We start from the raw sequence: 56,223 nt of genomic DNA, 5'->3' as shown, positions 1-56,223 counted from the left end.
AGCGGCCGGCCGGGGCGGTGGCCGAGGCCGACGCGACGGCCGACCGGGCCGGGATCAGCGACCGACCCAGCCGAACCAGTCGAGGTGATTGAGCGGCCACACGACGGCCGACACCGGGCCGACCACGTTGTCCACCGGCACGGCCCCGCCACCGGGGCCGCGCTGGTGGTAGCGCGAGTCCGCCGAGTCACTGCGGTGGTCGCCCTCGACCCAGACGTAGCCCTGGGGCACCGTCACCGGGCCGAAGTCCAGCCCCGCGCAGGAGTCGTCCCCGGGGTGCAGGTAGGGCTCGTCCACCTTCGTGCCGTTGACGGTCAGCGTGGTACCCGCGCACTGGACGGTCTGCCCGCCCGTCGCGATGACCCGCTTGACCAGGTAGTTGTCGTCCTTGGGCGGAATCAGCCCGACGAAGCCGAGCGCGGAGCCCAGCGCGTTGGCGACCGGGTTCCCGCCGGTCGGCTGCGGAGGCAGCCAGTCCCCCGGGTCCTTGAACACCACCGGCTGGCCGGCCTCGGGCTCCCAGCCGGTCAGCGGGGCCAGCTTGTTCACCCCGACCCGGTCACCGATCCGCAGCGTGTTCTCCATCGACCCGGAGGGGATGGTGAACACCTGGAACAGGCAGGTCTTGATCAGCAGGGCGACCACCAGGCCGACCGCCGCCATCGCGGGGATCTCGATCCACCACGGACGCTGCCGGCGGGGCTTCGGAGTCCGGCGTCCCTCGGCAGCGCGCCGGGCCCGCCGGGCCTCGGCCCGACCGCCGGACGGCACGGCGGGGATCCCGGAGGTTCCGGAGGCTTCCGGGCTGCCGGGGTACCCCGGCACACCGGGACCACCGCCGGCCCCGGGAGTACCGGGGGCGCCGTACGCACCGCCGCCGGAACCGACGGCCCCGGAGGGAGCGGCCCCGGCGTCGCCGTGCGTACCGGGCAGGTTCACCGCCATCGTCGCTGCTCCACTCTCCGGCTGCGGGGGAACCTGCACGCTACGCCACCCGGGGAGCCTGGCGAAATCGGGCGTTTACCCCCGCCCGACACCGCCGGAGGGGGCCGGGGCCCGCGGGTCGGGCCGGGCCCGGGGTCAGACGGAATCGTTCCCGCCGGTCACGGCATCACTGGCGATGGCCTCGTGGTGGCGGATGACCTCGGCGATGATGAAGGTGAGGAACTTCTCGGCGAACACCGGGTCCAGGTGCGCACCGGCGGCCAGCTCGCGCAGGCGCTTGATCTGGGTGCGCTCGCGCGCCGGGTCGGCCGGCGGGAGCTTGTGCTCGGCCTTGAGCCGCCCGACCCGCTGGGTCGCCTTGAAGCGCTCGGCCAGCATGTGGACCACCGCGGCGTCGATGTTGTCGATGCTCTCGCGCAGGCTGGTCAGCTCGGCCCGCACGGTGTCGTCGATCCCCTCGTGCAGTCCGGCGTCGGGGGTCGTGGGGTGGTCCGTCATCGGGGCGGCTCCGCGGCTCTCTCGGAATGGGCACCCGGTCGTGCACCGGTCGTGCACCGGCCGGGCTCGGGCCCGGGTCAATCTAACAGGGCACCCCGCACGGGCCCGCACCATTTGGCCTATCCGTCCACGATATGGACGGCACACGGAGTGATCCCCCGGCGGGGCTCCGAGCTGGCGGGGCACGCCCCCTCACCGGCACCGTCACCCGGACGGCCGAGGCGTTTTCGGACGCACGTGCCCGATGCGCTACTTGTGGCAGGCCCCCGACCTGCACGTAGGCTAAGCGCGGCATGACCGGACGTGACGACTCAGCAGTTCCTCATTACTGGAGGTACCGATCGTGGCAACCACCCGCACCGCCCGCACCGCGTGGGAAGGCAACCTGCTCGACGGCAAGGGCCAGGTGACCTTCGCGTCGTCCGGCATCGGCGAGTACCCGGTGTCCTGGCCGGCCCGGGCCGAGGCGGCGAACGGCAAGACCAGCCCGGAGGAGCTCATCGCGGCCGCGCACTCCGCGTGCTTCTCGATGGCCCTCTCGCACGGCCTGGCCGGCGCGGGCAACCCGCCGACCAAGCTCGACACCCAGGCCGACGTCACCTTCCAGCCGGGTACCGGCATCACCGGGATCCACCTCACCGTCGTCGGCGAGGTTCCCGGCCTGGACGCGGACGGCTTCGCGAAGGCCGCCGAGGACGCCAAGGCGAACTGCCCGGTGAGCCAGGCTCTGACCGGCACCACCATCACCCTCACCGCCACGCTGGCGGGCTGACGCTCCGACCTGCGGTCCTCGGGCCCGGCGGGCGCACGCACCGCGCTCGACCGGCGCCCGAGAGCGCACTACCGGAGCACACGCCCCCGGTACACGTCATGTGATGTGTACCGGGGGCGTCCGCATGTATCGCCGCACTTGCCCCCAAAGCCGACGAATCACCCTGGCGGCGGTCACCGCGCGTTGCCGACGCGTCCTATGATCGGCCGCAGCGCCCTGTTCCTCACGGTTCCTCACGCGGGCTTCCGCACGGCCGCTCCACCCCGAGCGTTCCGCACCGGACCCCGGCCCCGAGGGCCCCGGAAGAGTGCGGAGTCGGCCGCCGCCAGTCGGGTGACCGGCCGGACCAGCGTCAAGCGTCAAGCTGCAGCAGCGGACGGGAGCATGCCGTGCCGGGCCAGAACGAGGGGGCCGACGCACACTACCCGGGCGTGCGGCACGAGGAGCCACGGCACCGACGCCCTCTCCCCCCGCCACCCGGCGTCCGCCCGGCCAACGGCGTCGCACTCAACGGCACCGCACTCGACGGCGAGGCCCCCAACGGGGCCGCCCACGCCGTTCTGACCGACCCCCGCGCCCCCGCCGCCGACGGCGGCCCCCACCGCTGCCCGACCTGTTCGGCACCGCTCGGCGACGGGGCCCACCGGCCGGCCGAGGACGGGGCCGCCGAAGCGTCACCCCTGGAGGCGGAATGGCTCTCGGCCGCGCTCCGGGCGAGCGAGTCCCGCTTCCGGGCCGCCTTCTGCGACGCCGGCATCGGCATGGCACTGATCGACCCCGAGGACCGGATCATCGAGGTCAACCCCGCCTTCGCCGCCCTGACCGGCCGCACGGTCGGCGAGCTGGCCCGGACCCACATCCACGAGATCCTCGACCCCGAGGGCATGCCGCACCGCCTGTTCCCCGCCCTCGTCCACGGCGAGCGCGACCGGCTCCGGGTGGAGAAGCAGCTCAAGCACCGTGAGGGACGCACGGTCTGGAGCAAGGTGACCATCTCCCTCATCCGGGACGGCGCGGGCAGCCCCCTCTACACGCTCGCCCTGGTCGAGGACATCACCGAACAGCGGAGGCTCGGCGACCGCCTGGAGTACCAGGCCCTGCACGACCCGCTGACCCGGCTGCCCAACCGGACCTTCTTCTTCGAGCGCCTCGACGCCGCCTGCCTCACCCCCGACCGGACGACCGCCCGCCCGGCCGGGTCGGCCACGGGGCCGACCGCCGGGTCACCGGCCCGGACCGTCACCGGGACGGGGACGGCCTGGGTGGGCCCGGCGGCCGGCTCGGCGACGACGGACGAACGCCGGGTCGGCGTCTGCTACCTGGACCTCGACGGATTCGCCGCGATCAACGAGACCCTCGGCCACCACATCGGCGACCAGCTGCTGATCGCCGTCGCGACCCGCCTGCGGCGCGGCTTCTCCGCACGCGAGACCCAGCTGGTGGCCCGGATGGGCGGCGACGAGTTCGCCGTCCTGGTGACCGACAGCAAGGGCAGCCACCAGCTGACCGACCTGGCCGCCCGGATCCTCGAAGCCCTGGAACGCCCCTTCGACGTGGCCGGCCACCGGCTGGCGGTGACCGCCAGCGTCGGCGTCGTCGAACGGTCCGTCCACGAGACCACCCCCACCGACCTGGTCAAGGACGCCGACTCCACGCTCTACTGGTCCAAGGCCGACGGCCGGGCCCGCTGGACCCTCTACGACCCCGACCGGGGCGCCCACCAGCTGACCCGCCAACTGCTCTCCACCGCACTGCGCCCGGCGCTGGAGCGCGGCGAGTTCACCATCGAGTACCAGCCACTGGTCGGTCTGGCCGACGGCACGGTGCACGGGGCCGAGGCGCTGGTCCGCTGGCGCCACCCCCGCTACGGGACGCTCTCGCCGGACCGTTTCATCCCGCTCGCCGAGGAGTCCGGCGCCATCGTGCCGCTCGGCAAGTGGGTCCTGGAGGAGTCCTGCCGCCAGGCCCGGCGCTGGCTCACCGAGTTCCCCGAGACCGAGACCTTCGTGAGCGTGAACCTGGCCGCCCGCCAGATCTGGGACTCCGACGTGGTCGCCGACGTCGCCCAGGCGCTCGACAGCACCGGCCTGCCGGCCCGGCTGCTGCAGCTGGAGATCACCGAGAGCGCGCTGCTCGGCCCCGGCGGACGCCCGCTGCAGGCGCTCCAGGCACTCGCCGACATGGGCGTCCGGATCGCGATCGACGACTTCGGGACCGGCTACTCGAACCTGGCCTACCTCTCCCGCCTGCCGGTGCACGTACTGAAGCTGGACGGCACCTTCATCGAGGGGTTCCGCGACCCGGCCCCGACGGGCGCCCGCACCGGGCTCGCCGGCCGGGACGCGCGCCGGAGCGACGCCGACGAGCAGATCGTCGGCGCGATGGTGCAGCTGGCCCACACCCTCGGCCTGACCGTCACCGCCGAGGGCATCGAGAGCGCGGCCCAGGCCGAACGGCTCCGGCTGACCGGCTGCGACACCGCCCAGGGCTGGTACTTCGCCCGCCCCGGCGACGCGGAACTCGTCGCGGCGATACTCCGTGACGGCCGTGACGGCCGCGACGCCCAGGGAGGACCGGTCGGCCCGGGCGGCGCGGTCGGCGCCGTCGAGTAGGAGGCCCGAGGACGGCCGTCCTGCCGGCGGCCGCCCCCGAGGGGGTTCTCAGGCGTCGGCGGACTTCGGCCCGGTCAGGCCGTACGCCTCGGCGATCAGCCCGTAGGAGCGGTACCGCGCCTCGTGGCCGTGGATGTGCGAGGTGACCATCAGCTCGTCCACCCCGGTCCGCTTGCGGAGCGCCTCCAGGCCGTCGGCCACCTCGCCCGGCGAGCCCAGGACGACGTTGCCCAGCCATTCGTCGATGAAGTCCGCCTCCACCGGGCTGTACGGGTAGGACTCCGCCTCCTCGGGCGTGGGGATCGGGCCCGGGTTGCCCCGGCGCAGCCGGAGCATGCCGAGCGCCGCGGACCGAGCGAGCCGGCGGGCGGTGGCCTCGTCGTCCGCCGCGACCGCGCTCACCCCGATCAGCGCGTACGGCTCGTCGAGGACCGCCGAGGGGCGGAACGCGGCGCGGTAGAGGTCGAGGGCCGGGACGGTGTTCACGCTGCTGAAGTGGTGCGCGAACGCGAACGGCAGGCCGAGGCTGCCGGCCAGCTGGGCGCTGAAGCCCGAGGAACCGAGCAGCCAGACCGGCGGCCGTCCCTCCCCCTTGGGCACGGCGGTCAGCCGCGCGTACGCGTGGTCGGGTGGGAAGGTGCCGTCCAGGAAGTGGGTCAGCTCGGCGAGCTGCCGGGGGAAGTCGTCGGCGCCCTCCGCCAGCCCGCGGCGCAGCGCGCGGGCGGTGGCGGGGTCGGTGCCGGGGGCGCGCCCGAGGCCGAGGTCGATCCGCCCGGGGTGCAGGGCCTCCAGCAGGCCGAACTGCTCGGCGATCGCCAGCGGGGCGTGGTTGGGCAGCATGACCCCGCCCGAGCCGAGCCGCAGGGTGCTGGTGTGGGCGCCGAGGTGGGCCAGCAGGACCGCGGGCGTGGAGCTGGCGACACCGGGCATGCCGTGGTGCTCGGCCACCCAGAAGCGGTGGTAGCCCCACTCCTCGGCGCTGCGGGCCAGGGTGGTGGTCGCGGACAGGGCCTGCGCGGGCGTGTAGCCGACGCCGACGGTGGCCAGGTCGAGGATCGACAGCGGCGCCGGCGCCGTGCCCCGGGCCGTACCGCGGACCACCTCGTCGACGCGTGGGTCCGTCCGGTGGTCCCGCTGGTTCTCGTGCCGGTCCTCGGTGGTCATGCCGTCCGTCCTCCTGGCCGTGGTCGCTGCCGTGCGCCGGTGGTGTCCACCGGTGTCGCTCACCGGTCTCGGCGGTCAGTGCCGTCGCCGGTGCCGAGGATGGTCAACCACGCGGCGGGGTCCGCTGTTCCCCGCCCGGTCGCGGCCCCGCCGGCGCCGCATCCGGGGACCCGCGCCGGACCGGCGGGCGTGCGGCTGACGCTCCGCCAGCAGCCGAACACCCGTGGCGACTTCACGCCAGCGCGGGAAGTCGCCAGCCCCAGGGCTCGCGGTCGGCGGTCGGCGTCCGGCAGGCTATGGGCCAGGAGCGGATCACCCAACCGGATCCGCACTCACCAGCAAGATCGTCGGGCTGGACCAGCGCCGATCGATCCCCGCGAGCCCCCGGAGCGGCACCCCGCTCCGGGGGCTCGCGCCATGGTGGGCCCTGTGACCCGCAGCACGCCGGGGTGCTTCATGGCATGAAAAGTCGAGGCGCTAGCGTTGTCCTCTGCAGCCACCTGCTCCCCCGGGCGGTCTGGAGGGAGATTTCGGATATGGACATCGCGACGCTGGTCGGATCCTCGTGGATCTGCGCCCTGGCGCTCTGCGCCGTCCTCGGCGACGCGTTCCTCCCCTTCATCCCCAGCGGGACGCTCGTCATCCTGGCCGTGCTCAAGACGGCACAGATAGACGGTGCGCCGCTGATGCTCGGGCTCGGGGTGGCGATGGCCTCCTTCCTCGGCGACCTCCTGCTGCTCCGGGTCGCCCGGAGCGGGGCACCCATGGTCCGGCGGCGCCTCGAACACCGGCCGCAGCTGGCCGCCAGCGTGGAACGGGTCCAGCAGGCACTGGACGGGCGGACCACCCGGGCCGCCGCCGCGATGGTGGTGATCGCCCGGTTCGTACCGGCCGGGCGGACCGTGCTCGACCTGGCCATCGGCCACTCTCCCGCGCACCCTCACCGGTTCCTCCGGTGGTCGGCGCTGGCCGCCATGATCTGGGCGACCTACATCGTGACCCTGGGCTGGCTCAACAGCCACTGGTTCGACACCGCCTGGCTGAGCCTGGCGGTCTCCTGCACGGCGGCCACCGCGATCAGCACGGCCATCGCACGGGTCGTGCGGCGCAACCGCCGCCTCTCCCTCGGCTGACGCCCCGGCACCGCGACGCCGCGACCACCGCCGGGCACCGGCACCGAGCCCCGAGTACCGGGCATCGGGCATCGAGTACCCCGCATCGGGCATCGGGCATCGACGCGACCAATCCGTCGAAACGGGCGAATCGTCACAGGACGGCAACAGACGACACCTGCGCGCATCCCGCACACCTGTGCCATGCGTGTTCAGTGTCGACGGACCCCGGCACCTTGGGTGCTCTCGCGTCCGTATGCCATGCTGAAGACGGAAATCGATCAATTGTCCGATTTGGCCGGAGCGGCCACGGCCACGGCCGCGACCCCCGGCCTGGGGCACCAGGGGAGACCATGAGCATCATCTCTCGCAGGACCGTGCTCGCAGCCGGCGCCGCCACCGCGGCCCTCGGTGCGGTGACCGCCTGTTCCGGCAGCGGGTCGGGCTCGGGCTCGACGTCCGGCCCGACATCGGGCTCCGCCCCGGCCCCCACCGGGAGCAGCGGAAGCAACGGACCGACGAGCGGCGCCCCCACCACGAACGGCCCCAAGGGCACCCCGATCGGGGACGGCTCCACCTCCGACACCGGCCCGCAGCCGAACCAGCCGAAGGCGGAGAAGCTCAAGCCCGGCGAGCGCCCGCCACAGTTCGTGGTCCTCTCCTGGGACGGCGCCGGCGCGACCGAGGACGGCCAGTTCCCCCGCTTCCTCAAGCTCGCCGAGGAGCACAAGGCCTCGATGACCTTCTTCCTCTCCGGCATCTACACCCTGCCGAAGGGCAAGGCGAACCAGTACCAGCCGCCGAAGCACTCGGTCGGCGCCTCCGACATCCCGTACCTCTCGGACGCCGGGGTGAAGAACACGATCAAGATCATCAGCCGGGCCTGGCTGGCCGGTCACGAGATAGGCACCCACTTCAACGGCCACTTCTGCGCGAGCCGCTCGGACGGCAACGGCGTCAACAAGTGGACCCCCGAGGACTGGGAGAGCGAGATATCCCAGGCCGTCGGCTTCGTGACGCAGTGGCGGACCAACACCGGCTTCACCGACGTCGACCCGCTCCCCTTCGACTACCGGAAGGAGCTCATCGGCGGCCGCACCCCGTGCCTGGAGGGGCAGAAGGCCCTGCTGCCGACCGCCGCCAAGCTGGGGTGGAAGTACGACGCCAGCTCCCCCGGCGGCCAGCAGATCTGGCCGCAGAAGGTGCAGGACGGCAAGGTCTGGGACTTCCCGCTGCAGAGCATCCCGTTCCCCGGGCACTCGTTCCAGGTGCTCTCCATGGACTACAACATCCTGGCCAACCAGTCGGCCGGCAGCACCAAGGGCGACCCGGCGAAGTACGACGAGTGGCGCGCGCAGGCCCGCGACTCCTACGTCGCGGGGTTCGACCGCGCCTACAACGGCAACCGCGCGCCGTTCTTCATCGGCAACCACTTCGAGCAGTGGAACGGCGGGATCTACATGGACGCCGTGGAGCAGACGATCAAGGCCGTGGCGGGCAGGCCCGAGGTCCGGCTGGTCTCCTTCAAGCAGCTGGTCGAGTGGCTGGAGGCGCAGGACCAGTCCACCCTCCGCAAGCTCCGCACCCTCGGTGTCGGCCAGGCGCCGGCCGGCGGCTGGGAGTCCTTCCTCGGCACGGCCGGCTGACGTCCCGCTGCGGCGCCCCCTTCTTTCCGACGGACGGGCGGACGGGCGAGTGAGCGGGACCGGGGACAGACACCCGGCCCGGGCAGCGCCGGGCGGAGCCGGCCCGGACAGGGCCGGGCCGGTGTGGGGCAGAGCCGGGCCGGGCCCGGGCTAGCCGGCGGCCTGGGCCAGCCCGAGTGCGTACGGCAGCCAGAACTCGCCCGCCCGGGGCTCGCCGCGCCCGCACTCGCCGTCGGACTCGCCGGGGTTCTTGATCCAGAGGTAGGCGTCGACGCCCGGCCGCCCGGTGTCGGCGGTGGGCGGCGCCCCGAGCGCGCGGCCGGGCGGGTTGCACCACGCCTCGCCGCTCAGCGGGCCGTTGCCGTTGCGACTGGTGTCGATGACGAAGTGCTTGCCGTCCAGCAGGGCGGAGAGCTGGGCACCGTACGTGGCGTTCCGGTCCGTGGTCGAGAAGTTGGAGACGTTCACCGCGAAACCGTCCGCCGAGGCGACACCGGACTTGCGCAGCGCCTCGGCCAGCGCGGAGGGGTCCTGCACCCAACCGGGATTTCCCGCGTCCAGGTAGACCCGCACCTGCGGGCGCTTCTTCAACTCCTGGACGGCGAAGGCGAGCAGGCCGTACCGCTCGGCCGCCGCGTCGCCCTTGACCCCGCAGGTGTCCAGGGTGTGCGCCACCGCGTCCGGCTCCAGGACCACCCAGGCCCGGCGGTCGCCCAGAGCCTCGGCCAGGCCGGTGATCCAGGACCGGTACGCGGCGGCGTCGGGCGCACCGCCCGCCGAGTACAGGCCGCAGTCCCGGTGCGGGATGTTGTAGGCGACGAAGACCGGCGTGCGGTCCGCTGCCGCGGCCCGCCGGCTCACCTGTTCGGCGATGCCCCGGGCCGCCTGGTCGCCGAGCCACTGCGAGGAGGGCTGGGCGGCGATCCGGAGCAGGGTGTCGGCCTCGGCCGTACGGCCCTGGCCGCGCAGGGCGGACAGTTGACGGGCGGCGGAGGTCTGGTCGGAGACGTAGAAGGCCTGACCGGGAAGCTGCGGCAGCACGCCCGCTCCCCCGGCGGGTGCACCGCCGGGCGGTGCGGGGACCGCCGAGGTGCCCGTCGACGCGGCGCTGTTCGAACTCCCGCCGCCGGAAGGTCCCTTGACCGCCCCGGCGCTGCCTCCGGCGCACCCCGCGACGCCCGTCACCAGCCCCAGCATCGCCGCCCCCGCGGCCAGCCGGAAACCCACTCTTCGCCCTGCTCGGCGCACGTACCGCCCCTCCCAGACCCGGTCGGGCGACCGGTCGGTCCCCAGCTTCGCATACCGGGTACCGCCCGCTGTCCACCAGCCGGTGAACAGCGGTCGGCCGACGCCGAGTGGACTGCACGTCAGATGCCCCGGAGGGCGTTCCGGGCGGACGGCCGGGCGCCCCGGCGGATCAGCCCTGCTTGAGGTCCGGCACCCGCCAGTCGATCGGGTCGACGCCGAAGCCCTCCAGCGCCGTGTTGATCTGGGAGAACGGCCGGCTGCCGAAGAACAGCTTGGCGGAGAGCGGCGACGGGTGGGCGCCCTGGACCACCACGTGCTTCTCGGTGTCGATCAGCGGCAGCTTCTTCTTGGCGTAGTTGCCCCAGAGCACGAAGACCACCGGCTCCTCGCGCGCGCTCACCGCCTTGATCACCGCGTCGGTGAACTTCTCCCAGCCCTTGGCCTTGTGCGAGTTGGCCTCGTGCGCACGGACCGTGAGCACCGCGTTGAGCAGCAGCACGCCCTGCTCGGCCCAGTGCATCAGGTAGCCGTTGTCGGGCGCCGGGATGCCGAGGTCGGCGTCCAGCTCCTTGAAGATGTTGCGCAGCGACGGCGGCGTCTTCGTACCGGGCAGCACGGAGAAGCTCATGCCGTGGGCCTGGCCGTCGTCGTGGTACGGGTCCTGGCCGAGGACGAGCACCCGGACCTTGTCGTACGGCGTGGCCTCCAGCGCGGAGAACTCCTGCCCGCTCGGCGGGAAGACCTGCTGCTCCGCGCGCTCGGACGCCACGAAGGCCGCCAGCTCGGCGAAGTACGGCTTCTCCGTCTCGGCGCCCAGCACCGTGTGCCAGGACTCGGGCAGTTCCAGCCCGGCGCCCGCCTCCGGCGTACCCGGCTCCGTCACGCCCGCCTCGACCGTGTCCGTCACGACATCAACCTCCCACCGGACGGCCGCTCACCGCCGCACCGCCCCGACCCTCGGACGCCCTGCGGCCCTTGCGCCGCACGCCCTCTTTCCACACCGAACGCTACACAGGCCCACTGACAGTTCACTCCGCCGGAGCCGCAGGTGCCGCAGGTGCCGCAGGTGCCACGGGTGCCACCGGGGCAACCGGAGCCGCAGGGCCCCCGACGGCACGCGCGGCCACCGGTTCGCCGGGCGCCGCCCCGGCGGGCGCCGCGGTCCCCGCCCGCGCCACGCGGAGGTGCTCGACCACGTTCAGCACCACCAGCACCACCGCCAGCGCCACCAGCGCCGTGATCGCCGGCCACCGCACCATCGCCGGGGCCAGGGCCAGCACCACCGCCGCCGCCACGATCCGGGTGGTCGCCACCCTCCGGAACATCATCCACCGGGTGTAGCCGAAGGCGAGCAGGTACAGCCCGCAGCCCCCGTAGAGCAGGGCCACCGTGCCCACGCCGAGCGCCCGGCGCGGGTCGGCCACCGTCTCGCCGAAGCCGACCGCCACCGCGATCACCCCGGCCACCAGCGCCAGGTGCCCGTACTGGAAGACGCGCCGGATGACGTCCCGGCGCGACTCGGCGACCGTGACCGCGTGCCGCATGGCGTCGGCCGCGTGGACGAAGTACTGCCACCAGAGCCCCGCCGAGATGGTGAACGCGGCGGTGACGGCGACGAGTTCGGCCGCGTCGAGGGGCACCCCCGCCGCGGTGGCGCCGATCCCGACGATGGACTCGCCCAGCGCGACCAGCAGGAAGAGCGCGAACCGTTCCGGCATGTGCGCGGGGTGGTAGGCCACTGCGGCGAGCCGGCGGCGCAGGAGCACCGGCGCGGACAGGTCGCAGAGCGCCGCCAGCGCCCAGAGCACCGTCCGCGGCCCTTCCGGCAGCAGCCCGCCGGCGAACAGCAGCGGTCCGCTGACCAGCACACCGACCCCGTACGGTCCGCGCCACACGCCCGGGACGCGGACGACCAGCAGCAGCAGGACCACCCGGGCCGCCCAGTACCCGGCGCCGAGCAGGACGCCCCGGCCCCCGTACGCGCCGGGCACGGCCAGCGCCATGACCAGGCCGGTCAGCCCGACGGCGAGGATGCCGAGCCGGTCGCGCGGGTTGTCCACGTCCCGGATGTTGGCCTGGACCGTGGTGCCGACCCAGCACCAGTAGACCGGCACGAAGACCACCAGGGCCCGGCCGACGCCGGCCCAGTCGTGGTGGTGGTGCAACAGACCGGAGACCTGGGTGATGGCGAAGACGAAGACCAGGTCGAAGTAGAGCTCCGCCCAGGTGACCCGTTTCTCCTCGGCCGCCACCGGTGATTCCCCCGTAGTACTCATCCGCCCCTCCTCAGCGCACAGCGAACGGGCCCCGCCGCCCGACCGTCGGCCGGGGCGGCGGAGCCCGCAACAGCAGTGCCGAGGCTAGACCAGCTCGACGAGGTCCGCGATGGAGTTGAACACGCGGGTCGGCCGGTACGGGAAACGCTCCACGTCGGCGGCGGCGGTGAGGCCGGTGAGCACCAGGATGGTCTCCATTCCCGCCTCCATGCCGGCCACGATGTCGGTGTCCATCCGGTCGCCGATCATGACGGCGGTCTCCGAGTGGGCGCCGGCCGTGTTGAGCGCCTCGCGCATCATCAGCGGGTTGGGCTTGCCGACGAAGTACGGCTCGACGCCGGTCGCCTTGGTGATCAGCGCGGCGACCGAGCCGGTGGCCGGCAGCACGCCCTCGGTGGAGGGGCCGGTCTCGTCCGGGTTGGTGCAGATGAACCGGGCGCCCTGGTTGATCAGGCGGATCGCCTTGGTGAGCGCCTCGAAGCTGTAGGTGCGGGTCTCACCGAGGACGACGTAGTCCGGGTGGTTGTCGGTCAGCACGTAGCCGGCCTGGTAGAGCGCGGTGGTCAGGCCGGCCTCGCCGATCACGTAGGCGGTGCCGTTCGGACGCTGGCCCTTCAGGAAGCTGGCGGTGGCCAGGGCCGAGGTCCAGATGCACTCCTCCGGCACCTCCAGGCCCATGCCGGCCAGGCGGGCGCTGAGGTCGCGCGGGGTGTAGATGGAGTTGTTGGTGAGGACCAGGAACGGCTTGCCGGACTCCCGCAGCCGACGAAGGAACTCCTCCGCGCCGGGGATCGGCGTGCCCTCGTGGATGAGGACGCCGTCCATGTCGGTCAGCCAGGACTCGATGGGCTTGCGGTCTGCCACGTGCGTGTCTCCCGAAGTCTTGCCATGTAGTGCGATGGTCATACGAAACTGCGGCGCACCGTCGTCACCGTTGCGCCTCCCACCGGCCGGACCCTCCTCGGGACACCGGACCGCCGGGGGTACTGCTGGCTGCCCCAACGGGGCACAGCCTAATCCGCACACCAGGCCGACGGCAGCATGTCCCGCCCAGCGGGACGGGCACGGGACGCGCGGGGAACGGGCGCAGGTCGAGTACGGGACGAGTACGGGACGGGCCGGAGAAGGATCACCGCAGGACCGTCCCTCCGCACCGCTCCCCCGCCCCGCCCCGTCTCAACGCGTCCTTAACCCACCCCTAACCGCAGTGATGACCCCTCAGCAGAACCGCCCGGCACGGTTAGCGTGAACGGCACGCCGACCAGGGGCCCGGACGGACCCCCTCGGCGCTGCGGTAGCTGCTGCCGCCGCGACCCCCACCGCGGCGGCGACAGCTACCGCCGCAGACAGCCCTCCGGGGCGCGCCCCCCTCCCCGGGCGCCCCGGAGGGTCCCCCGTGACGCAGGAACCGGGGCAGACCGGACACCCCGTGGTTGAGTAGGGCCCATGACCCCCTCCACGCGCCCCGTCTCCCGGAACGCCGACCCGGCCCGCCCGTTCCGCGTGGGCCTGATCGGCTACGGCCTGGCCGGCTCCGCGTTCCACGCCCCGCTGATCGCCACCACCCCCGGGCTCCGGCTGGACGCGGTGGTCACCGCCAACCCCGACCGCCGCGCCCAGCTGCACCGGGAGCACCCCGACGCCCGCGCCGTCGACACCCCCGAGCAGCTGCTCGCCGACCCGGACGCGCTCGACCTGGTCGTCATCGCCTCCCCCAACCGCTCCCACGTCCCGCTCGCCCGGGCCGCCCTGGAAGCCGGTCTGGCCACCGTGGTCGACAAGCCGCTCGCCGCCACCGCCGCCGAGGCGCTGGAGCTCTGCAAGCTGGCCGAGTCGCACGGCACCCTGCTCACCGTCTTCCAGAACCGTCGCTGGGACGGCGACTTCCTCACCGCCGCCCGTCTGGTCCGCGAGGGCGCACTCGGGCGGGTCCACCGGTTCGAGTCCCGCTTCGAACGGTTCCGGCCCAAGCCGAAGCCGGGCTGGCGCGAGCTGGCCGACCCCGCCGAGGTCGGCGGCACCCTGTACGACCTGGGCAGTCACCTGGTCGACCAGGCGCTCGCCCTGTTCGGGCCGGTCGAGACGGTGTACGCGGAGATCGACGTCCGCCGGGACGGCGCGGTCGTCGACGACGACGCCTTCCTCGCCCTCACCCACGCCGACGGCACCCGCTCGCACCTGTGGACCAGCGCCGTCACCCCGCTCGTCGGCCCCCGCCTGCGGGTGCTCGGCGACACCGCCGGCTACGTCAAGTCGGGCATGGACCCGCAGGAGGCCGACCTCCGGGCCGGCCGCCGCCCCGACGGCACCGCCCCGTGGGGCGCCGACGACCCCGCGTACTACGGCACCCTCGGCACCGACGAAACCGCCGCCCCGCTGCCGACCGACCCGGGCGACTACCCGGCCTTCTACGCGGGCGTCGCCGCCGCCCTCGCCGACCCCGGCACCCCGCCCCCGGTCGACCCCCGCGACGCCGTCGCCACCCTCGCCGTCCTGGAGGCCGCCCACGCCTCCGCCGCCACCGGCACCGCCGTCCGGCTCGGCTGAACCCCAGAGCCCCGCGGCACCGCGCCTCCCCCGCCCCCTCCGGCTTCCTCCGGTCCGGCTTCCTCCGACGAACGGAGGACCGGAGCGGGGAGGGGGAGGAGAGGGGCGACCCTCAGATCCCGATGACCTCGACCGCCGGACCCAGCCCCTTGAAGTCCGCCAGGTTGCGCGTGTACAGCGGCAAGCCGTGGGCGGAGGCGATGGCGGCGATCATCAGGTCGATCCGGCGCGGGCGCGGCTGGCGGCCGGCGGCGATCGTCAGGGTGACCAGCGTCCCGTACCGGGCCGCCGCCGCCGCCGCCGCGTCGAACGGCAGCGGCTCGAAGTCGGCCATCGCCGCGCCCAGCACCTCCAGCCGCGCCGCCCGGCTGACCGGGTCGCGGGCCATCGAGACGCCCTGCTGGAGTTCGGCGAAGGTGATCGCGGTCAGCTCCGGCACCGCGGGCAGGTCGGCCGCGCCGAGCAGCGCGAGGTCGATGTAGACGCAGGTGTCCAGCACCCCGGCCGGCCGTCGGCGACGGGGTGCTCTCCGCCGCTCAGCCACGCCGCCGCTCGAACGGGTCGCCGTCCTCGTCGCCCACCAGTTCCTCGGGACCGAAGTACTCCTCGGCCTCCTTGCGCATCTGCTGGTAGTCGACCCGCGGCAGCTTCACGTGCCGCGCCACCAGTTCCTCCGCCGTGAGCCGCCGCCGGCCCGACACCGGCCGCAGCTCCGCGACCTCGACCCCGTTCCTCGTGATGTGGAAGGTCTCCCCCGCCTCCACCGCGTCCATCACCGCTGCGGAGTTGTTCCGGAACTCCCGCTGGGTAATCGTCTTCATGCTTTCCAAGGTAGCCCCGTGTAGCACCGGCGGCTACACCCCTGCACCGCCCTCCGGAAACGCCCCACACCCGGACCGTCGGTGCGCTAACGTCCGACCGTCGACGCAGCGCACGGCGGACAGAGGGGGGCTCTGGCCATGACCGACACCACCGAGGCACAACACAACCCCTGGCTCTACGGCCAGGACGGCCCACCGGCCGGCATCCCCGCCCAGGCCACCGGCCCGGGCCCGTGGGCCACCGGCACCTCCGGGAGCGCCCCGGTCCACGTCGAACCGGCCGCCCTCCGGCAGGCGGCCGGGGTGTCCCGACGCCTCCAGGGCGAGCTGAGGAACTCGGTCCTCCACATCGAGCCGGACACCGGCGCGGCGGCCCGGGCGCTGTCCGCCGACTGCTGGAGCACGGGGGCCGCGCTCTCCCAGGTCCTCACCTGGTGGAAGGCCCGCTGGACCAGCATGGACAACCGCCTCGGCCTGACCGCCGACCGGCTGGAGGCCACCGCCGGCGCCTACCGGTCGACCGACGGGGCCTCCGCCTCCACGTTCAAGGCGCCGTGAGCCGTGGTGACCTTCGCGCAGCTCCGCCACGGCTCCTTCGAACCACTGGGCAAGGCCGGAGACACCTGGAACGGCGTCTCCGGACACGTCGAACAGATCGCCGGCCGGCTGCGGTCGGGCGTCCTGCAACCGCTGACCGGAGCCGGACCGCACGCGTTCTCGGCCCCGGGGAGCCGCGCGTGGACCGGCCTCGCGGCCGACGAGGCCGCCCGGGAGATCGGCCTGCTGGCCGACGAGCTGACCGCGTTCCGCTACGAGGCACTCGCCGTCACGGCCGCCCTGCGCCGGGCCGAGTCCGCGTTCGCCCGGGCCAGGCAGGACCTGCTGCGCGCCGTCGGCGACGCCGAGGGGCTCGGCGCGACCGTCTCGGACGACGGCACCGTCACCCTGCCGCCCCTCCCCGCCGAGGAGCGCAACGACCCGGACTCGATCGCCTACCAGAAGCGGAAGTGGGACGAGGTACAGCAGCACATCGAGGCCATGCGCAAGGCCGTGACCACGGCCACCGAGGCCGACACCACGGCCGCCGCGGCCCTGCGCGCCCTCGACCCCACCCAGGTCGACCCGGCAACCCGCCCGGGCGCCGTTCGGGACGCGAAGGCGGATGTCATGGGCGCGGTCGGCATGCCCAAGGACCGCAAGGACGTCCCGGCCTGGTGGGCGACGGTGGACCCCGCCGTCCGGGCGCAACTGCTGGAGCTCTCACCGGGCCCCCTGATCGAGGCCGGGATCCTCGACCCGACCTACAAGTGGTCACCGCCCGACAGCGGCGCGGGCCCGTTCCACGTCCGCGAGCCCGACGCCGGCGATCGGACGTTCTACGCTGTCGCCACCGGGCTCGTCGCCGGCGGCACGCTCGTGGGTCACGAGGACGCGGCCCGCCACCTGCAGCACTTCCTGGACGCGAGCGGCGAACCCTTGACCGTGAGCGTGGACCGGATGCTGCGCGATGACGCCAACTTCCGCCACCACGTGGATTCGTCGATGGCCGCCAACGATGCCCAGTGGCGTGAGACCGCGTTGGCTGCCTACGCGAAGGCAGGAGAGTCCCCCGTCGCGGTCCCGGTGGAGACGAAGAGCGACTACACGTTCCGCCAATCCGAGCAGCCCAACTGGTTCACCGCAGTGGGAAGCCAGCCGTACGTCGTATCCGGGGTGGTGACCGTGAAGCCTGGGCCCGACGGCAAGCCCGCCGTTTCCATGCAGTACCAGGTCAATGTCTGGGACAGGTACAACTGGGACAAGGACAAGAGCACGACGATCGCCGGCATCAACATCTCGGACGCGGACATGCAGAGGCTCCACCAGACGGGCCTGGCTCAGGAGTACGACATCAGTGGTCGGAGTTCTGCGTCGACCCGGGTAGTCGGCGACGGCTCGCCTTTGGTACCCGGTGGCACCGGCGAGAGATACGCCGATCGGGAGGGCGGTCCCGCCGATCCGGGGAGGCAGACCCGATGAGCGGCGTGCGTACCGGACGGCGACGGCGTGTGTGGATCTGGGTGCTGGTGGTGCTCCCGTTGGCGCTGCTGGGAGCCGTCGGATATGTGGCGTTCCGGGCGGATGCCGAGCTCCGTCATCCGGAGCCGAACAGCGGGCGGCCCGGGTCGTGGATGACCACGCTGACGGCCACCGAGATCTCCGAGTTCACCCAGGTGCCCATCCCTGCCGGCGCGGTCGACGCCCGATGGGGATACACGAAGGGCTTCCAGGACGACACGGCCGTGCTGGCGTTCCGGCTGCCGGCCGACGACGTGGACCGTTTCACGGCCGGCCTCAGAGAGGCGACGTGGAAGGAGGCCGCCCGGCCACCGGACACCGGCGCCTTGCGGGACCTGCAGCGCATCGGGGCCCCTGATCCGCTCTCCGCACTCACCCTGCGCTACGGCACCTTCGTCTCACACCTGCCGGGGCACACCAAGCGTGTGGCGAGCCAGGTATGGCTGGGACCGTCAGCCGGCGACAGCCCCGTCCAGGTGTGGGTGTACGCAATGAACGTCCCCTGAACCGAGTCGGGAACCTCTGTGGCAGCCCGGCCGTATCCTGGGCCGGAGCACTGGTCCGGAGCACAGGAAGGAGCACGCCGTGGGTCTGGTCGCGATGCTGCTCGGGGTGTTCCGGGTGCTGAGTGGGGAGTGGCTCGTCGAGGGTGGCGGGTCGCTGGCCTCGGTGGCGGCCGCAGCGGCCGTGGTGCTGGTGACCGGAGCGGTCGCGGGGGCGCTGGTCGTCTCGCGGCTGTTGGGGGCGCGGGCTCCCGCCGCTGTCAGGGCCGGGGTGTTGCGCAGACGCGCGTTCAGGACGGCGTTCCTTCCGCAGCGTGATCCGGATGCCCGGGGCCGGCGACGCCCCAGGGCGCCGGGGGCGGCCCCGGCGGCCGCGTAACCCCCCGCACGACTGCTGGGCCGTTGACGCGGCCGTCCTCCGCCGACCACTCATTTCCGCGCGCCGCCGGCCTTCCGCCGCATGCCCCGTACGCCGTGTCGTACGCGCCGCATGCCGCTTGCCGCAGCGCGCCGAGACCCCCCGGAGGGCTCGCTCCACCATGTCCGTTTTCGCACTTCTCGACCCGGCCGTCGGCCTGGCCCACGACGTCGTCGCCGCGCTGGCCCAGGTCGTGCCGACGGCGCTCGCGATCGTCCTGTTCACCGTCTGCGTCCGGTTGGCGCTGCACCCGCTGGCGCGGGCCGCGGCGCGGGGCGAGCAGACCCGGACCCGGTTGGCGCCGCAGGTCGCCGAGCTGAACCGGAAGCACAAGGACCGGCCGGAGAAGCTCCGGGAGGCCCTTGCCGCGCTGTACGCGCAGGAGAAGTCCTCGCCGCTCGCCGGATGTCTGCCGATGCTGGTGCAGATTCCGTTCTTCTCGGTGATGTACCGGCTGTTCACGACGCCGAACGACCTGCTCGGCCACACCCTGTTCGGCGTCCCGCTGGGCCTGCACGTGGGGAGCGCGCAGGGCGTGGCGCAGTGGGTGGTGTTCGGCGCGCTGTACGCCGGGTTGGCGGCGGTGGCGTACGTCGGCTTCCGGCGGGCCCGTCGGGCGCAGGCCGCGCAGAAGGAGCAGCAGGCGTTGCAGGCGAGGAAGGCTCGGGGCGGCCGGGCGAAGGGCGGGGCGAAGGGCGGTCCGGCGGCCGAGGCCGCGTTGCCGCAGCCGGCGCTCGCGCTGTTGCCGTACCTGTCGTTCGGCACGGTGCTGTTCGCCGCACTGGTGCCGCTGGCCGCCGGGGTCTACCTGCTGACGACCACCGCGTGGTCGGCCGCCGAGCGGGCGTGGTTGCACCGTAACGCGCCGGTGCCGGTGGGCGCGGGCGTGGCGCTGGTCTGACGGCGGCCGACCGGGGCGCGCGCCGACCGGCCGCCGCCCCGGTGAGCCGCCCCGGCCGCGTGCCGACCACCCGTCCCCCGGCCCTGACCGGGCGCCGACCGGCGGGTGGCGCTGCTCTAGCCTGAGCTGATCGTTTTCGTCGTCCGCCGACCACACGGGTCCCCGGCCGGCGGACAGGTGGAGGGATGTCGTCATGGTGGTCGCTGCTCCGGCGTTGGCCGAGTTGCGGGAGGTCTGCCAGCCGCAGGCGAAGCTGGCGAGCCGCAACGGGGAGCACTGGGCGGGGCGGCTCTACATGCGGCGGCTCTCCCTGCGGGCGACCCGGCACCTGGTGCGGACGTCGGTCTCGCCGAACACCCTCACCTGGCTGATGGTGGTGTGCGGGGTCGGGGCCGGGGCGGCGCTGTTGATCCCGGGGTTGGCGGGGGCCGCGCTGGCGGCGGTGCTGTTCCAGGGGTTCCTGTTCTTCGACTGCGTGGACGGCGAGGTGGCGCGCTGGACGCGCCGGTTCAGCACGGCCGGGGTGTACGTGGACCGGCTCGGCGCCTACCTGGCGGACGCCGCACTGATGATCGGTGCGGGCGTCCGGGCGGCCCGGGGCGGGTCGGAGCTGTGGGTGTCGGTAGGGCTGGCGGCCGCGCTGGGCGTGGTGCTGCTGAAGGCGTCCACGGACCTGGTCGACGTGGCGCGGGCGCGCAGCGGGCTGGCCCCGGCGGACGAGGAGTCGACGCAGCCGCGGTCGCAGGGCATCGCGACGGCGCGGCGGCTGGGCTCGATCCTCAAGATCCACCGGGTGACCAACGGCATCGAGGCGTCGCTGGTGCTGCTGGCCGCGGCGGTCGCGGACGCGGTGGTGGGTTCCACCGATCCGACGCAGGGGACGGTCGCGGCGATCGCGGTGATCACCTGGGGGATGGTCGTCGCCCACCTGGCGTCGATCCTCTCGTCCTCCCGCCTGCGCTGAGCGGCTCCACCAACCTCACCGACAGCACGGTCCGCCCCATCGGCAGCAGCGGTGACACGGCGGGCCCCGATGCGCCCATCCCGGACCTCAAGTCAAGCCACCCGCAGAGTATTTGACGACGAACGTCCCCCGCCGTTCGGCTCCGGAGGGGTACCCGCAGGACGCACCGCGGCACCCTCCGCAGGACGACGCGGGCGGCGCGGTGCGGATGCGAACGTGGTGGCCGGGGCCCGGAGGTCGGGCCCGGGAGGGATCACCATGCACGCCAACCACTTCGTTCGGCCGCGCCGCCGCAGCAGGCTCGCCCTGCGGTTCGCCGCCGCCGCGCTGGCCGGGGCGACCGTCGTCTCGCTGGCCCCGACGGCGGTGGCGGCGGGGGCCGGCACCGCCACCGACTCCGCCGGCTCCTCGGCCTCGTCCGACCGGCACCGCCCGTCCGTCGATCTGGGCCCGGAGCTGCGGGACATCGTCTCGCGGGGCTCCTCGACCGCCGCGCTCGGCGAGACGCGCGAGAACGGCCGCCGGACCTGGCGCGACGCGGCCGGCGTCACCGACCTGGACTCCGCGCGTCCGGCGCGCGCCGACGGCCGGTTCCGGATCGGCAGCATCACCAAGACCTTCGTCTCCACCGTGGTGCTGCAGCTGGCCGACGAGGGCCGGCTCCGGCTGGACGACCCGGTCGAGCGCTACCTGCCGGGGGTCGTGCCGAACGGCGGCGCGATCACCCTGCGGCAGGTGCTGAACCACACCAGCGGCCTGTACGACTACCTGGAGGACCCGCAGTTCCTCTTCCACGACGAGGCGAGCCTGCGCGCGTTCCTCGCCCAGGGGCGCTGGACGAACTACCGCCCGGAGCAGCTGGTCACGGCCGGCGTGCAGCACGCGCCGTACTTCGCGCCCGGCCAGGGCTGGCACTACTCCAACACCAACTACATCCTCACCGGGATGATCATCAGGAAGGTCACCGGCCACACCTGGCAGCGCGAGGTCGAGAAGCGGATCGTCGAGCCGCTGAACCTCGACAACACCTCCTTCCCGGGCTCGTGGCCCGGGATCCCCGGCCCGCACGCCCACGGGTACGTCAAGCTGCCGGAGGGTCCGGCGGACGTCACCCTGATCAACCCGACCGTCGGGGACGCGGCCGGCAACGGCATCTCCACCACCAGCGACCTCGACCGCTTCCACGCCGCCCTGTTCGGCGGCAGGTTGCTGTCGGCCGCCCGGCTGGCCGAGATGACCACGGCCGTCCCGGCGCCGATGATCGGCGCGCACTACGGGCTGGGCCTGATCCGCTACGACCTGCCGTGCGGCGAGGTCTGGGGCCACACCGGGGGCATCCCGGGGTTCAACTCGGTGCTGCTCGGGGCGCGGGACGGCTCGCGGCAGTTCGCCCTCTCGTTCAACCTGCTGGAGGGCACCGAGACCGAGGAGTCCGAGACCACGCTGAACACGTTCGTCCTGAGGGCCGCCTGCGGCCCGGACACGGCGGCGGCCCCGGGGGCCCCCGCGGCGAAGGGAGCGGACGGCGGCCCGCCGTGGACGACCTTCAAGACGCTGCGCTGATACGGCAGACCTCGACAAGTCAAGCGCCTTGACGATGATTTGACCGTGCGTCACACCCTCCCCTTCGGCCGGGCGCCCGGTCCTCGGGACGCACGGTCGATGACCCCCTCAGGACGACGCGCCGGTGTTCCGTTCGGTGCGAACGTGGTGTGGACGGCCCGGGGCCGGGTCGGAAGGGGCGGGGCACCATGACCATCGTTCAGGCTCGATCTCCGTACCGGCGACGCCGGGCGGGGCTGCGGCTCGCAGCCGTCGCCCTGGCCGGGGCCACCGTCGTCACGCTCGCTCCTGCCGCAGCGGTGGCGGCGGCAGGGGCATCAGGATCCGCTGCCGGGTCCGCGCAGGAACGTCGGCCCCGCGTCGACGGACAGCAGGAACTGCGGTACCTCGTGGAGCACGGCGGGATGACCGCCGCGCTCGCGGAGATCCGCGACGCCGGCCGCCCCCTGTGGCGGGGCGCCGCCGGGACCGCCGACCTGGCCGACGGGCAGCCGGCCAGGTCGGACGGCCGGTTCCGCATCGGCAGCGTGACCAAGTCGTTCGTGTCGACGGTCGTGCTCCAGCTCGTCGGGGAGGGCCGGATCAGGCTGGACGACCCGGTCGAGCGCCACCTGCCGGGCGTCGTCCCGAACGGCGGCGCGATCACCGTCCGACAGCTGCTGAACCACACCAGCGGCCTGTTCAACTTCACGGAGGACGACCGGTTCCTGGTCAGGACCGAGGCCGAACTGCAGGACTTCGTGTACGGGACGTGGCGTTACCGGAACTACCGGCCGCAGCAGCTGGCCGCGGTCTCCGCCGAGCACCCGCCGTACTTCGCACCCGGACAGGGCTGGCACTACTCCAACACCAACTACGTCCTCGCCGGGATGATCATCAGGAAGGTCACCGGCCACACCTGGCAGCGCGAGGTCGAACGGCGGATCGTCCGGCCCCTGCACCTGGAGGACACCTCCTTCCCGGGATCCGAGACCGGCCTCGGCGGCCCGCACGCCCACGCCTACGCCGCGATGCCGGGCGGACCGGCCGACGTCACCCGGTACAACACGACCGTCGTGGACGCGGCCGGCAACGGCATCTCCACCACCGCCGACCTCAACCGGTTCCACGCCGCCCTGTTCGGCGGGAAGCTGCTGCGGCCGGCCCAACTGGCGGCGCTCACGGACACGGTGGAGACCTCGGTGCCGGGCATGCGCTACGGCCTCGGTGTGTTCCGGATCGACCTGGGCCCGGGGTGCGAGCCGGCCTGGGGCCACGACGGCGGCCTTCCCGGGTGGAGCACCCTGCTGGTCGGCACCGGGGACGGGCGGCGGCAGCTGGCGTTGTCGCACAACCCGTACCTGGGCACGGACAGTTCGGCGAGCGGCGAGGCGATCGGCTCGCTCCTGGCCAAGACGCTGTGCGGCCCGGTCGCGGGCGTCGGCGCCGGTGTGGCCCCGGACGCCGGCGCTCCCCCGGTCGTGGGAGCGATCCCGGGTACCGGACCGGAACTTCGCGTGGAGGTCGGCGCGGCCACCCGCTGACCGGCCCCCGAAACCGGGCGGAGCGGGCGGGGAAAAGCGGTTGACGCCCGTCGCGGCCCGGCGGTCGGATGGTGTCCCATGAGCACAGGGCAGTTGCACCCCGGTCAGCACGCCATCGACGAGGACCTCGTACGGCGGCTGGTCGCCGGTCGGTTCCCGCAGTGGGCGGGGCTGCCGGTGCGGGGCTTCCCGTCCGGCGGCACGGTCAACGCCATGTACCGGCTGGGCGACGGCATGGTGGTCCGGCTGCCGCTCGTCGACTGGGGCGAGGTGGACGTCGCGATGGAACAGGAGTGGCTGCCGCGCCTGGCACCGCTCCTGCCCACGGCCATCCCGGCGGCGATCGGCCTCGGCGGACCCGCCGAGGGGTATCCGTGGGCGTGGTCGGTGTACCGCTGGCTGGACGGGAAGAACCCGGAGGCCGGCGCGCTGGCCGCGCCGGTGCCGCTGGCCGAGGACCTGGCCGGGTTCGTGTCGGCGATGCGGAGCATCACCCTCCCGGGCGGGCCTGCCGCCTACCGGGGCGGGCCGGTCCGGCTGCTCGACGACGAGACCCGGTCGGCGATCGAGGAACTGCGCGGCCTCCCCGAGGAGGGCGTCGACTGCGACGCCGCGACCGCCGTATGGGAGGACGCGCTGCGGGCTCCGGTGTGGGACGGGCCGCCGGTGTGGCTGCACTCGGACCTGATGCCGGGCAACCTGCTGGTGGACGGCGGGGGCCGGCTGACGGCGGTGATCGACTTCGGGTGCGCGGGCGTCGGCGATCCGGCCTGCGACATGTTCCCGGCCTGGAACCTGCTGCCCGCCGAGGGGCGGGAGGTCTTCCGCAAGGCGCTCGGCGTGGACGACGCGACCTGGCGGCGTGGCAGGGGGCGGACGCTCGCGCAGGCACTGGGGGCGCTGCCGTACTACCGGGAGACCAACCCGCTGATGGCGGCCAACGCCCGGCACGTGATCCGGGCGGTCCTGGACGAGAGCTGAGGTGCGGCGGGGGCGTCGCCGGGTCGGCCGGGTTCGTCGCGTCCCGCTCTGTCCACGGCGTTCGGCGTCCGGACCTGTGGACCACGGCCCTCCGTCACGACGAGGGCGGTGGTTAGACCGGCCGAGGGGCGGCGTTCCTCCGCGCGGGTAGCCGGTCGCCGCGCCCGTCGGCGGCGGCGGGAGCGGGTCGGGTACTGATCGCAGTCGGCGCAGGGTGCCACCGCCCTCGTCGGCACAGGTCGAAGCCCACACCTCAGGAGGCCGGAATGGCCCGCACGATCCCCCTCGCCCTGACTGCGCTCGGCGCCGTCGGAATCCTGGTCGGAGGCGCCGCGATCGCCACCGCCGACGACCGCGGGGCCGCCCGCCCGAAGGAGAAGCCGGCCGTCGTCGTCCCCGGGAACCAGGCCGCCGCCGACGCGTCCCTGCTGGCCGCGCACACGCAGGTCACCGGTGACTCGGTCGTCGTGCACCCGGGTCAGAACCTGTCGGCGGCCGTGCTCTGTCCGTCCGGCCAGGTGCCCACCGGAGGCGGCGGCACGACCAGCGCCTTCAGGATCTTCCTCACCGACTCCTACCCGAGCGGCAGCGCCTGGATCGTCCGCGGCACCAACACCAACAACGTCGACGAGTCCATCAGGGCGTACGCCGTCTGCACGACCCCCTGATCCGACGGCACACCCGGACGCCGAACCCGGCGCGATCACCGCTGAACGACCGACGCGCCCCCGCCGCCCAGCGGGGGCGCGTCGGTCGTTGCCGGCACGATCCGCACCACGCCCGGGCGTCCGCGCTCAGTGGCCGGGCCGGACGCCGGTGAGGCCCGTCGCTGCTGCGGCGACGAACGGCGCCAGTTCAGGGTAGTGCCAGCGGTCAACGGCTTGGAGCATGTCCGCGACGGCGATCAGGGCAGGTGAGCCGATCGGTCCGCCAGGACGTGGCGGGTCGGCGGATCAGTCGGGTATGCGGGTCCGCTCGGGGGCGGAGGCGTCCTGATCGTGGTGGCGATCACGGAGGGCCTGGGTGCGGACCTGGCACACGGCGCCGACGACGGCTGCCGCGATGACGAGGATCAGCAGCCCGAGCACGGCGGCCAACCCTCGGGAGCGGTGGGGAGGTTCACGCGGCGGCATCCAGTTCGAACCAGACGATCTTGCCGCGCTTCTGCGGTTCGGTCCCCCAGCGGTGGGTGAGGCCGTCGACGAGCTGGAGTCCCCGGCCGCACTCGGCGAGGCCGGCGGGCGTTCGCCGTTCGGGGAAGTCGGAGGAGTCGTCGCCGACCGAGACGCGGAGCGTCCGGTCGAGAACGAGGACGAGGACGACGGGCGACGTGGTCCGGCCGTGCCGCCAGGCGTTGACGATCAGTTCGGCGAGGGCGAGCTCGGCGTCGGCGATGGCCTCGGGGTGGAACCCGCTGCGGACCATGGCGTCCCGGAGCGCGGCTCGGGCGATGGCGAGGGAAGGGGAGTTGAGGTTACACATGGGGAGTCTCCCAGCGGTGCAGGTGGGGCACACCAGAACGGGGTGCGTCGCCGTGAGCAAGGTCGCGGCGGCGATGGCGACGCCGCGCACGAGTGCTCTTCGGTGCCCGGGCAGCCGGTACCAACTGCCCTGATCCGGGACGTTGATGACAATCCGTCCGGTGAGCGGTGCATCACAGACTGTAGAGCATTCGGCGGTACATGTACCAGCTGATCCGATACTTGTACCGTCAGATCCGGCTGGACTCGCACAACGGTCCCGGTGGATGCTTGGTCACATGCCACCTACCCCCAGCGCACGAAGGCAGCGGGTTGGCATCGAGCTACGAAAGATGCGAGATGCCGCCGGCACGACAACCGCCGAGGCCGCGACGATCCTCGGCGTGGACCGCACGAAGATCACACTCATCGAGCAGGCGCTCTACGCGGTGACGCCGGAGAGAGTGGTGGCTCTCGCCCACAAATACGGCGAAACCAACAGCGAGTTCGTCACTGCCCTTGCGACGATGGCGGGCGACCGCTCCAAGGGGTGGTGGGAAGAGTATCGAGGAGCAGTACCGATCGGGTTTCTCGACCTCGCCGAGCATGAGTACTACGCGAGGGCGACGCAGTCCTATCAGATCTGTCACCCACCAGGCCCCATGCAGAACGAGCGGTACAGCAGGGCAATCTTCCGGGACGCCCAAACACCGCTGACTCCACGGACAGTGGAAACGCGTATCGAGCACCGTATGCGGCGTGCCGAGGTCCTGATGGCTGAGGGCGCACCGCCCTACACCGCCGTCGTGCATGAAGCCGCGCTCCGTATGCAGTTCGGAGGTCGTGATTCGCTGCGAGAGCAGTTGGAGTGGATGCTTGAGCTGTCCGAGCGTCCACATGTGACGCTACGCGTGATCAGCTTCGCAGCAGGCGGTTTCAAAGGGTCAGGCCAAGCACTCGTCTACATGAGCGGCCCGGTGCCACGCCTCGACACCCTGCAGTACGACACCGTCGAGGGGCCCACCTTCCTGCACACGACAGAACACCTCGACAAGTACCGCAGGATCATAGAAGTGATGGCCGAGCGGTCACTCTCCGTCGATGACTCTCGCAATCTGATCACGCAGATCAAGAAGGAGCTCTAACCCGTGGAGGAACTCTCCTGGACGCGCCCCGTGTCGTGCGCCAACGCCAACAACTGCCCCGAGGTGGCGGTGACCTCCGAGGCCGTGTACGTCCGGAGCAGTCTCCAACCCTCCTCCATAGCCGAGCTGACCCTCGCCGAGTGGCGTGACCTCCTCGCCGGCATCCGCAACGGCGAGTTCGACGTCTGAGCTGCTCCGGCGCGACCGGTGCCTCCCGGGAGGCACCGGTCGTCCACATCTCCTCAACATTCCCTGGAACCACTCCCCCGCTGCGGACACCAGATCTGCGTGGAGTCCTCCTTGTCCAGTAAGCAGGCGCAGCCCGGCGACCGCCAGGTCTTCGCCGAGCTCTACGATCACCACGCGCGCACGGTCTTCGCGCACGCCTACAGATCCACCGGGGACCGCGACCTCGCGGACGACATCGTCTCCCTGACCTTCCTCGAAGCCTGGCGGCTGCGGAAGAAGCTCCGCGACGAGGTCCTGCACCCCCGTGCCTGGCTGCTGGCGATCGCCACCAACGTCCTGCGCAACACGGCCCGCACCGCGCGCCGTCACCGCGAGGCGATGTCCCGTCTCCCCCGCCGCGACCCGATCCCCGACTTCGCCGACGAGGTGGTCGGCCGGATCACGGACGCCAACACGGCCGCCGCCGCCGTGCGCGCCCTCGACCAGCTGGGCGCCCCCGAGCGCGAGGTGTTCACCCTCGTCGTCTGGTCCGGGCTGGGCTACGCGGAGGCCGCCCGCGCCCTGGGCATACCCGTGGGCACCGTCCGCTCCCGACTCTCCCGCGTGCGGGACAAGCTGCGCCGGATCGTCGACACCGAGGACCCGCCGGAGCCACCGCACGACCGCGCCCACCACCTCGCCGCCAGCCGTCAGCCCGTGGGGCACCACCAGGAGAGCCGGCCATGAACACCGCATCCACCGACCACGACAGGTGGGACGAGCACGGCGAGCGCCGCGAACTGGCCCGCCTGTTGCCCCCGCCCCCGCATCCGGTCCCGTCCCTCGACCAGATGGCCGCCCGCCGCGAGTTCCTGCTGGACGAGTTCGACCGGTCACGTCCCTTCGCCGCCCTGACCTCCCGCTGGCGGGGCCTCGCCCTGGTGGCCGCCGTCGGCACCGCCGCCACCCTCATGGCGGTGACCCTCACCCAGGGCACCGGAGCCTCGACGAACCGGACGCCCCCCGCCACCGCGGCCTCCGTCGAACTTCTCGACCGGGCCGCCCGGGTCGCCTGGTCCGGCCCCGAGCCCTCGGTCCGGGACGCCCAGTACACCTACCTCAGGACCGTCAGCCACTCCACCTCGCTCAGCGAGTCCGCCGACGGCACGATGCGGCGCGGCACCACCACCACCGAAGCCGAGAAGTGGGCCTCGGTCGACGGCAGCCGGCCCGGGCTGACCCGTCACGCCGGCGCGGACGAACCGCTCTCCGCCCTCGACGGCTCCCTCCTGACGTCCTCCTCCTACCGCCTGCTGGCCACCCTTCCGACCGACCCCGAGTTGCTGCTCAGGAAGATCCACGCCGACGCCGTGCGCGATCACGGACGCGGTTCCGACTCGACCACCGGTCCCGACCAGGAGTCCTTCGTCGCCATCGGCGACCTCCTTCGCAGCACCGTCGTGCCGCCGCGACTGAGCGCCGCCCTCTACCGTGCGGCGGCCCGCATCCCCGGTGTGGTGGCGGTCGACGACGCCGTCGACGCCGCCGGCCGCCGCGGGGTGGCCGTGGCCCGCGTCCACAACGGCGAACGCTTCGAGTGGATCTTCGACCGCCAGACGATGTGTCTGCTCGGTACCCGCACGGTCCTGATCAAGGACGGCCCGTGGGGCAAATCCGGGGACGAGGTGGACTCCGCGGCCCTCGTCGCCTGGGGCATCGTGGACACCCCCGGTGAGGCAGCACCCCAGGAAGCAACCCCCTGAGTCGATTCGGTCAGCCATTGACCGGACTACGCTGCAGCTATTGTGTGATCGGCGAATCCCGCGTTGGGTCGTGTCAGCACCGAACCGACACAACCGAGCAGGGGGGAAGTTGACCGTGCGTACATTCCGCACGCTCGCTGCCGTCACCACGGTCGCCGGCGCACTCGCGCTGGCGGCTCCGACGGCCGTGGCCGCACCCGCAGACGCGTCTGCGCAGGCCACCGACGTCAGGCAGTCCGCGGATCCGACGGACGCAAGGCCGTCCAAGCCCGTGATCGCCACCTATAGAGGCAAGAAGATCGACCTTTCCCAGGGTTGGGGCGGCGCCCGCGTCTGCACCGAGGTGACCGGTGGTGCCGTCTACTGCCACGACAGCATCGCCGAGGCCGACCAGGCACTCGCCACCATCGATCCCGCTTCGGCCCAGACCTCGCGGAAGGCGCCTGCCGCCGGAGCCTCGCTGACCGACGCGGACTGCTCCTCGGGCTGGGTCTGCATCTGGGAACACTCCAACTACACGGGTGCCGCCCTGCGCTGGTCGCAGTTCGGCACCAAGTACCTGTCCGACTGGGGTTTCCGGGACCGGGCCAGCTCCGCCTGCGCCTACAACGCGAGCGGCGCGACCCTCTACGACGACCGCGCCCTCCAGCCGGACCCGTCGCTCTACCTCGGATGGGGCTGCTACGACCTCTCCGCCCAGGGCTACCCCTACGGCGGCAGCTGGAACGACCGGGTCGACTACCTCACGGTCAACTGACCCGCACCGCCGCACGGAGAAGGCCGAGGGCCGGTCACCCGATCTTCCGGGTGCCGGCCCTCGGCCTTCGTCCTGCGGGCCCAGGTCCCTGCGGGCGCGGGTTCCTGCAGGCCCGGGTTCCTACGGGGTCAGGCCGCCAGCTCGGCCGCGTCCTCCGCCGGCGCCTGCTCGGCCGTCTTCTTGTCCCGCATCACGATCGTCGCCACCAGGGCCGCCGCCAGCACGCCCACCGCGCTCACCGTGAAGGTGGTCGACATGGCGGAGGTGAAGGCCTCCCGGGCGGCGTGCGCCAGGCCCGCGTCCCCCTTGGCCTCGGCCAGGGCGCCGACGATCGACTGCTTCGCCTGCTCCGAGGAGCCCTTCGGCATCCTGTCCGCGTAGCCGCCGGCCAGCATCGACCCGAGGATCGCGATGCCCAGCGCCGTACCCGCCTGCTGGATGGTGTCGTTCAGGGCGGAGCCGACGCCCGCCTTGTCCGCCGGGATCTCGCCCATCAGCGCACCGACCGCGGCCGGCATCGCCAGACCGGCACCGAACCCCAGGATCCCCAGGGCGGTCGCCGGGACGGCGAACCCGGTCGCCGCGTCCACCGTGCTGAACAGGACGAACGCCCCGGCCATCATCAGCATGCCGACCAGCACCAGCATCCGGTTGCCGATCTTCGCCGCCAGACCGGCGCCCAGGCCGTTGCCGATCAGGGCCGCGATCGCCATCGGCACGAAGGCCAGGCCCGCCTTGACCGGCGAGTAGTCCAGCACGAACTGGAGGTACTGGGTGAGGACCAGCAGCAGACCGCCGTTGCCGATCTGGACCAGCGTCAGGGAGAGCGAACCACCACTGAAGTTGCGCTTCTTGAAGAGCATCAGCGGCACCATCGGCTCCGCCGCCACGTTCTGCCAGACCACGAACCCGCCGAGCGCCAGGACCGCGACCGCGAGGGTCACCAGCGAGGTGCCGCCGAACGCGCCGTGCTTCGGGATCTCGATGATCCACCAGATCATCGCGGTCATGCCGACCGCCGACAGCACCGCGCCCAGCGGGTCCGGCTTCTGCCACGGGCCCCTGGACTCCGGCATCAGGACCAGCGCGGCGGTGATGGCGAGCACGACGACGGGCACGTTGATGAAGAAGATCGAGTGCCACGAGAAGTGGTCGATCAGCACACCACCGAGCACCGGGCTACCGACCAGGCCCAGCATGGAGACGGAACCCCAGGCCGCCATCGCCTTGCCGCGCTCGTCCTCCTCGAACACCGTGATCAGGATCGACAGCGTCGACGGCATGATCAGCGCGCCACCCACACCCATGGCCACCCGGCTCGCGATGACCTCACCCGGGTTGCTGCAGAGCGTCGCCGCCAGCGACGCCGCTCCGAAGAGCAGCAGTCCGATGATCATCACCTTCCGCCTGCCGAACCGGTCCCCCAGGCTTCCGGAGGTCAGCAGCAGACCCGCGAAGACCAGGATGTAGGAGTCGAGGATCCACTGCGTGTCCTGCGCGGTGGCCTTCAGGTCCTCGGTCATCGACGGCACCGCCACCGTCAGCGCCATGCTGTCGACCACCAGGACGAGCGTGCTGAGGCAGAGCACGATCAGGATCCACCAGCGACGTGGGTTGCGGGCTTCCATGGATGTTCCCCTCCGAGGTGCGTACATTGTTCCGCCGTTGCGCACACTGTACGCATTGTGGAACGGTGTGCGCAACCCTTTAACGCCGTGCGCAATTGCGAACGCCGTGTACAGCGTTCGAACCCTGTACGCTGAATGCGCACGGTGTACGCAGGGACAACTCGCCGACCCACCGAGGGAGGACCGGCCGATGGCCGCGAAGACGAATCCGATCCCGTCCGTATGGGCCCGCCAGCAGCGCGAACCCGAACAGCCGGCGCTCAGCCGAGCCGTGATCGTCCGCGAGGCGATCACCATGCTGGACGCCGACGGCATCGAGGCGCTCTCCATGCGCAAGCTCGGCGCCCGCCTCAACGCGGGCGCGACCTCCCTCTACCGGCACGTCGCCACCAAGGACGAGCTGATGGAACTCGCCGTGGACGAGGTCTTCGGCGAGATCACCGTGCCGGCCACCGACCCCGCCGAATGGCGGGCCGCCGTCATCGAGACCTGCGGGTCCTTCCGGTCCGCCACGCTGCGCCACCGCTGGCTGGCGTCCGTCCTGGGCCAGGCCGGACTCGCCTACCTCGGCCCCAACCTGGTCGCCGTCTCCGAACGGCTCGCCGAGCTCTTCACCTCGGCCGGCTTCCCCGACGCCTCGCGCGGCCTGGACACCGTCCTCGCCTACGTCATCGGCATGAGCACCACCGAGGCCGCCTGGCTGACCGCGGTGGCCCGCAGCGGCGAGAGCGAGGCCGAGTTCGTCGCCCGGCTGATGCCCACCGCCCAGAAGGCCGTGGCCGGCCACGACCTCCTCTCCGACTCCTACGCCGCCGCCGCGGCCACCGCCGCCATCACGGACCCCACCGAGATGCGCGACGCCAAGTTCGACTACGGCCTGGAGATCATCCTCGACGGACTCGCCCTCCGCCTCCCGCGCTGACGCCCGGGCCGGCCCGCCGGCGAAGCGGCTCCCGACCCGGCCGCTCCGGACCCGGCCGGGCACCGCCGGGGCCGCGCTACCGCCTCGGCGGCCGGCGGAAGGTGGCGCGCGCCCAGAGGTAGCCGACCCCGGTGAGGGCGACGCACCAGGCCAGGGCGGCGAGCGCGCTCGCACCGATGGCGGTACCCATCAGCAGACCCCTCAGGGTCTCGATGACCGGGGTGAACGGCTGGTACTCGGCGAACCACCGCAGGGCGGCGGGCATCGACTCCGGCGGGACGATGGCGCTGCCCACGAAAGGCAGGAACTGGAGCGGCATCGGCAGGTTGCTCGCGCTCTCGGGCGTCTTGGCGACCAGACCGATCCCGGCCGCCAACCAGGTCAGGGCGAGGATGACGAAGACCAGCAGTCCGCCCGCGGCCAGCCACTCCACCGGCGTGGCGTCGGGCCGGAAGCCCATCGCGAAGGCGGCGGCGAGGACGAGCAGCAGGCCCAGCACGGTCTGGATCAGGCTGCCGACCACGTGCCCGGTCAGGAACGCCGCCCGCGAGATCGCCATCGTCCGGAACCGGTTGACGATGCCCTCGGTCTTGTCGACACAGACGCCGACCGCCGTCACCAGCGCCCCGGACGTCGCCGCCATCAGCACGATGCCGGGCGTCACGTAGTCGATGTACTCGCCGCCGCCGATGCCGACACCCAGCGCACCGCCGTAGGCGTAGTTGAAGAGCAGCAGCATCATCACCGGCATCAGCACGACCGCGAAGGTCAGCGACGGGTACCGCCGCGCGTGCTTGAGGTTGCGCCGCAGCATCGTCAGGGAGTCGCTGACGGCGTAGGAGGTCGTGCTCATCGGGCGCCCTCCGCGGTGAGGGTGAGGAAGACGTCGTCGAGGTCGGGGGTGTGGACGGTGAGCGACTCGGCGCGGACGGAGGCGCTGTCCAGGATGTCGAGGACGGCCTTCACCGTGACGACCGAGTTGTCGCCGGGGATCGAGAGCGTGAGCGCCTCGGCGTCGGGGCTGGCGTAGTCGAACAGGGCCGCTGCCGCCCTGAGGTCGGACGGGGCCGCGAAGCGCAGGCGCAGGTGGCCGCCGGGGATGCGCCGCTTGAGCTCCTCGGCGGTGCCCTCCGCGACGATCCGGCCGCCGTCGAGGAGGGCGATCCGACCGGCGAGCCGGTCGGCCTCCTCCAGGTACTGCGTGGTCAGGAGGACGGTGACCCCCTGCTCCTGGACCAGCCCCTCGATCAGCTCCCACATGGTCCGGCGACTGCGCGGGTCGAGCCCGGTGGTCGGCTCGTCGAGGAAGATGATCCGGGGGTCGCCGACCAGGGTCATGGCGAGGTCGAGCTTGCGGCGCATGCCGCCGGAGAAGGTGGCGACCGGCTTCCCGGCCACCTCCGTCAGGTCGAAGCGCCGCAACAGCCCGGCCGCCCGCCCCCGCCCCTCCCGACGGCGGAGGTGGTGCAGGTCGGCCATCAGCAGCAGGTTCTCCTCGGCCGTGAGCAGGTTGTCCACCGCCGAGAACTGGCCGGTGACACCGATCGCGGCGCGGACCCCGTCGGACTCCCGGACCAGGTCGTGGCCGGCCACCCGGACGGCCCCGGCGTCGGCCGGGACGAGGGTGGAGAGGATCTCCACCACGGTGGTCTTGCCGGCGCCGTTCGGCCCGAGCAGGGCGAACACGGTGCCCTCCGGCACGGTCAGGTCGATGCCGTCGAGGACGGTCCTCCCTCCGTAGGCCTTGGTCAGGCCGACCGCGGCGATCGCGGGGGGCGGCGCGGACTCGGTGGACGTTAAGGGCATGGCGGTCACGCTCTCTCCGCATCAGGGACGGCGACGGCGGGTCAGGACGGTCGGATCGTGCGGTCGCCCACGGCGGTCCGGCGGGGCGACCCGGCCACGGACCGGTTCGACGGTCCGGACGGCGCTGTGGGCCGACTCGACGCCGGCACCGGGCAGCGCCGGGCAGCACCGAGCAGCACCGGGGCGACGGCGACGCGTGGACCGGTGACGGGCGGCGGGTGGTGGGTGGCGGGTGGACCGGTGGTGGGTGACGGACGGACGGCGGTTGGCGGCCGGCGGTTGGCGGCCTGCGGCTAGCGGACCCAGCCGGTGAAGGCCTGGCCGGTGTCGCGCCGGCTCTGCCCCTCGGGCCGGGTCGGCCGCCCCGGCTCCAGCGCGGCGGCGACGGCCCGTACCAGCCAGGCGTTGACCGAGAGGGTCTCCTGTCCGGCGGCCTCCTCCACCCGGGCCTTGAGGTGGGCCGGGAGCCGGAAGTTGATCCGGGCGGTGCCGGCGTCGTCGCCCGGATCCGGCGCCGCGGCGCCGGACGGACCCCCGGCCGCGACGGCCGGCGGCACGGGCGGAAGCGGCCCCTCCGGCCCGGGCCCGTGGAAGGGCTCCGCCGCCGACGGCGCCGTCACGACGAACTCCGGGTCCAGTCCGCGCAGCCGGACGTCCACCGAGCCCGGCGCCAGCTCCCGGGTGACCTCCCCCATGGCGGCGGAGAGGGCGTGGAGCAGGGTGAGCCGGGCGGCCGACTCCAGCGGCAGGGTCAGGCGCTCGGCCAGAGCCCGGGCTTCGTCCCCGCCCGCACCCGCGGCGGCGGCGAGCTCGCGCCGGAGGTTGTCGACGTACGGCGTGAGGTCCATGGCACGAGAATGGCACACCGATGGCGCCATGTCGAGGTATTTTGGCACCACTCCGTGGCGCCATTCACCGTCCACCGGGAGGGTGACGACGCGGAAGGCCCCGCCGGCGGGTCGCCGGCGGGGCCTCGGAGAGCGGGGGCGCGCGGGTCAGCCCCGGCGCCAGCCCGCCAGGTAGGAGTCGATCTCACCGGTCAGCCGGGCCTTGCCGGCCGGATCCAGGAAGGAGGCCTCCACCGCGTTCCGCGCCAGTCCGGCGACCCCGCCCTCGTCCAGTCCGAGCAACCGGGCCGCCACCGCGTACTCCGTGTTCAGGTCGGTGCCGAACATCGGCGGGTCGTCGCTGTTGACGGTGACCAGCAGGCCCGCGTCGACCATCCGCCTGATCGGGTGCTCCTCGATCCGCGCCACCGCCCGGGTGGCGATGTTGGAGGTCGGGCAGACCTCCAGCGCGATCCGGTGCTCGCCGAGGTGGTCGAGCAGCGCCTGGTCCCCGACCGCCTGGGTGCCGTGGCCGATCCGCTCGGCGCCGAGCTCCCGCAGCGCGTCCCACACCGTCTCCGGACCGGTGGTCTCCCCGGCGTGCGGGACGCTGCGCAGGCCGGCCGCGCGCGCCCGGTCGAAGTACGGCTTGAACTGCGGGCGCGGCACCCCGATCTCCGGGCCGCCGAGGCCGAAGCTGACCAGGCCCTCGGGGGCCAGGTCGACGGCGAGCCGGGCGGTCTCCTCCGCGGCGGCCAGACCGGCCTCGCCGGGAATGTCGAAGCACCAGCGGAGCACCACGCCGAGGTCCTTCTCGGCGCGCACCCGGGCGTCCTCGATGGCCTCCATGAAGGCGACGTCGGGGATGCCCCGGCTGACCGAGGAGTACGGGGTGACGGTCAGCTCGGCGTACCGGATGTTCTGCCGGGCCATGTCCTCGGCGACGCCGTAGGTCAGGGCGCGGACGTCCTCGGCGTCGCGGATCAGGTCCACGACGCTCAGGTAGACCTCGATGAAGTGCGCGAAGTCGGTGAAGGTGAAGTACTCGGCGAGGGCCTCGGGGTCGGTCGGCACCTTCGCCTGGCCGCGGTGGCGGGCGGCAAGCTCGGCGACCACGCGCGGCGAGGCCGACCCGACGTGGTGGACGTGCAGCTCCGCCTTGGGCATTCCGGCGATGAACGCTTCGATCGAGCGTCCTCCGCCCGTGTTGCTGGGGGTTCCGATCCGACTTCCGTCCGGCTGGACCACGGTGGTGCCCTTCTTCCTCTACGCGTGTATCAAGCGGTGCACGCAAGGATAGGCAGAGCACCGCGGCGGGTGCCCGGCAGGCTTCCCCCGCCGGGCCCGGCGGGGCGCGGCGGCCGACCCGCGACGACGAGCCGCCCTGCCACCCCGCGCGCCCTCGGACGCCGCGCCCGGCTCACCCGCCGAGGGCCACCGCAGCCGTGTGGATCACCAGGCCGGCCAGGGCGCCGACCACCGTGCCGTTGATCCGGATGAACTGGAGGTCCCGGCCGACGTTCGCCTCGATCTTGCGGGAGGCGTCGTCCGCGTCCCAGCCCGCCACCGTCTCGGAGATGATCGACGTGATCTCGGTCCGGTAGGTGTCGACCAGGTACTGGGCGGCGTCCTGGAGCCAGCCGTCCACCTTGGCCTGGAGCTTCGCGTCCGTCGCGAGGCGCGCACCGAAGGTCCGCACGCCCTCGCGGATGCGCCGGCGCAGCTCGCTCTCCTCGTCCTCGGCGGCGTTCATCACCAGCGAGCGGACGGCGGCCCAGGTGGAGGCGATCAGGTCCTGGACCTCGGGGCGGGCCAGCAGGTCGGCCTTGGCCCGCTCGACCCGGGCGATGGTCTCCGGGTCGGTCTGCAGCTCGGTGGCGAAGTCGGCGAGGAAGTTGTCGATCGCGCCGCGCGCCGGATGCTCCTGGTCGTCCCGGATGTCGGTGACGAACCGCATCAGCTCCTTGTAGACCCGCTCGCCGACCTGATGGTCGATGAACTTCGGCGTCCAGCCGGGGGTCTTCTGGGTCACCCGGTCGACCACCTCGGCGTGGTTCTCGGCCAGCCAGTCGTGCGCCCGGACCGCGATCAGGTCGACCACCCCGTGGTGCCCGCCGTCCGCGACCACCTTGCCGAGCATCCGGCCGGCGGGCTCGGCGACCGAGGTGGCCGCCGCGCGTCTGGTCACCGCCTCGGCGACGACCGCCTGCACGTCGTCGTCGCGGAGCACCGCGAGCACGCCGCGCAGCGCCGCCGAGGCCTCCTTGGTGACCCGCTCGGCGCTGCCGGGGGCGGCCAGCCACTCCCCGAGCCTGCGGGCGATGCCGAGCGCCGCGAGCCGGCCGCGCACGACCTGGCCGGAGAGGAAGTTCTCTCCGACGAAGTCGCCGAGCGAGCGGCCGAACGCGTCCTTCTTGGTCGGGATGATCGCGGTGTGCGGGATCGGCAGGCCGAACGGCCGCCGGAACAGCGCGGTCACGGCGAACCAGTCGGCCAGCGCGCCGACCATGCCCGCCTCGGCGGCGGCCGCCACGTACCCGGCCCAGGCGCCGGCGCCGGCCGACTCCGCCCAGGTCGCCAGGGCGAAGACCAGGGTCGCGAAGGCCAGCAGGCCGGTCGCGATGGTCTTCATCCGGCGGACGCCGCGTGTCTTCTCTTCGTCGGCCGCGGTGAACCGGACCCCGGGGCCCGTTCCGCTCAAGGCTTCGTCGCTCACCCCGCCAGTCTGCCCGTTACCCGGCGCGAGCGGACGGCGTGCCCGGTAAACGTGCGCCGGGTCCGTGGTGCGACCCCCCCTGCTCGGGAGCTCGTCACGCGCCCCCGAGGACGATCCGGCGTACTCCGCCCACGGCCCACCGGTCCGGATCGGTGCACCGCCGCCCGTCCAGCAGCACCCGGACGCCCGGCAGGTCGGCGGGCTCCAGCTCGCGGTACTCGGGGTGGTCGGCCTGGAGCACCGCCGCCACCACCGGTTCGCCCTCGTGGGGAGGCAGGCCGAGCGCGGCCAGCTCCTCCGCCCGGTACAGCGGATCGGACACGTACGGGTGGGCGCCGGCCGCCCGCAACGCCTCGACCAGCGGGAACACCCCCGAGTACGCCGTCTCCTTGACGCCGCCCCGGTACGCCGCGCCGAGCACCAGCACCCCCTGTCCGGCCACCCCGCCGACGCCCGGCGCCGCGCCGCCGCCCGCCTCGCCACCCGGCCGCGCGCCCGCACCCCCACCCGCGGCCAGCGCGCCGTCCAGCACGCCGACCGCGTACTCCGGCATCTCCAGATTGGCCGCCCGCGCCGCCCGAACCACCGTCGCCGAGGGGTCGTTCCACAGGTAGAGCCGCGGGTACACCGGGATGCAGTGCCCGCCGACCGCGACACCCGGCCGGTGCAGATGGCTGAACGGCTGGGAGTTGCAGGCGTCGGCGACGGCCGCGAAGTCCACCCCGACCCGGTCCGCGTACCGGGCGAACTGATTGGCGAGCGCGATGTTGACGTCCCGGTAGGTCGTCTCGGCGAGCTTGGCGAACTCGGCGGCCTCGGCCGACTCCAGCTCCCAGACGCCGTTGGGCCGGGCCAGGTCGGGGCGCGGGTCGAAGTCCAGCACCGCCCGGTAGAACTCGGCGCCGCGCCGGGTGGCGGCCGGGTCGATCCCGCCGACCAGCTTGGGGTAGCGGCGCAGGTCCGCGAAGACCCGGCCGGTGCGGACCCGCTCGGGGCTGAACACCAGCGCGAAGTCCCGACCCGGGACCAGCCCCGATCCGGCGGCCAGGCGCGGCGCCCAGCGGCCCCGGGTCACGCCCACCGGCAGGGTGGTCTCGTAGCTGACCAGGGTGCCCCGGCGCAGCCCGGCGGCGACGGCGTCCGTGGCCGCGTCCAGCAGCGTGAAGTCCGGCTCACCCTCGGCGGTGGTGACCAGCGGGACCACCAGGACGACGGCCTCCGACCGGGCGACCGCGGCGGTGGTGTCGGTGGTGGCGGACAGCCGGCCCTCGGCCACCACCCGCTTGAGCGCCTCGTCCAGCCCCGCCTCGCGGGGGAACGGGGGCCTGCCCAGGTTCACGGCCTCGACGACCGGTGGGGCGACGTCGGCTCCGGTCACCCGGTGCCCCATGGCGGCGAACTGGACGGCGAGCGGCAGCCCGAGCTTGCCGAGGCCGACCACGCAGATGTCGAGCGGCACGCCGGCCGTCGGGCGGATGTCCAGCGGGCTCATCCCCGTCCCCCTTCCGGCCGGTCCGCGGCCGGGGCGGCCACCGACTCGGCGAACCGGCGCCAGGCCGGGTAACGGCGAAGCCGGCGGCGCACCTGGACCGGTACGGCGCCGCGCCAGAGCTGCTGCACGAGCCGGAGCTGCGGCGCCTCGTCGGGCGCGGGCTCCTCCCCGAGCAGGAACAGGTCGTCCGGCAGTCCCGGACCGCCGTCCCGGAACGCCGGGTACCCGGCGTAGCGCTGCCGCCCGTCCGCCACCACCGGCGGATCGCCGTGCTCCGCCTCGTACGCGATCAGCTCGCGGACCGCGTCCACCCGGCCGGCGGCGGCGAGTTCGAGGCGCAGCCGGTCGGACACGGTGATCCGGTGGTACACCTCGCGGGCGCCGAACTGCCGGACCAGGTCGCCCACGCCGCCGCAGATCTCGCCCTGCAGCCCCTCGTCGAGCCGCAGGAAGTCGCCTTGCAGCAGCTGCGGGACCTCCCAGCCGAAGTGCCGCGCCTTGATCGCGTCCAGTTGGCCGCCGGGGGCGGCGAGCTCGGCCGCCACCCACTGCACCGCCGCGACGCCGCGGATCCGGTCCAGCGCGCCGGCCCGCTGGGTGACGTTGCCCCGGTCCTCGCGCAGCACCAGGAAGTAGTAGTCGTAGTCGGCGAGGACGGAGATCCGGCGGGCCCGCAGGCACGCGGCGAGGGTGAAGGGCTGGTCGGAGTAGACCTTGAGCTCCTCCTTGCGGGCCAGGTTGTGGCGCCGGATCAGGTCCAGCCGGAAGAGCTTGGTGTCGGCGAGCGCCCAGGCCAGCGCGGAGTCCTCGAAGCCGACCGAGGGGGAGGTCCCGCCGAAGATGCCCTGCGGCACCAGCCGCCCGTTGACCCCGATCTGCTTGGGGATCAGCACGTCCGACTCCCAGTCGTCCGCGGCGGCCACCATCCGCTCCAGCGCCTCGCCGCCGAGCCAGTCGTCGGCGCCGAGGAAGAGCACGTACCGGCCCCGGGCCAGCGCCAGACCCCGGTTGGTCGGGGCCGCCGGGCCGCCGGAGTTGGCCTGGTGGACGACCTGGAACAGCCCGGGGTGGCGGGCCGCGTAGTCGTCGAGCACGGCGCCTCCGCCGTCCGTCGAACCGTCGTCGACCGCGACCACCTCCATGCGCACGTGCCCGATGGTCTGCCGGACCAACGAGTCCAGGCAGGCGATCAGGTACGGCATGGTGTTGTAGACCGCGATCACCACGGTCACGTCGGGTACGGTCATCGGGCGCTGCCCCTCCGGTGCGCTAATCGCCGAGCATGCACCGGGCGGACCACGGTCCGCCCGGCGATGCAAGGTCAACTCGGCTGTGCGGCACGGAGTCACGACCGCCACCCGGACAGGTGACGGGAGAGGAACGCGCGCACGGGCGGCGGAACGTACGGTCGAGCGCCCGCCCCCCGTGACCGCCCCGCGAACCGGCCCGCGAACCGGCCCGTGGGGAGGCCCACGGGCCGGTCACGTCACGGTCAGCCGATCGCGACCTCCGCGTACATCCGGGCGATCACGTCCTCGATGGCCGGCTCGCGCACCGACAGGTCGACCAGCGGGTACCGCTCGGCCACGGCGGCGACGATCGGGGCCGCGCTCTGCTGCGCCGGGAAGGCCAGCCACTGGCGCGGGCCCTCGACCCGCACCACCCGGGCCCCCGCCACCTCGATCGGCGGACGGGCCTCGGCGAGGTCGACCACCAGGGTCCGCTCGCTCTCGCCGGCCGCGTGCAGCCCGTCCAGCCCGCCGTCGTACACCACCCGGCCGTGGTCGATGACCATGACCCGGTCGCAGAGCTGCTCGATGTCGGTGAGGTCGTGGGTGGTGAGCAGCACGGTGGTGCCCCGGTCACGGTTGACCTCGCGGAGGAACTCGCGGACCTTGCCCTTGCTGACCACGTCCAGGCCGATGGTGGGCTCGTCGAGGTAGAGCACCTGCGGGTCGTGCAGCAGGGCGGCGGCGAGGTCGCCGCGCATCCGCTGACCGAGCGAGAGCTGCCGGACGGGGGTGTCGAGCAGCGCCCCGAGGTCGAGCAGTTCGACGCAGCGTTCCAGGTTGGCCCGATATCGGTGCTCGGGGATGCGGTAGATCCGGCGGGCGAGTTCGTAGGAGTCGCGCAGCGGGAGGTCCCACCAGAGGGTGGTGCGCTGTCCGAAGACGACGCCGATCCGGCGGGCCAGGGCGACCCGCTCGCGGGCCGGGTCGACGCCGGCGACGCGCAGCCGCCCGGCGGTGGGGACGAGGATGCCGGTGAGCATCTTGATGGTGGTGGACTTGCCGGCGCCGTTGGGGCCGATGTAGCCGACGCACTCGCCGGCCCGGACGGTGAAGCTCAGCCCGTCGACGGCGCGCACCTCGCGCTTCTCCCGCCGGAGCCGGCCGACCTTGGCGCGGACGGTGAAGGTGCGGCGGACGTCGTCGAGTTCGATCAGTGCCATGGGGGATGTCCTCAGAACGGGGGTGGGGTTCGGCTGCCGGGCCCGGCGCGTACGGCGCGTTCGGCCGACGGGATCGACTGCCCGGTCCGGCGGCCTGGTTCAGCTGCCGGCGCCGCGGTAGGCGCGCAGGCCCGCCCGCCAGGCGAGCCCGGCGGCGGCCAGGCCGAGCGCGGCGGCCAGCGGGGAGGCGAACTGGAAGGCGGTCGGCAGGCCGAGCGGATCGGGCTTGTCGAGGATCCGCAACGCGGGCAGCCAGTTGACGAAGGCCAGCGGCACGCCGAAGACGACACCGGCGACGAGCTCCTTGGCGAAGATCGTCGGCGGGTAGTGCAGCAGGGTGGCGCCGCCGTAGGTGAAGGAGTTCTGCAGCTCCTTGGCCTCGCCCCACCAGAACTGGAGGCTGGCGAAGCCGATGAAGACGGCCGCGAAGATGAGGGTGCCGCAGATCAGCAGGACGGGCACCAGCAGGATCCGGTCCCAGGTCCAGTGGACGTCCAGCGCGGCCACCGCCCAGCCGAGCACCGCCACCGCCTGGAGCGGCCGGCCGAGCCGGCGCAGCGAGAACCGCTCGGCGCAGAGCTGGGCCAGCGCGGGCGCGGGCCGGACCAGCATGGTGTCCAGCGTGCCGGCCCGGATCCGCTCGCCGAGCGCGTCGATGGAGCCGACGAACAGGTTGGCCAGGCCGAGGGCGAGCGTGGAGGTGCCGTAGAGGAAGCCGAGTTCGGCCAGGGTCCAGCCGCCGAGCGTGTCGGTGTGCCGGAACATCAGGATCACCACGGCGAAGTCGAGGAAGGTGACCACGACGTTGGCGCCGAGCATCAGGACGAAGGACGCCCGGTAGGACATGATCGCCTTGGTCCACATGGCGGCGGTGAGCCACCAGGAGCGCAGCGCCCACGCCGTACGGGCGGCCGGGGTGTCGCGGGTGACGTCGCCGAGGTCGGCACCCCGGGTCACTGCCTCCCGGATCACGGTGTCCCTGGCCGCGGCGCCCGGGAGGGACGTGGTCGGCTCAGCCACCCTGGACCACCACCTTGCGCGTCGCGAGCAGCTGGAACAGCCGGCCGGCCGCGAGCAGCACCAGCGCCCAGGCCAGCTGGAAGCCGAACGCGCCGAGCAGGCCGGTACCGGTCGACCGTTCCAGGAAGACGTCGGTCGGCACCTGCACCAGCGCGGCCCAGGGCAGCACGGGGGCGACCTCGCCGAGCACTCCGGGGAAGAGCCCGATCGGCAGCAGCATCCCGGAGAAGAACATCGCCACCACCAGCATCACCGCGCGCACCCCTTCGGAGTCGTGCAGCCAGAAGCCGGTGAGCGAGACGAGGAACCTCAGCCCGAAGCTGACCACCACCGCGAGCAGGACGGAGATCAGGAAGAACACCCAGGTCAGCGGGGCCTCGGGCATCCGGGTGTGGAAGACCAGGGCGCCGGCCAGCAGCGGCGGGACGCCGCGGGCGAGCAGGTGGAAGGCGGCCCGGCCGAGGTCCGTGGCCAGCCACCAGCCCTGGAAGTCCACCGGACGGTACAGGTCGACGGCGATGTCGCCGCTGCGGAACCGCTCCTGGACGTCGTCCTGGAAGCCGCCGCCCCAGACGGCGACCGTGACCAGCAGCGCCTGGCTGACCCAGATGTAGGTGACGGCGGCGCTCTGGTCGTAGCCGCCGAGGCCGGGCCGGGCCTGCCAGAGGGCGAGGAAGGTGTAGGCGAGGATGAAGCCGAAGACGGTGTTGGTGAAGGCGCCGGCCAGCGTGGCGGCGCGGTAGGTGGAGAAGCGGCGGAACGCGCCGCGGGCGATCGCCGCGTAGAGGCGCGCCGCGCCGCCCGCGGGGGTGCCGTCGGGATCGGGCGGGTGGGTGGCGCGGGGCGCCACGGGAACAGCCTTCTGCATATTGTCTCCTTGTCGACAAATCAGAGTGCAGGGCGGTGCCGAACCGCACCGGCGCACGCCGAACCCGCCCCGACCACCGTCCCCCGGGGGTACCGGGCCGGGCGGCGGAGCTCGACCGGAACCGCACCGGGCCGGAACGCGGAACACGTACGCCGGAACCAGGTGCGCCATATGGCTTGCACCTTTCACCGTACCGCCGCGAACCACCCGCCGCACCCGGTTTTTCCGGCACCCGACCGACGCCCGGTCAGCACCTGATCGACGATCAAATAGCACATAATCTCGGCATGACCCTGAGCACCCGCCGCCAGGCCAGACGGGCCGCCCGCCGCGAGGCCCGCCGCGCCCTGCCGTTCTGGCGGCGGCTCCTGCCCACCTGGCGGGTCATCCTCGGCGCCCTCACCGCCGTCCTGCTGCTCGCCGTCGGCGCCTTCGCCGTGCTCTACGTCATCGTCCCCGTGCCCGACCCCAACGCCCACGCCGTCGCCCAGAGCAACATCTACCTCTACGCCGACGGCGTCACCGAGATCGCCCGCACCGGAGCCGTCAACCGCACCGACGTGACGATCGAACAGATCCCCGTCGACACCCGGCACGCCGTCGTCGCCGCCGAGGACCGCACCTTCTACCAGAACCGGGGCATCGACCTGAAGGGCATGGTCCGGGCCGGCTGGAACACCCTCACCGGCAAGGGCATGCAGGGCGGCTCCACCATCACCCAGCAGTACGTCAAGAACTACTACCTCACCCAGACCCAGACCATCGAACGCAAGGGCCGCGAACTCTTCATCGCCCTCAAGGTCGACCAGCAGCGCGACAAGGACGAGATCCTCACCGGCTACCTCAACACCAGCTACTTCGGCCGCGGCGCCTACGGCATCCAGAGCGCCGCCCGCGCCTACTACGGCGTCGACGTCTCCCAGCTCACCCTCCCCCAGAGCGCCTACCTCGCCGCCCTGCTCCAGGCACCCAGCGCCTACGACGTCAAGACCGCCACCCCCGCCAACCGCGAGAGGGCCGTCGCCCGCTGGCACTACACCCTCGACGGCATGGTCCAGCTCGGCTTCCTCACCGCCGTCGACCGCGCCGCCGTCGCCTTCCCCGACCCGGTCGACCCCCAGCCCACCAGCGGACTCCGCGGCCAGGCCGGCTACCTCGTCGGCGTCGCCGACAACTACCTGATCTCCCACCGCATCATCGACACCCCCACCCTCAAGGCCGGTGGCTGGCGCATCACCACCACCTTCGACCAGGAGAAGCAGGACGCCTTCGCGCGGGCCGTCCAGGAACAGCTCACCGACGAGCTCGACCCCACCGCCCGACCCGACACCGACACCGACGTCCGGGTCGCGGGCGCCTCCGTCGAACCCGGGACCGGCCGCGTCGTCGCCGCCTACGGCGGGCCCGACTACGCCAAACAGCCCTACAACGACGCGCTGCGCCAGGACAACCAGATCGGCTCCACCTTCAAGCCCATCGACCTCGCCGCCGGCCTCACCTCCGGCCGCAGCAGCGACGACGGGCTCCCCATCACCACCGAGACCCACTACGACGGCACCAGCGAACGCCCCGTCACCGACGGCCCCACCCCGTACGCGCCGCCCAACGAGGACGACATCGACTACGGCTCCATCAGCCTGCGCCAGGCCATGGTCAAGTCCGTCAACTCGGTGTACGCGCAGGAGGGCGTCGACGCCGGACTCGCCCACGTCCGGGACACCGCCCTGCGACTCGGCATCCCCGACGACGTCCCCGGCCTGGACCCCGCCAACACCTCGATGACCCTCGGCACCGCCACCCCCAGCGCCCTCGACCTGGCCGGCGTCTACGCCGCCCTCGCCAACCACGGCGAGGCGTACACCCCCTGGTCGGTGAGCGCCCTCGAACGCGTCAACGCCGGCTCCGGCTCCGTCGACGTCCCCAGGATGCCGGAGCACGCACCCACCACGGCGGTCGACCGGGGCACCGCCGACGCCGTCACCGACGTCCTGCGCGACGTCGTCAGCCCGCGCGGCACCGGCGCCGCCGCCCTCGACCTCGGCCGGCCCGCCGCCGGCAAGACCGGCACCACCGACTCCAACCTGTCCGCCTGGTTCGCCGGGTACACCCCCGAACTCGCCACCACCGTCGGCCTCTTCCGGGAGAACCCGAAGACCCACGCCAAGGAACCCCTGGCCGGCACCGCCGGCTACACCCGGATCAACGGCGGCGCCTTCCCCACCGAGATCTGGACCGCCTACATGAGCGAGGTCCTGGACGGCACCGTCGTCCAGTCCTTCGACCTCCGGCCCAGCGGCGGCAACACCAGGCCCACCGGCAGCCCGACCCCCACCTTCACCGCCACCGCCTCGGCCTCGGCCTCGCCGTCGCCCTCCGCCGACACCGCACCCGGCCGGACCGGCGGAACCGGTGGGACCGACACCACGGGCGGAAGCGGCGGCACCGGCGGCGCGGGCGGCACCGGCCCCGGACAGTCCGTGCCCACCCCTCCCAAGCGGCCCACCGCCACCACCCGGCCGACGGAGGAACCCGGGCAGCCCACCACCGAACCCGCCCAGCCGACCATGATCACCCCGACCACCCGGGAACCCGAGCCGTCACAGTCCTCGCCGACCGCCCGACCCACCACGGACCGGCCCACCGAGCAGCCCAAACCGACCGCACCGCCCACCCAGGGGCCGGCCACGACCGCGCCGCCCGCGACCGGACATCCCCCCACCACGACCGGCCGGCCCCAGCCCGACACCCCGCCGCCCGCCGACCGGCCACCCGCCTGACGGGCCGCTCCTCCGGCCGACTCCCCTCCGGCGGGAACCGGCCCCGAACAGCACAGCGGGCCGCCACGCCCACGGCGTGACGGCCCGCCCGGAGCCCCCCGTCCGGAGCCCCGCGCCGCGGACCCCGTGTCAGGGGCTCCGCGTCGGGTGCTCCGCATCGGGTGCTCCGCGTCAGAAGTTCGCAGGTCAGGGGTTCACAGGTACAGCCCGGTCGATCCCTCGGTGTCGCCGAAACGCATCGCGGCCACCGCGTGCAGGTCCCGCTCGCGCAGCAGCACGTAGGTCGCGCCGCGCACCTCGACCTCCAGCTTGTCCTCCGGGTCGTACAGCACCCGGTCCCCCGGCTCCACCGAGCGGACGCTCTGCCCCACGGCGACGGCCTCCGCCCACGCGCAGCGCTTGGACAGCTCCGCGGTGGCCGGGATGAGGATGCCGCCGGTCGAGCGCCGCTCGCCCTCGCCGATCTCGGTCTTCACCAGCACCCGGTCGTGCAGCATCTTGATCGGCAGCTTCTCGCCCAGCCGGTCGTGACGCGGCACGTCGCTCACGGCGGAACGGGACAGCTGGGTCGGTTCGTCGTTCGTACTCACGATCCCGAAGGTACCGCTCCCGGGCGCGCCGTGTGAGGTCGGCCCGGCAGGGCGGCAGCCCGACAAGCGGGAGGCCGGGCACAACCGTGCCCGGCCCACGTCGATCGGCCTCCCGGCCCCGCTCAGCCCTTGCGGCGCTTGCGGGCCGAGGCGACCAGCAGCACCAGGCCGACGCCGACCAGCGCGGCCGGGACGATCCGCTCCTTGCGCGGCCGGCCCTTCTCGTCCACGAACTGCGCCCGGGCCTGCTCGACCAGCCCGCTGGCCGCCACGTACGCCCGGCCGGCCTTCTCCTCGACCGTGGCCACGGCCTTCGCCTTCACCTGGGCGGAGATGGTGGTCGGGTGGACCCGCATGGCGAGCTCGTCCAGGGTCTCCGCCAGCTGGGTGCGGGTCCGGGAGATGTCCGCCTCGATCTGAGCGGTCGTCCGCACCGACTTGTCCGTACTGCTCGCCTCGCCCACTCGGGCCACCCCATTCACTGATGTTGTCCTGCTCCTACGACTGACCCAGTGTGTCAGCTGACGGGCGGCCCCGCGCGGCCCCACCCACCAACGGGGGTAAGTTGGCCGTGGTACGACCGCCCGTCCAGCACCAGGAGAAACCCCGTGAGTGAGCGTCTCCAGCCCGGCGACACCGCGCCCGCCTTCACCCTGTCCGACGCCGACGGCAACGAGGTGTCCCTCGCCGGCCACCTCGGCCGCAAGGTGATCGTCTACTTCTACCCCGCCGCGCTCACCCCCGGCTGCACCAAGCAGGCGTGCGACTTCACGGACAACCTGGAGGTCTTCGCCGGCGCGGGGTACGACGTCATCGGCATCTCGCCGGACAAGCCGGAGAAGCTCGGCAAGTTCCGCGAGGCCGAGGACCTCAAGGTCACCCTGCTCTCCGACCCGGAGAAGAAGGTCCTGGAGGCGTACGGCGCGTTCGGCGAGAAGAAGCTGTACGGCAAGACCGTGACCGGCGTGATCCGCTCCACCGTGATCGTCGACGAGCACGGCAAGGTCGAGCACGCCCTGTACAACGTCAAGGCGACCGGCCACGTGGCCAAGCTGCTGCGCGACCTCAAGGTCGAGACCGCCTGAGACCGCGCACCGCACCGGGACGCGGCGGGGCCCCGCTTCGTCACCGCCTCGTCCCGGTGCTGTCCCCACTCCGCGAAGGCCCTGTCGGGCGGTCCGCGGCGGGCCCTAGCGTGCTGCTTCACCGGGCCCGCCGCCCGGGTCCCGCCACGCCCCTGGAGTGAGCCGTGCAGAGCGCCAGATCCGGTTCCGTCACCCGCCTCGCCGTCGTCGGCGTGGTCGCCGCCGTCCTCGCACTGAGCGCCTGCGGACCGGAGAACGACGACAGTGCCGTGCCGCCGCCGCCCACCAGGCCGACCACCGAGCCCGTGAGCACCCCGTCTGCCGGGCAGCCCGCCGCCCCGACCACCGCTCGGCCCACCGCGCCGCCGACCGCCACCGCGCCGTCCTCGGCCTCCGCCAAGCCGACCGCGCCGACCTCGCCGACCGGCAAGCGCCAGGTCGTCGAGGCCCGGACGGCCGGCGGACTGGCCAGGGCCACCGGCCCGGACGCCGTCTCCGACGTCCCCGTCGACCCGGGCGAGATGCGCGACGGCATGCACCTGGTGGTCGCGAACTACGACCGCGCCGGACAGACCTCCGGCCGCCGGATCCTGCTGGTCGCCGTCGACAACGTCCCCGAGGACCCGGCCAAGCGCCGCGAGCACCTCTGGCGCGGTCTGATCGACTACGCCCAGCAGCACGGCTCCACCGGCGACCCGACCTCCGGCGTCCCGTACGCGGCCGGCCCGCTCGGCGGCTCGCTGGAGTGCCTGCAGCTTCCGGCGGCACCCACCACCGACGTCCTCTGCGGCTGGTCCGACGCCTCCACGGCGGGCGTGGCCCTGTTCCCGAAGAGCACCCCCGCCGAGGCCGCGGCCCTCTTCGCCGGGATGCGCGGCGACATCGAGAAGTAGCGGCCGGGGGCCGGGCCCCGGGGGCGCCCCCGGGCACGACGCAGCGGTGGCGGCGCACCCCCCGACCGGGTGCACCGCCACCGCCGTCTCTCACCTCAGGAGACCGCTGTCATCAGCAGGCCCCGAGGTCGCTCCAGACTCCCCACGCGCCGCTGGCGGCGGGGTCGTCGCCCTTGGTCCACCACTTGTTCTGGTAGTAGTGGCCCTTCCACGACACCTTGGTCGGCGTCGCGTAGGTGGTGGCCGCGTCCCAGCTCGGCGCAGCGGCGCAGGTGCCGGTGGTCGGGGTCACGGTCGGCGTGACGGTCGGCGTCACCGTGGGGGTGACGGTCGGGGTCACGGTGGGCGTCACGGTCGGGGTGACCGTCGGCGTCACGGTGGGCGTCACGGTGGGCGTCACGGTCGGGGTCGGCGTGCCGCCGTTCACCGCACCACGGGTCAGGTCACCCTTGAGGCCGTACAGCGTGCCGCCCACGTTGACCGTCCAGTTGGACGGGGTCGAGACCGGCAGGTAGTAGGTGAAGTCCATGTCGATCGACGCACCCGGCGCCAGCGTCTGCCAGCCCGGCAGCTTGACCGACACGCGGTTGTAGGTGCCCTTGAGGCCGCCCACGTTGCCCGACCCGGTGTGGTCCTGCTTGATGACCGTCAGACCGAAGCCGGACTGGTCCTTGGCGTTGCCCGGGGCCGAGTTGCTGTAGTCGAACTGGAACTCGGTGCCGCCCGGCAGGGTCAGCGTCGAGTTGTTGACGATGTGGATCTTCGGGTTGATCGGGTAGTTCGAGTCACCCAGCGCGAAGTTGGTGAACGACACGTCGATCGGCAGGGTCTGCTGCGGCAGCGCCGTCGTCGAGCGGATCGCGCCGTACGGCGAGGCCGCCTTGAACTTGTCGTACATCAGCGAGGTGAGCGTGTTGCCCGGGACGTACTGGCCCTTGCCGCCGTTCGCGGCCGCGTCCCACTTGTAGTCGCCGGCCAGCTCCCAGATCATCGCGCCGCCGGCGCCCTGGTTGACGATGTAGTCGGCCTTGGCGCCCACCGACTGCTCGTCCTCGGTGGAGAGGAACACCTTCTTGGCGTCGTTCCACAGCCACGGCGCCACCAGGGCGGAGCTGTAGTTGCGGGCGTAGGTGCCCGTCAGCGCGGTGTCCTTCACGCCGTACTTGGAGAGGTAGTCGGGCAGGATGCCCTTCTCCAGGTTCTTGGCGTGCCACATCGGGTTCGACCCGGCCGGGGACTCCTTGCCCGCGTCGTCCTTGTCGTTCCAGATGTTGTCGATGCCGACCGCGCCGTCACCGCACGCGGTCAGGCCGGAGCCGACCGGGCAGGTGGTCGCCGAGGCGGTGCCCCAGAGGCCGTTGGTGCCGCCGACCACGTTCTTGAAACCGCGGGTGTAGTACGGCAGACCGACGTTGATCCGGCCGCCGGGCATCGCGCCGCGGAAGTAGTGGTACGACCAGTCGGTGTTGAGGTAGCCGATGCCGCCGTACTGGCCGGTGCCGTAGACGTTGGCCGCCGCCAGCTCGCCGTCCTTGCCGTCGTCGAACAGCGAGGCGTTCGGGCCGACGTACTTGTTCCAGGCGCCGTGCAGGTCGTACGACATGATGTTGACGTAGTCCAGGTACTGCGCGATCTGGAACGTCTCCATGCCGCGCAGCAGGTAGCCGGACGACGGGGCCGCGACCGAGAGCAGGTAGTGCTTGCCGTCGGTGGCGCCCGCCCGGTCCAGCTTCTCGCGGAGCGTCTTCATCAGGGCGGCGTAGCCCTTGGCCAGCGAACCGCGCTTGCTGTTGGCGAGCTGCCAGTCCAGCGGGTTGCCCGCGTCCTTCATCGAGGTCGGGTACTCGTAGTCGACGTCGACGCCGTTGAAGCCGTACTTCTTGATGAAGTCGACGGCCGAAGTGGCGAAGGAGTCGATGCCCGCCTGGTTGACGCTGCCGTCCGGGTTGACGGTCATCGAGTAGAAGCCGCCGGAGTTGACGCGCTTGCCGTCGTCCCCGAAGTACCCGCCGGTCTCGGTCCAACCACCGACCGAGATCATGGTCTTGACGTTCGGGTACTGCTTCTTGTACTTGGTCAGCAGGTTGAAGTGACCCTTGTAGGGCAGCGACGGGTCCAGCTCCGCGCCGGGCACGCCGGGGAAGGAGATCCCGGTGGCCTCGTTCTTGTCGTTGTCCGTGCCGACCGACAGCTTGTTGTCGGAACCGACGTGGCCGAAGGCGTAGTTGAGGTGGGTGACCTTGTCCCAGGGGATGTCGCTCACCAGGTACGGCGGGGTGCCGTCCTTGCCGGTACGCCAGCCGGTGAAGTAGCCGATGATGCGGCGCTGGTGATCGGCGCCCATCTTCTCGCGGCCGTTGGTGTCGTAGACGCTGCAGTACGGAACGTCGACGCCGGGCGTGGCGTACTGACCGTCCGGACGACAGGCCGCGTTGTCGACGGTGGCGGACGCCTGGGAGGGCGCCGCGCCCAGCGTGGCCACCAGCAGGCCGGCCATGGCGGCGGCAGCCAGCGAGGCCAGGCCGGCGCGGGCCGCCGGGCTCGTGGAACGGCGAGCAGCGGTGGGACGCCGCTCAGCCGTGGATCGGATCAACACTCGGTCCTCCGGGCAGAGTGCCGGCGCGTGCCTGTGGGGGAGCACGCACAGTGGGGGAAAGCAGATTGGCGCTGAAGCTATGTGGTCTGAACCACATAGGTCAATAGGTCTGTACCAATTGGTAATCAATTCCCCAACATCGCCGGTCGAACGGCTGATTGTCGACGGTCAGCCAGGCCCCCCTCCGGACCACGTCCCGGATCGCCGCGGCGCTCACTCCTCCGCACGTCGGCGGCTGTGCCGGGCCACCCGCACCCGCGTCCCGCAGGACGTCGAACACCACGCCCGCCGCGCGTGCTGCTGCAGGAAGAAGAGGATGCAGCCCGGCGCCGGACACGCCTTCACCGACCCCCGCCGGTCCCCCGTCAGCAACTCCACCGCCGCCTGCGCCACCCGCGCCAGCAGCACCCTCCCCCGCTCCCCCGCCAGACTCCGCGGCACCGCCCGCCCCACCGCCCCCGGCGGCAGCTCCGCCCACCCCGGAGCCGCCCGCAGCGCCTCGTTCACCACCGCGACGTCCGGCTCCGCCGCCGGCTCGCCCGCCACCACCGCGGTCAGCACCGCCCGCAGCGCCCGCCGAAGCTCCCGGAAGGCCGCCAGCTCCGCCGGACCCAGCTCCCCGGCCGGCGCGCTCGCCGGATCCAGCCCGTCCGCATGCCGCTCCACCCAGGCCGCCAGATCCGCCGGCTCCACCAGCACGTCCACCAGGTGGCCGCGCAGGCCGCCCCGGATGAAGGTGCTGTTCACCAGGTCCAGCGCCACGTGCTCGCCGTCGACCGGCATCCCGTCGACCGCACCGTGCTCCACCACATCCCTGCCCATACCCATACCTAACGGTAACGCGGCTTGCCATCCGCTAGCCAAGCCGAGCAAACTAACGCTACAAGTCAATGACAAGCGTTAGGAAGCCGCCGCCGTGCCCCTCCCCAGCCGAGCCCCCGCCCGCCCCGCCGCCGCCGCCGTCCTCGCCTCCACGGCCACCGCAGTCACCGCCCTGCTCCTCCTCGCCGCCCTCGGCACCCTCACCGAACACCCCCTGCTCATCCCACCCCTCGCCGCCTCCATGGCCCTCATCGCCGGCGCCCCCGACCTCCCCCTCGCCCAACCCCGCAGCGTCATCGGCGGCCAACTGCTCTCCGCCCTCACCGGCTACGCCGTCCTCGCCCTCACCACCCCCGCCTACTGGTCGGCCGCCATCGCCGGCGGCCTCGCCCTCGGCGTCATGACCCTCGCCCGCACCCCGCACTCCCCCGCCGCAGCGACCGCCGTCATCGTCACCCTCACCTCACCGGACCCCCGCCACTTCCTCCCGCTCCTGGCCCTCGCCGCCGCCCTCCTCACCCTCACCGGCCTCGCCGCCGCCCGCCTCCGCAACCGCCGCTACCCCACGTACTGGTGGTGAGCCCGTGACCGGACGACCGGCCGGTCGTTCGCCCACACGGGGGACGGGCCCACACGCCCGAAGGGGGACAACCATGCCAGTCACCAGATACACCCGCGAGCTGCTCACGGACCTCGCGGCGACCGCCGCCTCGCTCGACGAGATGCTGATCGCACTCGGCAAGGAGCCGAACAAGGACCGCCGCAAGTACCTGCGCCTCAAACTGACCGAGTTCGACGTCGACACGTCGCACTTCCGGCCGGCGGGAAGCGTCTACACCCGCGAACTCCTCGAAGAGGCCGTCGCCGTCTCGCAGAGCGTGGCGGGGGTGGTGCGCCACCTCCACCTGCGTCAGGCCGGGGGCACCCAGGCGCACATCGGCCGGCGGATCAGGGCGCTCGGCATCGACACCTCGCACTTCACCGGCCAGGCGCACCACCGGGGCAGGCGCTCCCCGGCCAGGATCCCGCCCGAGCAACTCCTCGTGCAGCGCCCCCGGGAAGCCAAACGGCTGCCCGGTTCGCGCATCCGCCTGGCCCTGGCCGAGCTCGGCCGGCCGGAGTCGTGCACGGGCTGCGGCACCGGCCCCGTGTGGCAGGGGCGACCCCTCACGCTCGAAGTCGACCACATCAACGGCGACTGGTCCGACAACAGGCCGGAGAACCTCCGCCTGCTCTGCCCGAACTGCCATGCCGTCACCGACACTTACTGCGGACGGAACAAGAACCGGCGGGAGCGGCCCGCCGCACACCGCGACCGGGACGGCATCCCGCCCGGGAATGTCGCTGTCCCCGCCCTCGACAAGCCCCTAGACTGAAGGCCTTGCGGCCTTGGCGTAATCGGCAGCCGCGCGGGTTTTAGGTGCCCGTGGGAGGAATCCCGTGAGGGTTCGAGTCCCTCAGGCCGCACTTGCCTTTGAAACGAAGGCCCGCCCCGGAGTGATCTCCGGGGCGGGCCTTCGCCGTTCCTGCGGTGCCGTCAGCCCAACAGGTCCCGGACCACCGGGGCGAGGGCGCGGAAGGCGTGGCCGCGGTGGCTGATGGCGTTCTTCTCCGCCGGCGTCAGTTCGGCGCAGGTACGGGTCTCGCCGAGCGGTTGGAGGATCGGGTCGTAGCCGAAGCCGCCGTCGCCGGACGGCTCGGTGCGGAGGGTGCCGAGGAGGCGGCCCTCGACGACCCGCTCGGTGCCGTCGGGGAGGGCGAGGGCGGCGGCGCAGAAGAAGTGGGCGCCGCGGTGGACCGCGTCGATGTCGGAGAGCTGGGCGAGCAGCAGGTCGAGGTTGGCGCGGTCGTCGCCGTGCTTGCCCGCCCAGCGGGCGGAGAAGATGCCGGGGGCGCCGTTGAGGACGTCGACGCAGAGGCCGGAGTCGTCGGCGACGGCGGGCAGGCCGGTGGCCCGGGCGAGGGCGTGGGCCTTGAGGAGCGCGTTCTCCGCGAAGGTGACGCCGGTCTCGCGGACGTCGGGGATCTCCGGGTAGGCGTCGGCGCCGACCAGTTCGACGTCCAGGCCGGCGCTGCCGAGGATGTCGCGGAGCTCCACGACCTTGTTCTGGTTACGGGTGGCGAGGATGAGTCGGGTGGTCATGAAACCACCCTAACCGGACGTCAGCCGGTGCAGACCTTGGTGAGGTTCGAGGCGGCGTCGCCGAGCGGCTTGAGGTCCGGCACCTGCTTGTTGTTGACGGCCTGCTGGACCTTGTCGACCTGGGTGGAGAGGTCGGTGATGGCCTGGGAGACGTCGGTGTCCTTGGAGTTCTTCCCGAGCTGGTCGAGGTCGTTCTTGAGCTTCTGCAGCGCCTGCCCGGCGGCGGCCGCGTCGTTGCTGGCGTTGCTGTAGGCGTTGCTGACCTCGGTGATGTCACCGGTGATCTTGACCGCGGTGTTGCCGCAGTCGAGCGCCTTCTGGGCGGCCGCGCAACTCACGGCGCTGAGCGGGAGGATGGCGATCAGGCCGGCCACGGCGAGCATGGTGGGGCGGGCGATGCTCTGGGGCATCCGGTCCTCCTCGGTGCGCGGGTTTCCGGAAGGGAAGGACGCGCGCCGAGGGTGCACGGTTCCCGCAACCGGGTGCTGCGGGAACCGTACGGGCTCCGGACCCGGCCTGTACAGCGACCGAGGCCGGAGCCCGGGGGTTTCGGGGAACCGAAGCGGAACCGAGACCTCAGCCTTCGAGGGAGCCGAGGGCCTTGCGCTGGATCTCGTCGAGTTCGGCGCAGCCGAGGGTGCCGAGGTCGAGGAGCTGGTCGAGCAGTGCGCGGTCGAACGGGGCGCCCTCGGCGGTGCCCTGGACCTCGACGAAGCGGCCGTCTGAGGTGCAGACGATGTTCATGTCGGTCTCGGCGCGGACGTCCTCCTCGTACGGGAGGTCGAGCATCGGGACGCCGTCGATGATGCCGACGCTGACGGCGCTGACGCCGCTGGTGATCGGCTGGCCCTTGGCGCGGAGGATCTTCTTGTCACGCGCCCAGGCGACGGCGTCGACGAGGGCGACGTAGGCGCCGGTGATCGCGGCGGTGCGGGTGCCCCCGTCGGCCTGGAGGACGTCGCAGTCGAGGACGATGGTGTTCTCGGCGAGCGCCCGGTGGTCGACGACGGCGCGCAGCGAGCGGCCGATGAGCCGGCTGATCTCGTGGGTGCGTCCGCCGAGCCGCCCCTTGACGGACTCCCGGTCGCCGCGGGTGTTGGTGGCGCGCGGGAGCATGGAGTACTCGGCGGTGACCCAGCCTTCGCCGCTGCCCTTGCGCCAGCGCGGGACGCCTTCGGTGACGCTGGCGGTGCACAGCACCTTGGTGTCGCCGTAGGAGATGAGGACGGAGCCTTCGGCGTGCTTGCTCCAGCCCCGTTCGATGGTGACGGGGCGGAGCTGGTCGGGGGTGCGGCCGTCGATGCGTGACATAGGCACCGAGCGTAGCCGGTTTCGGCGGGTGGTCCGGGTACGCCCCGTGGAGTCCCGGGTGCGCCCGGGGCGGGCGGTGGCCGGGGGCCGGACGGGCGGCGGCGGGGGTCCGAACGGGTGGTGGGGGCCGCCCGGAGGGGCTGTGGCGCCGTGCCCGTACGGCCCGTGTCCGGGGTGCGTCCGGGCGGTGTCCCGGGGTGCGTCCGGGCCGCGTCCGGGTCCGGGCGTGCCTCGGCCCGCCGGCCACGGGGGCGGGCGGGCCGAGGGGTGGTGAGCCTGGTGGGCTCAGCTCACATCATGTCCTCGATGTCGGCGGCGATCGGGTCGGCGTCGGTGCCGATGACGACCTGGATCGCGGTGCCCATCTTGACGACGCCGTGGGCGCCGGCGGCCTTCAGCGCGGCCTCGTCGACGAGGGAGGCGTCCTTGA

General features: G+C 72.9%; 57 protein-coding genes and 1 tRNA gene (2 of these 58 running past the window's edge). 28 read left to right on the top strand and 30 right to left on the bottom strand.

Going from position 1 to position 56,223, the window contains the following annotated elements:
• Positions 1-92, top strand: the end of a protein-coding gene (locus tag PUR61_RS35670; RefSeq protein ID WP_443035298.1) for an EamA family transporter. Its footprint begins 1,057 nt before the window's first position; 92 of the gene's 1,149 nt are visible here — the last part of the coding sequence; its start codon lies beyond the left edge, outside the window; it ends in the stop codon at positions 90-92.
• Here PUR61_RS35670 and lepB read toward each other — a convergent pair.
• A complete protein-coding gene (gene lepB, locus PUR61_RS35665; protein ID WP_329883683.1) occupies positions 55-945 on the bottom strand; it encodes a signal peptidase I in 891 nt (296 codons plus the stop codon). The genes PUR61_RS35670 and lepB overlap by 38 nt on opposite strands.
• Before the next feature lie 135 nt (positions 946-1,080).
• Complete coding sequence (locus tag PUR61_RS35660) at positions 1,081-1,443, bottom strand: chorismate mutase (protein ID WP_329883682.1); 363 nt, start codon at positions 1,441-1,443, stop codon at positions 1,081-1,083.
• Between the two features lie 343 nt (positions 1,444-1,786).
• Here PUR61_RS35660 and PUR61_RS35655 point away from each other — a divergent pair, with 343 nt between their 5' ends.
• Both PUR61_RS35655 and PUR61_RS35650 read left to right on the top strand, forming a co-directional pair.
• Positions 1,787-2,215 carry an OsmC family protein gene (locus PUR61_RS35655; protein ID WP_329883681.1) on the top strand — a complete coding sequence of 143 codons (429 nt, stop codon included), beginning with the start codon at positions 1,787-1,789 and terminating at the stop codon, positions 2,213-2,215.
• Positions 2,216-2,604: 389 nt separating this feature from the next.
• Positions 2,605-4,827: a putative bifunctional diguanylate cyclase/phosphodiesterase gene (locus tag PUR61_RS35650; protein WP_329883680.1), complete on the top strand. Its 2,223-nt coding sequence runs from the start codon at positions 2,605-2,607 to the stop codon at positions 4,825-4,827.
• A gap of 48 nt (positions 4,828-4,875) precedes the next feature.
• Here the strand turns inward: PUR61_RS35650 and PUR61_RS35645 are convergent, their stop codons facing one another.
• Positions 4,876-5,991, bottom strand: a complete 1,116-nt coding sequence (locus PUR61_RS35645; RefSeq protein WP_329883679.1) for an LLM class flavin-dependent oxidoreductase — start codon at positions 5,989-5,991, stop codon at positions 4,876-4,878.
• A gap of 536 nt (positions 5,992-6,527) precedes the next feature.
• Here PUR61_RS35645 and PUR61_RS35640 point away from each other — a divergent pair.
• Together PUR61_RS35640 and PUR61_RS35635 are read left to right on the top strand one after the other, a co-directional pair.
• Positions 6,528-7,124, top strand: a complete 597-nt coding sequence (locus PUR61_RS35640) for a DedA family protein (protein WP_329883678.1) — start codon at positions 6,528-6,530, stop codon at positions 7,122-7,124.
• A 332-nt stretch (positions 7,125-7,456) separates the two neighbouring features.
• Positions 7,457-8,749: a hypothetical protein gene (locus tag PUR61_RS35635; RefSeq protein ID WP_329883677.1), complete on the top strand. Its 1,293-nt coding sequence runs from the start codon at positions 7,457-7,459 to the stop codon at positions 8,747-8,749.
• 150 nt (positions 8,750-8,899) lie between these two features.
• Here PUR61_RS35635 and PUR61_RS35630 read toward each other — a convergent pair whose 3' ends face one another.
• The 4 genes from PUR61_RS35630 to PUR61_RS35615 form a co-directional block, all read right to left on the bottom strand.
• Positions 8,900-9,790 carry a glycoside hydrolase family 6 protein gene (locus tag PUR61_RS35630; RefSeq protein WP_329883676.1) on the bottom strand — a complete coding sequence of 297 codons (891 nt, stop codon included), beginning with the start codon at positions 9,788-9,790 and terminating at the stop codon, positions 8,900-8,902.
• A 376-nt stretch (positions 9,791-10,166) separates the two neighbouring features.
• On the bottom strand, positions 10,167-10,844 hold the full coding sequence (locus PUR61_RS35625) for a uracil-DNA glycosylase (protein WP_329883756.1): 678 nt from the start codon (positions 10,842-10,844) through the stop codon (positions 10,167-10,169).
• A gap of 181 nt (positions 10,845-11,025) precedes the next feature.
• Entirely contained in the window at positions 11,026-12,273 is a 1,248-nt protein-coding gene (locus PUR61_RS35620) for a low temperature requirement protein A (protein WP_329883674.1), read from the bottom strand.
• Between the two features lie 84 nt (positions 12,274-12,357).
• Complete coding sequence (locus PUR61_RS35615; RefSeq protein ID WP_329883673.1) at positions 12,358-13,137, bottom strand: HAD-IIA family hydrolase; 780 nt, start codon at positions 13,135-13,137, stop codon at positions 12,358-12,360.
• A gap of 582 nt (positions 13,138-13,719) precedes the next feature.
• On the opposite strand from PUR61_RS35615, the gene PUR61_RS35610 reads away from it, so the two are divergent.
• On the top strand, positions 13,720-14,820 hold the full coding sequence (locus PUR61_RS35610; protein ID WP_329883672.1) for a Gfo/Idh/MocA family protein: 1,101 nt from the start codon (positions 13,720-13,722) through the stop codon (positions 14,818-14,820).
• Positions 14,821-14,932: 112 nt separating this feature from the next.
• Here the strand turns inward: PUR61_RS35610 and PUR61_RS35605 are convergent, their stop codons facing one another.
• Both PUR61_RS35605 and PUR61_RS35600 read right to left on the bottom strand, forming a co-directional pair.
• Positions 14,933-15,364 (bottom strand): type II toxin-antitoxin system VapC family toxin, encoded by a 432-nt coding sequence (locus PUR61_RS35605; RefSeq protein WP_329883671.1) that lies wholly within the window; start codon positions 15,362-15,364, stop codon positions 14,933-14,935.
• Positions 15,357-15,641: a type II toxin-antitoxin system Phd/YefM family antitoxin gene (locus tag PUR61_RS35600; protein WP_188295332.1), complete on the bottom strand. Its 285-nt coding sequence runs from the start codon at positions 15,639-15,641 to the stop codon at positions 15,357-15,359. Before PUR61_RS35600 ends, PUR61_RS35605 begins: the two co-directional genes overlap by 8 nt.
• Before the next feature lie 138 nt (positions 15,642-15,779).
• On the opposite strand from PUR61_RS35600, the gene PUR61_RS35595 reads away from it, so the two are divergent.
• The 10 genes from PUR61_RS35595 to PUR61_RS35550 all read left to right on the top strand — a co-directional run bounded on the left by PUR61_RS35595 (position 15,780) and on the right by PUR61_RS35550 (position 25,220).
• Positions 15,780-16,199: a type VII secretion target gene (locus PUR61_RS35595; protein WP_329883670.1), complete on the top strand. Its 420-nt coding sequence runs from the start codon at positions 15,780-15,782 to the stop codon at positions 16,197-16,199.
• A gap of 3 nt (positions 16,200-16,202) precedes the next feature.
• Positions 16,203-17,660 (top strand): hypothetical protein, encoded by a 1,458-nt coding sequence (locus PUR61_RS35590; protein ID WP_329883669.1) that lies wholly within the window; start codon positions 16,203-16,205, stop codon positions 17,658-17,660.
• Positions 17,657-18,205, top strand: a complete 549-nt coding sequence (locus tag PUR61_RS35585) for a hypothetical protein (RefSeq protein ID WP_329883668.1) — start codon at positions 17,657-17,659, stop codon at positions 18,203-18,205. Before PUR61_RS35590 ends, PUR61_RS35585 begins: the two co-directional genes overlap by 4 nt.
• Positions 18,206-18,284: 79 nt before the next feature.
• Positions 18,285-18,581 carry a DUF6412 domain-containing protein gene (locus PUR61_RS35580; RefSeq protein ID WP_329883667.1) on the top strand — a complete coding sequence of 99 codons (297 nt, stop codon included), beginning with the start codon at positions 18,285-18,287 and terminating at the stop codon, positions 18,579-18,581.
• 160 nt (positions 18,582-18,741) lie between these two features.
• On the top strand, positions 18,742-19,521 hold the full coding sequence (locus tag PUR61_RS35575) for a YidC/Oxa1 family membrane protein insertase (protein WP_329883666.1): 780 nt from the start codon (positions 18,742-18,744) through the stop codon (positions 19,519-19,521).
• A gap of 193 nt (positions 19,522-19,714) precedes the next feature.
• Complete coding sequence (locus tag PUR61_RS35570) at positions 19,715-20,485, top strand: CDP-alcohol phosphatidyltransferase family protein (protein ID WP_329883665.1); 771 nt, start codon at positions 19,715-19,717, stop codon at positions 20,483-20,485.
• 258 nt (positions 20,486-20,743) lie between these two features.
• Entirely contained in the window at positions 20,744-22,048 is a 1,305-nt protein-coding gene (locus PUR61_RS35565) for a serine hydrolase domain-containing protein (RefSeq protein WP_329883664.1), read from the top strand.
• A 188-nt stretch (positions 22,049-22,236) separates the two neighbouring features.
• Positions 22,237-23,571, top strand: coding sequence for a serine hydrolase domain-containing protein (locus tag PUR61_RS35560; RefSeq protein WP_329883663.1), 1,335 nt, complete (start codon positions 22,237-22,239; stop codon positions 23,569-23,571).
• 78 nt (positions 23,572-23,649) lie between these two features.
• Positions 23,650-24,552, top strand: coding sequence for an aminoglycoside phosphotransferase family protein (locus tag PUR61_RS35555; protein WP_329883662.1), 903 nt, complete (start codon positions 23,650-23,652; stop codon positions 24,550-24,552).
• A gap of 266 nt (positions 24,553-24,818) precedes the next feature.
• Positions 24,819-25,220, top strand: a complete 402-nt coding sequence (locus PUR61_RS35550) for a hypothetical protein (RefSeq protein ID WP_329883661.1) — start codon at positions 24,819-24,821, stop codon at positions 25,218-25,220.
• 285 nt (positions 25,221-25,505) lie between these two features.
• Here the strand turns inward: PUR61_RS35550 and PUR61_RS35545 are convergent, their stop codons facing one another.
• Together PUR61_RS35545 and PUR61_RS35540 are read right to left on the bottom strand one after the other, a co-directional pair.
• A complete protein-coding gene (locus PUR61_RS35545) occupies positions 25,506-25,640 on the bottom strand; it encodes a hypothetical protein (protein ID WP_329883660.1) in 135 nt (44 codons plus the stop codon).
• A 31-nt stretch (positions 25,641-25,671) separates the two neighbouring features.
• Complete coding sequence (locus PUR61_RS35540; protein WP_329883659.1) at positions 25,672-26,034, bottom strand: ATP-binding protein; 363 nt, start codon at positions 26,032-26,034, stop codon at positions 25,672-25,674.
• 145 nt (positions 26,035-26,179) lie between these two features.
• On the opposite strand from PUR61_RS35540, the gene PUR61_RS35535 reads away from it, so the two are divergent.
• From PUR61_RS35535 to PUR61_RS35515, 5 genes are all read left to right on the top strand, one after another.
• Positions 26,180-27,157: a DUF5753 domain-containing protein gene (locus tag PUR61_RS35535; protein WP_329883658.1), complete on the top strand. Its 978-nt coding sequence runs from the start codon at positions 26,180-26,182 to the stop codon at positions 27,155-27,157.
• Positions 27,158-27,160: 3 nt separating this feature from the next.
• The gene (locus PUR61_RS35530; protein ID WP_329883657.1) at positions 27,161-27,346 is read left to right on the top strand and encodes a DUF397 domain-containing protein; all 186 of its coding nucleotides are present in this window, start codon (positions 27,161-27,163) and stop codon (positions 27,344-27,346) included.
• A 111-nt stretch (positions 27,347-27,457) separates the two neighbouring features.
• Positions 27,458-28,072: an RNA polymerase sigma factor gene (locus PUR61_RS35525; RefSeq protein ID WP_329883656.1), complete on the top strand. Its 615-nt coding sequence runs from the start codon at positions 27,458-27,460 to the stop codon at positions 28,070-28,072.
• Positions 28,069-29,088 carry a CU044_5270 family protein gene (locus PUR61_RS35520; protein ID WP_329883655.1) on the top strand — a complete coding sequence of 340 codons (1,020 nt, stop codon included), beginning with the start codon at positions 28,069-28,071 and terminating at the stop codon, positions 29,086-29,088. The genes PUR61_RS35525 and PUR61_RS35520 overlap by 4 nt, the downstream gene beginning before the upstream one ends.
• A gap of 115 nt (positions 29,089-29,203) precedes the next feature.
• Positions 29,204-29,845, top strand: coding sequence for a peptidase inhibitor family I36 protein (locus tag PUR61_RS35515; RefSeq protein WP_329883654.1), 642 nt, complete (start codon positions 29,204-29,206; stop codon positions 29,843-29,845).
• 128 nt (positions 29,846-29,973) lie between these two features.
• Here the strand turns inward: PUR61_RS35515 and PUR61_RS35510 are convergent, their stop codons facing one another.
• The gene (locus PUR61_RS35510; protein ID WP_329883653.1) at positions 29,974-31,473 is read right to left on the bottom strand and encodes an MFS transporter; all 1,500 of its coding nucleotides are present in this window, start codon (positions 31,471-31,473) and stop codon (positions 29,974-29,976) included.
• Between the two features lie 190 nt (positions 31,474-31,663).
• Here PUR61_RS35510 and PUR61_RS35505 point away from each other — a divergent pair, with 190 nt between their 5' ends.
• The gene (locus PUR61_RS35505; protein ID WP_329883652.1) at positions 31,664-32,395 is read left to right on the top strand and encodes a TetR/AcrR family transcriptional regulator; all 732 of its coding nucleotides are present in this window, start codon (positions 31,664-31,666) and stop codon (positions 32,393-32,395) included.
• Between the two features lie 76 nt (positions 32,396-32,471).
• Here the strand turns inward: PUR61_RS35505 and PUR61_RS35500 are convergent, their stop codons facing one another.
• From PUR61_RS35500 to PUR61_RS35455, 10 genes are all read right to left on the bottom strand, one after another.
• Positions 32,472-33,248 (bottom strand): ABC transporter permease, encoded by a 777-nt coding sequence (locus PUR61_RS35500; RefSeq protein ID WP_329883651.1) that lies wholly within the window; start codon positions 33,246-33,248, stop codon positions 32,472-32,474.
• Positions 33,245-34,201: an ATP-binding cassette domain-containing protein gene (locus tag PUR61_RS35495; protein WP_329883755.1), complete on the bottom strand. Its 957-nt coding sequence runs from the start codon at positions 34,199-34,201 to the stop codon at positions 33,245-33,247. Before PUR61_RS35495 ends, PUR61_RS35500 begins: the two co-directional genes overlap by 4 nt.
• A gap of 293 nt (positions 34,202-34,494) precedes the next feature.
• On the bottom strand, positions 34,495-35,049 hold the full coding sequence (locus PUR61_RS35490) for a hypothetical protein (RefSeq protein WP_329883650.1): 555 nt from the start codon (positions 35,047-35,049) through the stop codon (positions 34,495-34,497).
• Positions 35,050-35,196: 147 nt separating this feature from the next.
• Positions 35,197-36,216: an adenosine deaminase gene (locus PUR61_RS35485; RefSeq protein WP_329883754.1), complete on the bottom strand. Its 1,020-nt coding sequence runs from the start codon at positions 36,214-36,216 to the stop codon at positions 35,197-35,199.
• Between the two features lie 232 nt (positions 36,217-36,448).
• Complete coding sequence (locus PUR61_RS35480; RefSeq protein WP_329883753.1) at positions 36,449-37,894, bottom strand: DUF445 domain-containing protein; 1,446 nt, start codon at positions 37,892-37,894, stop codon at positions 36,449-36,451.
• Positions 37,839-39,236, bottom strand: a complete 1,398-nt coding sequence (locus PUR61_RS35475; protein WP_329883649.1) for a nucleotide sugar dehydrogenase — start codon at positions 39,234-39,236, stop codon at positions 37,839-37,841. Before PUR61_RS35475 ends, PUR61_RS35480 begins: the two co-directional genes overlap by 56 nt.
• Entirely contained in the window at positions 39,233-40,483 is a 1,251-nt protein-coding gene (locus tag PUR61_RS35470; RefSeq protein ID WP_329883648.1) for a glycosyltransferase family 2 protein, read from the bottom strand. The genes PUR61_RS35475 and PUR61_RS35470 overlap by 4 nt, the downstream gene beginning before the upstream one ends.
• 245 nt (positions 40,484-40,728) lie before the next feature.
• Positions 40,729-41,688, bottom strand: a complete 960-nt coding sequence (locus tag PUR61_RS35465) for an ABC transporter ATP-binding protein (RefSeq protein WP_329883647.1) — start codon at positions 41,686-41,688, stop codon at positions 40,729-40,731.
• Positions 41,689-41,787: 99 nt separating this feature from the next.
• Positions 41,788-42,552: an ABC transporter permease gene (locus tag PUR61_RS35460; protein WP_380358534.1), complete on the bottom strand. Its 765-nt coding sequence runs from the start codon at positions 42,550-42,552 to the stop codon at positions 41,788-41,790.
• Between the two features lie 148 nt (positions 42,553-42,700).
• Positions 42,701-43,576 carry an ABC transporter permease gene (locus PUR61_RS35455; RefSeq protein WP_329883645.1) on the bottom strand — a complete coding sequence of 292 codons (876 nt, stop codon included), beginning with the start codon at positions 43,574-43,576 and terminating at the stop codon, positions 42,701-42,703.
• A gap of 287 nt (positions 43,577-43,863) precedes the next feature.
• Here PUR61_RS35455 and PUR61_RS35450 point away from each other — a divergent pair, with 287 nt between their 5' ends.
• Entirely contained in the window at positions 43,864-46,353 is a 2,490-nt protein-coding gene (locus tag PUR61_RS35450; protein ID WP_329883644.1) for a transglycosylase domain-containing protein, read from the top strand.
• A 194-nt stretch (positions 46,354-46,547) separates the two neighbouring features.
• On the opposite strand, the gene PUR61_RS35445 is transcribed toward PUR61_RS35450, so the two are convergent.
• Both PUR61_RS35445 and PUR61_RS35440 read right to left on the bottom strand, forming a co-directional pair.
• The gene (locus PUR61_RS35445) at positions 46,548-46,850 is read right to left on the bottom strand and encodes a GroES family chaperonin (protein WP_329883752.1); all 303 of its coding nucleotides are present in this window, start codon (positions 46,848-46,850) and stop codon (positions 46,548-46,550) included.
• A 215-nt stretch (positions 46,851-47,065) separates the two neighbouring features.
• The gene (locus PUR61_RS35440) at positions 47,066-47,377 is read right to left on the bottom strand and encodes a DUF3618 domain-containing protein (RefSeq protein ID WP_329883643.1); all 312 of its coding nucleotides are present in this window, start codon (positions 47,375-47,377) and stop codon (positions 47,066-47,068) included.
• Between the two features lie 174 nt (positions 47,378-47,551).
• On the opposite strand from PUR61_RS35440, the gene bcp reads away from it, so the two are divergent.
• On the top strand, positions 47,552-48,028 hold the full coding sequence (gene bcp / locus PUR61_RS35435; protein WP_329883641.1) for a thioredoxin-dependent thiol peroxidase: 477 nt from the start codon (positions 47,552-47,554) through the stop codon (positions 48,026-48,028).
• 164 nt (positions 48,029-48,192) lie between these two features.
• Positions 48,193-48,921: a hypothetical protein gene (locus PUR61_RS35430; protein ID WP_329883640.1), complete on the top strand. Its 729-nt coding sequence runs from the start codon at positions 48,193-48,195 to the stop codon at positions 48,919-48,921.
• A 112-nt stretch (positions 48,922-49,033) separates the two neighbouring features.
• Here the strand turns inward: PUR61_RS35430 and PUR61_RS35425 are convergent, their stop codons facing one another.
• A complete protein-coding gene (locus PUR61_RS35425; RefSeq protein ID WP_329883751.1) occupies positions 49,034-51,418 on the bottom strand; it encodes a chitinase C-terminal domain-containing protein in 2,385 nt (794 codons plus the stop codon).
• Positions 51,419-51,730: 312 nt separating this feature from the next.
• Positions 51,731-52,339: a CGNR zinc finger domain-containing protein gene (locus tag PUR61_RS35420; RefSeq protein ID WP_329883639.1), complete on the bottom strand. Its 609-nt coding sequence runs from the start codon at positions 52,337-52,339 to the stop codon at positions 51,731-51,733.
• A 94-nt stretch (positions 52,340-52,433) separates the two neighbouring features.
• On the opposite strand from PUR61_RS35420, the gene PUR61_RS35415 reads away from it, so the two are divergent.
• From PUR61_RS35415 to PUR61_RS35405, 3 genes are all read left to right on the top strand, one after another.
• A complete protein-coding gene (locus PUR61_RS35415; RefSeq protein WP_329883638.1) occupies positions 52,434-52,919 on the top strand; it encodes an HPP family protein in 486 nt (161 codons plus the stop codon).
• A gap of 73 nt (positions 52,920-52,992) precedes the next feature.
• Positions 52,993-53,715 carry an HNH endonuclease signature motif containing protein gene (locus PUR61_RS35410; RefSeq protein WP_329883637.1) on the top strand — a complete coding sequence of 241 codons (723 nt, stop codon included), beginning with the start codon at positions 52,993-52,995 and terminating at the stop codon, positions 53,713-53,715.
• A gap of 7 nt (positions 53,716-53,722) precedes the next feature.
• Positions 53,723-53,806 (top strand) — tRNA-Leu (locus PUR61_RS35405).
• A 70-nt stretch (positions 53,807-53,876) separates the two neighbouring features.
• Here PUR61_RS35405 and rdgB read toward each other — a convergent pair.
• The 4 genes from rdgB to PUR61_RS35385 form a co-directional block, all read right to left on the bottom strand.
• Positions 53,877-54,482, bottom strand: a complete 606-nt coding sequence (gene rdgB, locus PUR61_RS35400; RefSeq protein WP_329883636.1) for an RdgB/HAM1 family non-canonical purine NTP pyrophosphatase — start codon at positions 54,480-54,482, stop codon at positions 53,877-53,879.
• 20 nt (positions 54,483-54,502) lie between these two features.
• Complete coding sequence (locus PUR61_RS35395) at positions 54,503-54,892, bottom strand: hypothetical protein (RefSeq protein WP_329883635.1); 390 nt, start codon at positions 54,890-54,892, stop codon at positions 54,503-54,505.
• Between the two features lie 166 nt (positions 54,893-55,058).
• A complete protein-coding gene (gene rph / locus PUR61_RS35390; RefSeq protein ID WP_329883634.1) occupies positions 55,059-55,793 on the bottom strand; it encodes a ribonuclease PH in 735 nt (244 codons plus the stop codon).
• Positions 55,794-56,083: 290 nt separating this feature from the next.
• Positions 56,084-56,223, bottom strand: partial view of a glucose PTS transporter subunit EIIB gene (locus tag PUR61_RS35385; RefSeq protein ID WP_030060521.1) — the 3' portion only. 94 nt of this gene lie beyond the right edge of the window; only the last 140 of its 234 coding nucleotides appear in the window; the start codon falls outside the window, past its right edge; its stop codon occupies positions 56,084-56,086.

The organism is Streptomyces sp. BE20, assembly GCF_036322525.1.
Classification (GTDB): Bacteria; Actinomycetota; Actinomycetes; order Streptomycetales; family Streptomycetaceae; genus Kitasatospora.
This window is presented reverse-complemented; position numbering and strand designations above follow the sequence as displayed.

Coding starts and splice junctions, on each gene's coding strand:
- PUR61_RS35635 (WP_329883677.1), top strand. CDS start 7,457: ATGAGCATCATCTCTCGCAGGACCGTGCTCGCAGCCGGCGCCGCCACC.
- PUR61_RS35500 (WP_329883651.1), bottom strand. CDS start 33,248: ATGAGCACGACCTCCTACGCCGTCAGCGACTCCCTGACGATGCTGCGG.
- rph (WP_329883634.1), bottom strand. CDS start 55,793: ATGTCACGCATCGACGGCCGCACCCCCGACCAGCTCCGCCCCGTCACC.
- PUR61_RS35470 (WP_329883648.1), bottom strand. CDS start 40,483: ATGACCGTACCCGACGTGACCGTGGTGATCGCGGTCTACAACACCATG.
- PUR61_RS35410 (WP_329883637.1), top strand. CDS start 52,993: ATGCCAGTCACCAGATACACCCGCGAGCTGCTCACGGACCTCGCGGCG.
- PUR61_RS35620 (WP_329883674.1), bottom strand. CDS start 12,273: ATGAGTACTACGGGGGAATCACCGGTGGCGGCCGAGGAGAAACGGGTC.
- PUR61_RS35455 (WP_329883645.1), bottom strand. CDS start 43,576: ATGCAGAAGGCTGTTCCCGTGGCGCCCCGCGCCACCCACCCGCCCGAT.
- PUR61_RS35395 (WP_329883635.1), bottom strand. CDS start 54,892: ATGCCCCAGAGCATCGCCCGCCCCACCATGCTCGCCGTGGCCGGCCTG.
- PUR61_RS35540 (WP_329883659.1), bottom strand. CDS start 26,034: ATGTGTAACCTCAACTCCCCTTCCCTCGCCATCGCCCGAGCCGCGCTC.
- PUR61_RS35465 (WP_329883647.1), bottom strand. CDS start 41,688: ATGGCACTGATCGAACTCGACGACGTCCGCCGCACCTTCACCGTCCGC.
- PUR61_RS35575 (WP_329883666.1), top strand. CDS start 18,742: ATGTCCGTTTTCGCACTTCTCGACCCGGCCGTCGGCCTGGCCCACGAC.
- PUR61_RS35600 (WP_188295332.1), bottom strand. CDS start 15,641: ATGAAGACGATTACCCAGCGGGAGTTCCGGAACAACTCCGCAGCGGTG.
- PUR61_RS35460 (WP_380358534.1), bottom strand. CDS start 42,552: ATGTGGACCAAGGCGATCATGTCCTACCGGGCGTCCTTCGTCCTGATG.
- PUR61_RS35535 (WP_329883658.1), top strand. CDS start 26,180: ATGACAATCCGTCCGGTGAGCGGTGCATCACAGACTGTAGAGCATTCG.
- PUR61_RS35490 (WP_329883650.1), bottom strand. CDS start 35,049: ATGGACCTCACGCCGTACGTCGACAACCTCCGGCGCGAGCTCGCCGCC.
- PUR61_RS35510 (WP_329883653.1), bottom strand. CDS start 31,473: ATGGAAGCCCGCAACCCACGTCGCTGGTGGATCCTGATCGTGCTCTGC.
- PUR61_RS35595 (WP_329883670.1), top strand. CDS start 15,780: ATGACCGACACCACCGAGGCACAACACAACCCCTGGCTCTACGGCCAG.
- lepB (WP_329883683.1), bottom strand. CDS start 945: ATGGCGGTGAACCTGCCCGGTACGCACGGCGACGCCGGGGCCGCTCCC.
- PUR61_RS35660 (WP_329883682.1), bottom strand. CDS start 1,443: ATGACGGACCACCCCACGACCCCCGACGCCGGACTGCACGAGGGGATC.
- PUR61_RS35555 (WP_329883662.1), top strand. CDS start 23,650: ATGAGCACAGGGCAGTTGCACCCCGGTCAGCACGCCATCGACGAGGAC.
- PUR61_RS35640 (WP_329883678.1), top strand. CDS start 6,528: ATGGACATCGCGACGCTGGTCGGATCCTCGTGGATCTGCGCCCTGGCG.
- rdgB (WP_329883636.1), bottom strand. CDS start 54,482: ATGACCACCCGACTCATCCTCGCCACCCGTAACCAGAACAAGGTCGTG.
- PUR61_RS35610 (WP_329883672.1), top strand. CDS start 13,720: ATGACCCCCTCCACGCGCCCCGTCTCCCGGAACGCCGACCCGGCCCGC.
- PUR61_RS35645 (WP_329883679.1), bottom strand. CDS start 5,991: ATGACCACCGAGGACCGGCACGAGAACCAGCGGGACCACCGGACGGAC.
- PUR61_RS35505 (WP_329883652.1), top strand. CDS start 31,664: ATGGCCGCGAAGACGAATCCGATCCCGTCCGTATGGGCCCGCCAGCAG.
- PUR61_RS35425 (WP_329883751.1), bottom strand. CDS start 51,418: ATGGCCGGCCTGCTGGTGGCCACGCTGGGCGCGGCGCCCTCCCAGGCG.
- PUR61_RS35475 (WP_329883649.1), bottom strand. CDS start 39,236: ATGAGCCCGCTGGACATCCGCCCGACGGCCGGCGTGCCGCTCGACATC.
- PUR61_RS35550 (WP_329883661.1), top strand. CDS start 24,819: ATGGCCCGCACGATCCCCCTCGCCCTGACTGCGCTCGGCGCCGTCGGA.
- PUR61_RS35450 (WP_329883644.1), top strand. CDS start 43,864: ATGACCCTGAGCACCCGCCGCCAGGCCAGACGGGCCGCCCGCCGCGAG.
- PUR61_RS35495 (WP_329883755.1), bottom strand. CDS start 34,201: ATGCCCTTAACGTCCACCGAGTCCGCGCCGCCCCCCGCGATCGCCGCG.
- PUR61_RS35520 (WP_329883655.1), top strand. CDS start 28,069: ATGAACACCGCATCCACCGACCACGACAGGTGGGACGAGCACGGCGAG.
- PUR61_RS35445 (WP_329883752.1), bottom strand. CDS start 46,850: ATGCTGCACGACCGGGTGCTGGTGAAGACCGAGATCGGCGAGGGCGAG.
- PUR61_RS35570 (WP_329883665.1), top strand. CDS start 19,715: ATGGTGGTCGCTGCTCCGGCGTTGGCCGAGTTGCGGGAGGTCTGCCAG.
- PUR61_RS35565 (WP_329883664.1), top strand. CDS start 20,744: ATGCACGCCAACCACTTCGTTCGGCCGCGCCGCCGCAGCAGGCTCGCC.
- PUR61_RS35420 (WP_329883639.1), bottom strand. CDS start 52,339: ATGGGCAGGGATGTGGTGGAGCACGGTGCGGTCGACGGGATGCCGGTC.
- PUR61_RS35585 (WP_329883668.1), top strand. CDS start 17,657: ATGAGCGGCGTGCGTACCGGACGGCGACGGCGTGTGTGGATCTGGGTG.
- PUR61_RS35560 (WP_329883663.1), top strand. CDS start 22,237: ATGACCATCGTTCAGGCTCGATCTCCGTACCGGCGACGCCGGGCGGGG.